This is a genomic window from Acidimicrobiales bacterium, from assembly GCA_022452145.1.
In the GTDB taxonomy this organism is placed as follows: Bacteria; Actinomycetota; Acidimicrobiia; order Acidimicrobiales; family MedAcidi-G1; genus UBA9410.
Window position 1 is genome coordinate 1 of the sequence record JAKURY010000018.1, and the last position, 41,498, is coordinate 41,498.

The window sequence follows — 41,498 nt, forward strand, 5'->3', positions numbered from 1 at the left end:
GATCTGGGGGCGTCCAGGTCCCTATGACACCTTGATGGCCGCCGGTCGACCTCCGACCCGGCACCGCTGGGAACCCGACTCGGCCGTAGCCTCTGTCCATGCCGAGCGACGGATTCCTGAAGGCGATGAACGGGGTACACAAGGGCCTGCTGAGATTCAGCGGTGGGAGACTCGGATGGACGGCGGCGGACATGCCGGTGTTGGAGTTGACCACCACCGGTCGCAGGTCGGGTCGGTCGCGGTCGGTCATGCTCACCTCACCACACCGCGACGGCGACCGGATCGTGATCGTCGCCTCCAAGGGCGGAGAGGACACGCATCCGGCCTGGTTCCTGAACCTGCGGGAGAACCCGCAGGTGGTGGTCTCCATGAAGGGCGCACCGGGCGTCCCGATGCTCGCCAGGGTCACCTCCCGGGAGGAACGGGAGCGACTCTGGCCGATCGTTGCCGAAAAGTACGCCAACTACGCCGGCTACCAGGAGAAGACCGATCGGGAGATCCCGCTGGTCCTGCTCGAACCGGCGGGCTGAGCCAGGCGTACCTGAAATCTGGAGCAGGTCAGTCCTCGTCAACCCGGCAGGCCTTGAGGATGGCCGGGGTGTTTCCATTGTCGCACCGGGTGTGACAGGCGGCCGTCGGCTGCCCGGCGCCAGCGGAGCGACGGCAGGTACCTAGGATCCGACCGATGGATGGTGCTGACAGGTTCCGGGACCGGACGGTCACCCTTGGCGGGGTGACCGGCCAGAACCTCGAGATACCAAGCGCCAACCCCGTCAACTATCACCAGGCTGTCAACGATCCCGGTGGCTGCGAGCCACTGCTGGCCGACGGCAAGCTGTTCCTGCCGCCGGCCGACGGACCCCTGCCGTTGGTGATGGTCGTGCCCGGCAGCCTGGGGGTGGGCGAGAACCACCTGGCACATGCGGAGACCCTGTTGGAGGTCGGCTACGCCGCCTTCGTGCTCGACCCGTTCGGACCCCGGTCGGTCGTGTCGACGGTCGCCAACCAGACCCACTACTCGTTCGCGGCCAGCGCCTTCGACGTGCTGGCGACACTCCGGGTCCTGGCCGACCACGACGCCATCGACGCCGACCTCATCTCCGCCCAGGGCCACAGCAGGGGAGGCTCGGCCGTGCTGACCGCCGCCGTCCGCAGCTTCGCCGACCCGATCGTGGGCGACGGCCTGGCCCTGGCCGGGGTGTACGCCGTATACCCGTGGTGTGGACACCAGTTCGCCCGGCCGGACGTCGGCACGACCCGGGTGAGGGCCATCGTCGGCGACCGGGATGACTGGCTCTCGGTCCAGCAGGTCCAGGCGCAGGTTCAGGCCATCAGGCTGGTCGGCGGCGACGCCTCGGTGCGGGTCGTGGGAGGGGCGTGGCACAGCTTCGACCGCTCCGAGGAACTACACGACATGCCGGAGGCGAGCGTCGCCCCCGGGGCTCCCACCACCTACATCGACGGCGACGGCGCCATGATCGACCCCCGAACGGGCAGGCCGGACGCCTCCATTTGCGACCTGGACATGTTCATGGTTGCCATCGACGCCGGCTTCGGCCGGTGGGGCGCCCACATCGGCAGCATCGGCGACCAGCCCGAGATCTTCAGGCAGGACATGCTGGCCTTTCACGCCTCGGTGCTGGATGGCCCTCAGGGGAAGGGGTAGGACTGTGCCCGTGACCTGGCAGGGCGACGTCGTCTCGCTGGTCGAGGCCTTCCGGAACGGTGGCCGCTCACCGGTCGACGAGGCCGAGGCGACGCTGGCCGCGATAGAGGCCAGTGACCTGAACGCCTTCTCGTTCGTCGACGCCGACGGGGTGATGGAGCGGGCCGCCACCGCCGACGTCTCGCTGCCGCTGGGCGGCGTGCCGATCGGGGTGAAGGAACTGCACCAGGTCGCAGGCTGGCCCGACACCGACGCCTCCCTGCTGTTCGCGGAGCGCTACGCCGACCACGACACCACCATGGTCGCCCGCCTCAGGGCTGCCGGCGCCAACCTCGTCGGCCTGACCACGGCCAGCGAGTTCGGCGGGCTGAACTGCTCCACCACGAAGCTGAACGGCATAACCCGCAACCCGTGGGACCGTGCCGCCACGCCGGGCGGGTCCTCGGGAGGCAGCGCTGCAGCGGTCGCCGGCGGGCTGGTGCCCATCGCCACGGGCGGTGACGGCGGCGGGTCGATCCGGATCCCGGCGGGCTTCTGCGGCCTGGTCGGGATGAAGGGGACCGCCGGGCGGATCCCCCGTGGGCCGCACACCACCATCGGCCCGATGACGGTCGTCTCAGGCTGCCTGGCCCGCTCGGTTCGCGACGCCGCCCGCTGGTACGACGTGTGCGCCGGGTTCGACCCCCGCGACCCCTACAGCCTCCCCGCCGAGAACGACTGGGAGGCGGGCCTCGACTCGACCGACCTACGCGGTCTGCGGGCCGTCATCTCGCCCGACCTGGGCTCGGCGATCATCAGCGACACCGTGCGGGCCCGGGTGCAGGAGTCAGGCGAGGCGCTGGCAGCCTCCACCGGGCTGGACCTCGTCGACGTCGAGGTGTCCCTGCCGTCGATCACCTGGGAGTGGGCCGTTGCCAACCAGGTCGGCCTGGTCCGGGAGGTAGGCGACCTGTGGCCGGACTGCGAGGAGCAGATGACGAAGTCCATGGCCTTCGGTGTCCGGATGGGCATCGAGCGGTTCGACATCGAGGTGGCAGGCCGGGTCGAGGCGGCCCGCACAGAGGCCAACCGGCGCATGGCCGACCTGTTCGACTCCGTCGACGTGGTGATCTGCGCCTCGAACCCCGACGTGGCCTTCCCGGCCGAGATCGAGTCCAACACCCGGGTGGCGGGGGAGAAGGCACCGGCCGGCAACAACGGGGCGCTCACGATTCCGGCCAACATCTCGGGCAACCCGGCTGTGTCGGTGCCAGCCGGCCTGGTGGACGGCCGACCGGTCGGAGTGCAGCTAATCGGCCGCCAGCACGCCGACCGCATGGTTCTGGACCTGGCCGCGGCATGGGAGCGACTCGCCCCCTGGCCGTTGGTGGCGCCCTGACGGGCTCTGCCGGCCGCTTACCCGGCCGGGTGACCCCCGCCTACCACCTGCACCCGTCCGGCGACCGGGTCCACCTCGACGAGGTCGCCGTCGGCGATCAGGCGCATGGCGTCCGGCGCTCCGACGACCGCCGGGATGCCGAGCTCCCGTGACAGCACCGCGGCGTGCGACATGGGCCCGCCCTCGGCGGTCACGAGCCCACCCACCAGCGTGAGGACCATGTTGTAGGCCGGTGACGTGGTGCGGGTGACCAGGATCTCGCCGGGTACCAGGCGGTCGAAGGCCTCCTCGGCGTTCTCAGCGACACGAGCCACACCGGTTATCGGAGCGCTGCCGATACCCGTCCCGACCAGGCGGGGGCCATCGACCACCGGTGCCTCCTGGTCGCCCATGCCGAGTTCGGCGATCACGGTCAGGACGAGCGACACGGTCGTGGCCAGCGGCGCCGGCAGCGCATCCAGCGGTGGCTGCGCCTCGGGCTCTCCCAGCGTCGCCGGTGGATCCAGGGCCTTCTGGTGTGCCCGGTCCGCAGCACGGGTAGCCAGGTCGCCGGCAGCGGGTTCCGACGATCCGGCGATGACAGCGGGCAGCTCGTGGCGGTCCAGCTCGAACACGTGAGAGGGATCACCCAGGCGCCCCGACGCGGCAAGGCGGCGACCGGCCTCCAGCATCGCCAGGCGCAGCAGGCCGCACGGCCACTCCGCGGTGATCGGACCGTTGTCGTCGCGCAGGTCCATGGCATCGCGCGCATCGGCCAACAGGCCGTCGAACCGGGTGCGGTCGGCATCCGGGACCTGCCCGCGGAGTGCTGTGGCAGCCCTGTCCGCGACACCGGGATCTGGGCCGGTGGGGCTGGCGTTCAGGATGCTGGCCAGGATCACATCTGGTGCCTCGCCCAGCGTCGGAGAATCCAGGTCGTAGCCGGCGTAAAGCACCGAACCGCGTAGCCGCAGGTAGGCGTGCAGCTCGTCGGCCGCTTCAGACGAGGCGGCGGCCACCTCCGCGAGGCTCGTAGGCACCACACCCGATCGGGCGACCGCAGCCCTGATCCGGGCCAGCGCTTCACGCGGCTCGACGGTCGACGGCGACGCCCCAGCCAGCGCCGTGAGCAACTCCGCGCTCGCCAGGCCCCATTCGGCACCGGCCACGAGCAGCAGGCCTATGGGCCCTAGGTCGTAGCCGTGGAGGCGGAAGTGCTCCTCGAAGCTGGAGCGGAGGTGGGCCAGGACCCTGTCGACGTGATCGGCCAGGCCCGGATCGTCCAGCGCTCCCAGGTCGACGCCCTGGAGGGCCAGGTTCCGGGCCACGAGGTCCGGTCGGATCGAGGCGTGCCACTCCTCGATGACCGCCGGAGCGGGTGACGCCTCGAGGGTCCGACTGGCGGCCCGGGTGCGACGCCGGAACTCCGGGTGCAGCCGGGAGGCGACCTTCAGGAGCACGGTGGGCGGGGCCTTGGCCGACGGCCGGTCGGCCCGGATGAGGGGTCGTAGCCGCGTGTACATGAAGCCCTCGACGAACGCCACGGACAGCGTCTCGGCCGGGATGCCCAACAGCGGCCACTGCTCCCGGTAGGCCGACTCCACCGCCTCGGGAAGCAGCCACCGCATGATCGGCGTCGTGCCACCCGTGAAGTGGGAGCGGTCCAGCTGCCAGTGCCCGGGCCCGGGCGCCACGAACTCCGCAACCATCGTCTGCCTCCTCCTGCCGACAACCTACGCGGTGAGGCCGGACGCATCCGGCCCTACCATCGTCTGCCTCCTCCTGCCGACAACCTGCGCGGTGAGGCCGGACGCATCCGGCCCTACCATCGTTGGCCTATGCGACGTCCCGCGCAGTCGACAACCGTTCGGGTACTGGTGCCGGCCCTGGCATTCGCCCTACTGGCGACGGCTTGCGGTGGCACCGACGAGGCCGCCGAGCCGACCACTACGACCGTCCTGGAACTCTTCGGCGACACGTCGACGACCACCACGATCGGAGGCCTCGTCGTCCCCGGGTGGACGCCCACCGAGCTTCCGGACCTGTGGACAGCGGTGGACGAGTGCGTGGACCTCACCGAGGTCGGCGCCGAGCCGCTGCCCGACGAGGGGCCACGGACGGTCACCGTGGAGTCGGGCGACTCCCTCGGGAAAATCGCAAAGCGCTTCGACCGCACGGTCGACCAGTTCATGCGGGCCAACGGGATCAGCGACCCGAACCTCCTGAGGGTCGGGCAGGTCCTCGTCGTCCCCCGACAGCAGGCCGAAACCGAGGTCGAGGTCACGGAGGGCCCGACCGTCCTCGTGGAGCCCGTCTACTGCGAAATCGACACCGGCGTTCCGGCATTCGGGCCCAATGGCACGCAGGTCGGCGGGCCGGGGATCATCGAGGTGTTCGCCGACTGGAAGCGCATCGAGGGCCCCCGCGAGGCCCCCAGGGTCAACGGTCGGCTCCGGGGCCTGATGATCTCGTCGGTGCGCACCTTCGTAGACGACGTGGTCCCGCTGATCGAACGGCACGGCTACCCGTGCCGGGACGGGACCAACAGCCGGTGCGTATGGCTGCAGCACCGGTGGGAGGTGCTGCTGGCCACCGACGACCACCTCAGCGTGCGTGACACCGTGCGCCGCCTTCTGCCCGGCGCCGTCGCAGTGGAGTCCGAGGTCCGGTCCGAGACGTTCGACCTCGCCACCGGGCTTCCGCTGCTGGTCGAGGACCTCTTCGAACCGGGGACCGACTGGCTTGCGGCACTGTCCACCGCCGCCGTGGAGCGCCTCGCCGACCAGCCGTGGACCGACGAACGGCGGGTCGTCGGCGCAGGACCCGAGATGGCGAACTTCGAGCGCTTCAACCTCACCCCGGGTGGCCTCGTGCTGGCCTTCGCCCCGGGGACGATCGGCGGGTCGGGCAGCCACACCGTCTCCATCACCATCCCGTACCGGGTGCTGAACGGCTACTGGCTACCTGGCGGCCCGGTGTCACGCCTGGACTGATCCGGGTGGGGCCGGATCCGAACCGCCGGTCCGGGCCCTCCTAGGCTCGCCGCATGGACCTCCACGAAGCCATGCGCACTACCTTCGCCTGCCGGGAGTTCACCGACGACCCGGTCTCCGACGAGCAACTGCACCGCATCCTGGATGCGGCCCGCTTCGCCCCCTCGGGTGGCAACCGCCAGGGCGGTCACGTGGTGGTGGTACGGGACCGCGAGCTGCGTCAGCGGCTCGGCGAACTGTGTGGCCCCACGCTCCGCCTGTACGCCGCCCAGGTCGCGGCCGGCGAGTCCCCGTACAACTCGGTGGTGCCGTCCACCGTCGACGTGGACCGGGCCCTGGACACCCCGACCGATTGGTTCGCCATGTTCGACAACCTGGGGGACGTCCCGGTGGTGCTCGTGGTCAGCGTGGACCTGGCCGTCGTGGCCTCCATGGACAAGGACCTCGACCGTGTCGGCCTCGTCACCGGCGCATCGATCTACCCCCTGGTCTGGAACATCCTGCTGGCGGCCCGTGCCGAAGGCCTGGGCGGAGTGGTGACCACGGCGGTTGTCCCGGCCGAGGACGAGGTCCGGCGCCTTCTGGACCTTCCCGACACCCACGCCGTGGCCGCCCTCATACCGCTCGGGGTGCCGGTACGGCAGCTGACCCGCCTCAAGCGTCGGCCGGTGGAGGACTTCACGACCGTCGACCGCTTCGACGGTCCGCCCCTGGCCCGCGGGGGCGCCGACGAGGGTTGACCGACCTCCTCTGGACACGACTATGGACCTCGGCCTGACCCTCCACCTGACCGACAGGTCGATTGACATCCGCGGGTTGGCGGTCGAGGCCGAGCAGCGGGGCTTCTCGTCCATCTGGATTCCCGAGCACACCCACATCCCGACCAGCCGGGCCACCCCGCCACCCGGGGGTGGCAGCGAGTTGGACGACGAGTACCCGCGTTCTCCGGATCCGTGGGTCTCGCTGGCGGCCGCCGCCGCGGTCACCGACCGGATCCGCCTGGGCTCCGGGGTGGCCCTCGTGGCCCAGCACGACCCGATAGTCCTGGCCAAGGTGGTGGCCAGCGTGGACGCCCTCTCGGCCGGTCGGGTCGCCATGGGGGTCGGCTACGGCTGGAACCGGGAGGAGATGGCCCACCACGGGGTCGAATACGCCACCCGCCGGGACCGCGTACGCGAACACGTCCTGGCGATGAAGGCCCTGTGGTCCGACGACGAGGCCGAGTTCCACGGCGACTTCGTGGACTTCTCGCCCAGCTGGTCGTGGCCCAAGCCGGTACAGCGCCCCGGCCCGCCTGTATTCGTGGGTGGGTCCGCCGGCCCACGGCTCCTGGACCACGTGGCGGAGTTTGCCGACGGTTGGCTGCCCATAGGCGGAGCCGGAATCCGAGGGGCGCTTGACGAACTCCGGAACGCCTGCGACCGCCACGGCCGCGACGCCGACGACCTGGCGATCATCCCGTTCGGCACGATCCCAGACGAGGGAAAGCTGGCCTACTACGCCGACCTCGGCATCGACGAGGCGGTCCTGCGGCTCCCGTCGGCCGGCCGCGACGACGTCCTCGCCGTCCTGGACGACTACACGCGGTTCCTCGCCTGAGGCCTGCGGTCGCTACCGTCGGTCACGCTCGGTCCGGGGCATTCAGGGGGGAGCAAACCATGGCTCACGATTTGATCATCCGCGGTGGCACGGTCGTGGACGGCACCGGCGTCCCGCCCCGGACCGCCGACGTTGCCATCGAGGGTGACCGTATTGTCGAGATTGGACGAGTCGACGGGTCGGCACTGCGCGAGGTCGACGCCGACGGACTGGTGGTGACCCCCGGCTTCGTCGACATCCACACGCATCTGGACGCCCAGCTGGCATGGGACCCGATCGGAAGTTCCGCCTGCTGGCACGGTGTCACCTCGGTGGTGCTCGGCAACTGCGGCGTCACGTTCGCGCCGGTGGCGCCGGGTGGCCGTGAGGTCCTGGCAGCGATGATGGAATCGGTCGAGGACATTCCGGCGGCGAGCATCCTCGCAGGCCTGTCTTGGAACTGGGAGTCCTACGGCGACTACCTGGAGGAGTTGGATGGCCTCCCCAAGGGTCTGAACGTGGGCGGCATGGTCGGACACTGCGCCGTCCGCCTGGCGGCCATGGGCGAGCGCGGGATGGACGAGATGCCCGCCGGGGCCGACGACATGGCCGCCATGGCGGCCATGGTCGATGAGGCGCTCTCTGCCGGAGCGCTGGGCTTCTCCACGTCGCGGACCCTTCTCCACCGTGTCCCGGACGGTCGCAACGTGCCGGGCACCTTCGCCGCCCCCGAGGAGCTGCTGGCGTTCGCCGACGTGCTGCGAGCCAGGGGCGGAATATTCGAGGCGGCACCCGCGTACATCAGGTTCGAGGGGAGTTCCGGAGATCCGGTCCGCGACGAGGTGGCGATGTACGGCGATATCAGCCGGGCAGGGGATTGCGATGTGTCGATCGGGCTCACACAGGTGGACGCGGCACCCGACCTCCACCTCAGAGTCCTGGCCGCCGTCGAGGCGGAGAACGGTGCCGGCGCCCGGATCCGCCCCCAGACCACGTCGCGCCAGGTGGGCGTACTCTTCGGGCTCACGGGGCGGACGCCGTTCGACCGTCGGGAGTCCTGGCGGGACCTGGGACACCTGCCACTGGCCGCTCGGATCGCCAGCCTGGCCGACCCGTCCTCCCGGGGGACCCTGCTGGCCGAGGCCGAGCAGTCCATAGCGTCAGGGCAGATCGATTGGACCGGGTTCTTCCCGCTTCCCGACTCGCCGGTCTCACACGACTTCGAGCCCCGCGACAGCGTGGCGGCCATCGCATCCCGGCGGGGCGTGACGGTCGCCGAGGCGTTCATCGACCTGGCTTGTGAGATGGACGGTCGGCGGATCTTCAGCTGGCCGATCCTGAACCAGGACATGGACGAGGTGCTCGGGATGTTGAACCGCGACTACGTGACCCTGGGCCTGGCCGACGCCGGTGCCCATGCCACCCAGATCATGGATGCCAGCCAGCCCACGTTCCTCCTTACCCACTGGGTCAGGGACCGTGGCGCTTTCACCCTCGAGGAGGCGGTCCGGCGGCTCACCTCCGACACGGCCGACCTGTTTGGGGTCGCGGGACGGGGACGGCTCGAGCCCGGTGCCTTCGCTGACGTCAACGTGATCGACATGGACGGCCTGGCCCTCGGATACCCGGAGATGGTTGCCGACTTCCCGGGTGGTGCCTCCCGCTGGACCCAGGGCGCCGACGGCTACCACTACACGGTGGTCAACGGCGAGGTGTTCATGGAGTCGGGTGAGCACACGGGCGTGCTCTCCGGCCAGATGGTTCGACTCTGAGGCCGCCTTGTCTGAATCGACAGACCGGCTGGACCTGACGCTGGTCGACTTCGGCCTGGGGTCGTACGTTCACGGCGTTGCGAGCCGACGCTTTCCGGTCTACACCCGGGGCAACGCCGGGGAGGTCTACCCGCAGCCGGTGTTCCCCCTGTCGGCCGGCATGGCCACCGCCTTCGGTGGGGATCCGGCCCGGGACGTCCTGTCTGCCACCGGGATGCTCACCGCCAGTGAGTCCAAGGAGGCGGGCGACGTGTTCATGGGGGTGTTCGGCGGATACATGTACCTCAACCTCTCCGTGCCCCGGGTGCTGGCCATCCGTACGCCGGGTACGACGCCGCTGGAGGCCGACGCAACCTTCCTGGGATCCGAGGCACTCGCGCCACCCCACGTCCCGTGCCGTGGGGATCGGAACCTGCGGGCGACGCTGCGCGGCCTCCGGTACGGGTGGGGGATACTTGCGACGTCGGACCTTCCCGACCTGGACGCAGGGATCCTGGAGGTGGACCGGTGGCGGGCCGGCCTGCCCGACGTGGCGACGGCCACCGACGAGGAGTTGGCCGCCGCGGCGGTCGAGGTGCTCCCCATGCTGAGCCGTCTCTTCACCGTCCACCTGGTGATCACCGGCGGTGCGGGCATCGGCTTGGACGTCCTGCGGCAGATGTGCCGGCGCCGCCTGGGCGACCCCTCCCGGGCGTTGGCCCTCCTGGGCGGCCTGGGTGGGGTGGATTCCGCCGACCCGGCCTTCGACCTCTGGGAGCTGAGCCGCATGGTGCGGTCCGACCCACGGCTCGGGGCACTTTTCGACAGCGGGGTGTCCGGCCTGGCCGGGCGGTTGGCCACCGATGCCTGGGCCGGAGACTTCCTCTCGGCCTTCGGGGCGTTCCTGGGTACCCATGGCGCCCGGGGGCCCAACGAGTGGGAGATGGCCTGCGACGTGTGGGGTACCGACCCGTCGCTGCCGCTGGCCATCATCGAACGCATGCGCCACGCCGGCGACGACCATGACCCCGAGGTCCGTGCGGCAGCCCGGGCCGCAGAGCGCGAGGCAGCCACAATCGATGTCCGACGCCGTATCCGGTCGACCGACCGGTGGATGTTCGACCGGGCGTTGCGTTGCGCTGTTCTGAACACCCGTGGACGGGAGCGTTGCAAGACGCTCATGGTGGGAGCCATCCACGATGGGCGCCTCCGAATGCGCGAGTTGGGACGACGGCTGGCCGGCCGGACGGACGACGGGCGACCTGACGACCTCTGGTACGTGACCCTCGACGAGTTCGCCGACTACCGGCGGGACCCCGGAGCCTTCGCCGGGGTGGTCGCCGAACGTCGGGCCATCCGCGACCGGCTCCTCGAACTCGAGCCGCCGTTCACTTTCGACGGTGTGCTGCCCCCGGTGGACACCTGGCGGCGCCGGGACGCCGCGACCGGGCCGGTCGCAGGTGTCGGATCGGTCCTGACAGGCCTGGCCGGTTGCCCCGGGGTGGTGCGTGGCCGGGCCCGCATCGTCGTCGACCCGTCGGAGCCGGGCGACCTGGGGCCCGGGGACGTGCTGGTGGCGCCCCTCACCGATCCCAGTTGGACGCCGTTGTTCGTGCCGGTCGAGGCGGTGGTGGTCGACGTGGGCGGCCAGATGAGCCACGCGGTGATCGTGTCGCGCGAGCTCGGCCTGCCGTGCGTGGTGGCCGTCACCGGCGCCACGGCTTCCATTCCGGACGGGGCGCTGGTCGAGGTCGACGGTGCGGCCGGCACGGTGACGGTGGTGGCCGCCCCGGGGATGGTTCGGCCGTGATGGCGGCGGGATCGTCGGCCCCGCCGGTCAGGGTCAGCCGTTGGCGGCCCTGAACGAACCCATGAAGTCGACCAGGGTCTCGACGCTGGCGACAGGCATGGCGTTGTAGACGCTGGCGCGGATCCCGCCCACGCTGCGGTGGCCCTTCAGGTTGACCATGCCGGCGTCGGCGGCCTCGGCTGCGAAGCGCTTCTCGAGGTCCTCGTTGGGCAGGCGGAACACGATGTTCATATGCGACCGGCTGGCCACGTCCACGGGGCACGTGTACCAGCCGTCGCTACCGTCGATGGCGCCGTACACCAGCGAGGCCCGTTCGGCGGCCCGGCGTTCGAATTCCACAAGGCCGCCCTCGGCCTGCATCCAGCGCAGTACCTTGCCCATCACGTAGATGGCGAACATAGGGGGCGTGTTGGCCATCGAGTCGTTCGCCTCGTGCGTGGCGTAGTCGAGGTACGAGGCGAGGTTCCGTCCGTGGCCGGACAGGCGGTCCCGCCGCACCACGACGACGGCCAGGCCGGCCGGACCAAGGTTCTTCTGGGCGCCGCCGTAGGCCAGGTCGTGGACGTCCCAGTCGATCGCCCTGCTGAGGAAGTCGGAGCTCATGTCCGACACCAGCGGCACGTCGACCGAGGGCAGGTCCGGCAGCCGGATTCCACCGATGGTCTCGTTGGTCGTCACGTGGAGGTACGTGGAATCGCCGCGTACCTCGATCTCGTCGGCGGCCGGCATGCGCATGAACGCCTCGCCGGCTCCCGACCATGCCTCGTAGACGGGGGCGACCTTCACGGCATCGCCGAGGGCCTTGCCGCCCCACGCGCCGGTGTTGAGGTAGCCGGCGGTCTGGCCCTCGGCCAGCAGGTTCATCGGGACCTGGGCGAACTGCAATGAGGCTCCACCCTGCAGGAACAGGATGGCGAAGTCGTCGGGGATGGCGGCCAGCGAGCGGAAGTCAGCGAGGGCATCCATGTGCACGGTGTCGTAGGCGGCGGCACGGTGGCTGGCCTCGATGATCGACATGCCGGTGCCGTCGAAGTCGAGGAGCTCGTCTCGTACCTCCTCGAGGACCGGAACCGGAAGGGTGCACGGGCCCGCGCAGAAGTTGTGGACACGGCTGGACGTGGTCATGGGGCTTCTCCCTCATTCGAGCCCGGGCCGGCCCTGAGCGGACGCCGGGGTCGTCGGTAGGTCGGCACATCCTACCGGAGCGCCCCTCCGGGGGTTGGCCCGTGCCGATTCCGATCTCCGTTCGGAGCCGTCCCAGGGGCACGGTCGTGGTCAGCCGGCGGTGAACTCCAGGCGCCTGAGCTGGGGCTCGACCACGGCGGCGGTCCTCGCCGCCGACTCTGCCAGCAGCGCCGGATCCACCTGCTCCGGCTCGTCGATGCCGATGGGCACGATCTCGTAGGCGTGCTCCCGGTCCACCCAGGTGGGAACGTAGCCGGCGTCCACCACCCGGGGCCCGTCGACGCCGTCGGCCACCGCGAACCAGGCGATCAGGCCGTCCTGGGTGGACGGAGGGCATGCATCGCAGGGGTTGTCCTCGTCGCCGGGCTGGTTGGTCAGGAAGTTTCCCAGGCCGATGGCCGCCGCCTTTCCGTCGCGGCGCACCACTGGCTGGACCACGTGGGTGTGGTGGCCCAGGAGCAGGTCAACGTCGGGCACCGCCAGGAGGCGTTCGACCATCACAGCCTGCCGGTCGGTCGGCTGGGAGGTGTACTCCTCGCCCCAGTGGAGGCTGACTACGACGAACTCGGCCCCAGCGGCGCTGGCCGCGGCCGCATCGGCCTCCACGACGGCCGGATCCAGGTGGCCGACCAGCCATGGCGGGTCGGTCGGCAGGTCGCGGCCGTTCATGAGGTCGGTGTAGGAGAGGTGGGCCACCCGGATGCCGCCCGGCTCGTACCAGGCGGGGCCGGCGGCCTCGGCGGTGTCGGCCATGCCGGCGGTGCCCAGGCCGACCCGCCGGAGGTGGTGGAGGGTGGCGTCCACGCTGGATCGACCGGAGTCCAGGGCGTGGTTGGACGCCAGCGAGCAACCGTCGTAGCCGGCGGCGGCGATGGCGTCGGCCAGCGACGAGGGGACCCGGAAGGTGCCGCTGAAGCTGAGGTCGTCGTCGTCCATCGAGAGTGGGCTCTCGATGTGGCAGAGGGCCAGGTCGGCGCCGGCCAGGATCGGGCGGACCCGGCGGAACATCTCCGTGTAGTCCCAGCCGTCGTCCACGTTGGCGTCGGCCCGTTCGGCGACGGCCCCGTGGCTGATGATGTCGCCGGTCGCCACGAGCGTGAAGGTCCGCATGGGATCCGGGGTAGCGGGAATCCCGGTCGTCGACGCGACGCCGGCCGTTCCCCCGGTCGTGGCGCCGGTGGTTGGGGCGGCGGCGATCGCGGTGGTCGCCGTCGGCCCGGCGGGATCCGGTCCGTCTGCCGGTGCGACCACCTCGTCGCTGCGCTGCGGGGCAGTCGGCCCGTCTCCGAGCAGGTCGTCGGCCAGCACGACCAGGATTCCGACAACCACCAGGACCTGGATGACCCAGGCGACCCGCCGTTCGGAGCGGTACATGGGATGGATGCGGTCGGTCATGTCAACTCGCTCAGGATCGGTACGCCCGGGCGGACCGATCGGTCGGTCACACCGGCTGACCGGACCACCTGGCCGCCCACCAGCACGTGGTGTACGCCGATCGACTCCAGCCATGTCTGCTCGATGGTGGACCGGTCGGAGATGGTCGCCGGGTCGAACACGGTCACGTCGGCGGCCGCCCCGGCTTGGAGGCGGCCCCTGCGGGCCATGGCCGGGCTCCGGGACTCGAGCAGTCGGGCCGGGAGGATGGTCATCTTGGCCAGCGCCTCGCTGAGCGTGATGACGCCCCTCTCCCTCGCGTAGGTGCCGAGCACCCGGCTGAAGCAGCCGGTCGACCGGGGATGGTTGTTGTGGGGCTGCTCGAGGATCGCGTCGGAGCCGACCATCACCCAGGGGGCGGCCAGCGAGGTGTCGATGTCGTCGTCTGACATGGCGAACGCCGCGACGTGCTTGTTGTCGGCCCTGGCCTGCTGCCAACCGGCGGCATCCAGACGTTCCGAGGTCCCTGCTACCTGGAGGTCTCCGTATGAGATGCCGAACTTCTCCTGGAAGTCGTTGTACCGGGCGGTCCCGGCCCTCGTGACCCAGAACGTGTAGGGGTAGGTGCAGGCCGTGATCGCCAGGCCCTCGGATCGGGCGGCATCGATCTGGGCGATGGCCTCGCCCATGCGGCCTGTGCCACCGGTCGAGTTGATGTGTTCGATGTGGACGGCACACCCGGTTCGGCTGGCGACGGCGATCGCCTCGGCGACCGCCTCCTCCTGGGTGCCGGGCGCGAGGTTCTCCGAGTAGCGCAGGTGCAGGCAGAGGGGGACGCCGTGTGCCGCAGCCAGGTCGCCGTGGCGCAGCATCTCGTCGCGGGTGAGGCCGAGGGTGTATTCGGGCTGCTGGTGGATGCCCAGGGCGCCGGCCCGCAGGTCAACGTCGGCGAGGCGCACCAAGTCGGTGATCTGCAGGTCGCTGGCGTAGTCGATGCCGACGCCGATGGCGGTGCGGTGGGTGTACTGGTCCGTGGCCCCGCCGTAGTTGACCGGCGGTCGGTGTTCCGCAGCCTCACTGAGGAAGGCGTCCATCGGATTGTCGATGCCGTGCATGCACAGGTTGGTGGTCACACCGTCGGCGATCTTGTGCCACTCGCCGTAGCCGTTCGGGGGATACGAGAGGATGTCGATGAATCCCGGAGCCACCACGAGGCCGGCGGCGTCCAGCGTCGTGGAACCCACCAGCGGATCCAGGCTGATGCGGCTGACGGTGTCGCCGTCGATGCCGACGTGGGCCACGGCGTCGAAGCCGGTCTCCGGATCTATGACCCGACCGCCGGCCACAACGACGTCGTGGACCCGGTCGTCCGGGGCCGCCACGGTCTCGTCGAGGGACGGCTGGACGTCCGGCATGCCCGTCGTCGGGGTCGGCGGCACGGTGGTGGAACGGGGGACGGCCGGCACGGTGGATGGGCCCACTGCGCCCGGGTTGCCAGGGTGTCCCGGAAGGCGCCGCAGGAAGGCGATCGACGCCGCGCCGAAGCCCACGCCCAGGACGAACCGTCGCCGCGACACAGCCGACGCCCGGAGGTCGTCGTCCAGGCCGCCCGGCACCGGGCTGTCGGAAGGGTCGTCGGCACCCTCGGTCGGATCGTCCATCGGGGCGGACGCTAGTGGTGGGGCGGTGGGCCTCGGCGCCGGGCCGACCCGGTCGGATCACCACCACTGGCTACCGTTGGTCCGTGCCCCTGGGACGATCCCGCAACGTCGCGATCCTCGCTGGATCTGCGCTGCTGCTGGGTGTTCTCGGCATCCTCGCTTCCAACACCCCCGACCGGTATGTCCAGCGTGTGGTGGGCGAGTCCCTGGCGAGGGTGGAGGCACGCCTGGTGGTCGACGCGCCCCCGCCCAGGACGCTGGACCCCTACCGGGGGCTGGGCACGTGGGTGGACTCCTACGACTTCGACCCCGCATACGTCCCCGGAGACATCACCGTGGCGCCCTCAGACCTGGCCGACATGGCCGCACACGGCGTGCGTACGGTGTTCCTGCAGTCGTCAAGGTCGGATCGTCGAGCCATCGGCCTCGTGTCGGACCCGTGGCTCCTGGCCGGGTTCCTCCTGGCCGCCGATCGGACCGGCATGGCGGTGGTCGCCTGGTACCTGCCCAAGTGGAGCGACGACGATGAGGACCTCGACCGCCTGCTGGCAATCGACCGCTTCTCGGTGCTGGGTCGCCGCTTCGACGGACTGGCCGTGGACATCGAGTGGAACCGGGACGGCCTGGGGGCCATCGAACGCTCGGACCGCCTGGTCGACCTGTCCGACCGCCTGCGGCGGACCGTGGGCGACGATCCGCTGGGGGCCATCGTGATGCCCCCGGTCATCACCGACGAGATCAACCTCGCCTACTGGCCGGGATTCCCCTGGGCGGAGGTGGCCCCGCTCTACGACGTCTGGCTCCCCATGGGCTACTGGTCGTTCCGGAGCGAGGAGCATGCCGACCCGGCGTTCTACGTCGCGCAGAACATCCGACGCCTCCGTGCCGACCTGGATGATCCGGAAGCACTGGTGCACGCCATCGGCGGCATCGGGGCGGCCGACGGTTCCGCGCTGGTCGACCCCGGCGAGCCGCTGGCCACCATCGACGACCTGGCACCGTTCGTCGGGGCGCTGGTCGCCGAGGGGGCGGTGGGCGGCTCGATCTACGACTGGGCCACCATGGGACCCCGGTCCCGCCGCCTCCTGGCAGACCTCGTCGGCGGCCTCACGGGCTGGCCTCCGGCCGGGCCGGAGGACCGCTGATCCCGAGGAGGCGCTCGCAGAGGTCGTCCAGCGACCCCTGCCCGTCGAACGCCGACACGGGTGGGCCGCCGTCCAACGCCAGCCGGGTGATGCGACGCCCGTCGCGGCCGACCATGTGGAGCATCCGTCCGCTGTGGCTCGCTCCCTGACGGGCGACGTCGACCTCCACCAGGAGCCCCACGGTCCGCCAGCAGAGCTGCACTGGTGGGGGACCGGAATCGGTGAGGTCGTGGAGGGGATGCAGCACGGGCCGGACCCTCCGGAACCTCATCACGAGGCCCACCAGCAGGGGAGGCCGGAGCGCCGGGTCGGAGAGCAGCCCGTCAAGCCGTTCGTGGAGCTGGTGGGCGGCAGTTGGCCGTATGGACGGACGCACGGCGCCTCCCAGGGTGGGTGGGTGCGGCGTCCGAGAGCCGGTCGCGAACTCGTTGCAGCCTCATCCTGCCAGCCGACGGTGACATAGCGACGACCGTCGCACCGGTGGTCCGGATCCAGGCGCAATTGGCCCGCGCGCGCGGGCCCCCTACCATGGAGGGGCGGCACCGCTCATCCGGGGTGCCGGGGCGGACCGGAGGGTAACCAGATGAAACAGCGGCGCGGCGCGACCTCCACCACTGCGTTCGGCGTCGGTCGACGTGAGAACCACGACGCCTCGGCCTTCTACGCCCGGTTTACAACCCCCGCTCTGTCCGACGACGACACGGTCGTCCGTGCCCCCGACCTGGGCGACGGTTGCCTGAACGGCGACGCCAGGGACATGCACCAGCTGCCGGACTCGTCGGTGGCCCTCGTCGTCACCTCGCCGCCCTACTTCGTGGGCAAGGACTACGAGCTGGAGATGGAACGCGACGGCGTGCCCACGTCTTACCTCGAGTACCTCGAGATGCTCCGCGACGTGTTCGCCGAGTGCGTGCGGGTCATGGAGCCCGGAGGGCGGATCGCCGTCAACGTGGCGAACCTGGGCCGCAAGCCGTACCGCAGCCTGTCGGCCGACGTCATCGGGATCCTCCAGGACGAACTGGGCCTGCTGCTGCGGGGGGAGGTGGTCTGGCAGAAGGCCGAAGGCGCCACCGGATCGGTGGCCTGGGGGTCCTTCCGGCGGGCCGCCAACCCGGTGCTGCGGGACATGACCGAGAGGGTGGTTATCGCCAGCAAGGGTCGCTTCGACCGGGCTCGCACGACGGCACAGCGCCAGGGCGACGGCCTGCCGTCGGAGAGCACCATCACCACCGACGAGTTCATGGAGGCCACCCTCGACGTGTGGCGCATAGACGCCGAACAGGCCTCCCGGGTGGGCCACCCGGCTCCCTTCCCCGTGGAGCTCCCCCGAAGGCTGATCGACCTCTACACCTATCGCGACGACCTGGTGCTGGACCCGTTCCTGGGTTCCGGCAGCACGCTTGTGGCCGCCCTCAGGGCCGGCCGCAGGGGAGTCGGGTACGACCTGGACCCCGGCTACGTGACGCTTGCCAAGCAGCGCCTCGACGACGAACGTCGACGGCTGGACGAGGTCCGCCCGGAGGCGTGGCGACGCCGCGACCTGGTCGGCACCACGATCACCCAGGGCGGCCTGTTCGACTCGGTGGACGGTCCCACCGGCGAAGGGCAGCGGGCCACCGACCACGTCCTGGACCGGGCCACGGCGGCCGGCAAGAAGGTGGCCGACATAGCCAAGGCCCTGCTTCTGGAAGCCGGCTTCGAAGTCGTGAGGTCGGGCGTGGCCCGTCGCGACCTGGGCCTGCAGTTCCCGTTCCTCGTAACCGACTCGGCCATTGGCCGCCAGTGGTACGTCGACGTTGCCGGGGCGTTCACGAACGCCCGCCCCGGCATGCGTCGGATCGACGTGCTGTGGCGCACCATCGGCAGGGCACACGTGCTGGCCAACGGCCACGCCGGCGACGACCTGCGGGACCGGCCGCGGCTCCTCATCCTCACCCCGCGCCTGCCGAGGAAGGGCGCCGAGGGAGACCGGGCGCTGAGGGCCGCCGGCGGCCACGGCTTCTTCGACGCCCTGGAGCTGTTCGACGCCGACGCGCTGGTTCGGCTCCGCCACTACGCCGAGACGTCACCGGACAGACCGTTGGCCGGGTTCTGGTCCGTCGACGAGGTCGAGGCCCGGTTCGCCTGATCCGATCAGCCGGACGGGTCAGGCTCGAAGAACACCTCGTACAGCACCGGCCACCGCTTGCCGGTGAGCAGGAACCGGCCTGAGTCGGGATCGTGGGCGATGCCGTTCAGCACGTCGTCGTCCCCGAAGCCGGAACGGTCGGCGACCATCCCGGAGGCGTCCACCACGGCGGTGACGCTGCCGGTGGCCGGGTCTATGGCCACGATCCTGTCGGTCTGCCAGACGTTGGCCCACACCGTTCCGTCGACGCACTCCAGCTCGTTGAGGCGGTCCACCGGCTCGCCGGCGAGGGCGACCTCGACCCGGCCGACACGGTGGAAATCGTCGGGATCCCGCAGCGACAGCGTCGCCGAGCCGTCGGACATGGCGAGGGTGTCGGCGTCCAGGCGGCACAGCCCCCAGCCCTGTCCGCCGTAGGCGAGGGTGCCCACGGCGTCGAACGTGTCGAGGTCCCAGACGACCGCCCGCCCGGCCTTCCAGGTGAGCTGGACGGCCCGGCCGTCGCCCAACGCGGTGAAGCCCTCCCCGAACCAGGAGTCGTCCAGCGATGCGGATCGCAGGACCCGACCGGTCGACCGGTCGACCTCGCGGATGCCGGACGCCGTGAACCGGCCGGTGGTCTCGTACAGGGAGCCGTCGACCAGCTCCAGGCCCTGGGTGAAGGCATCGGGATCGTGAGGGTGGGTGGCCACGACCCGGGGGACCAGCCGACGGACCGCCGTCGGTACGGGATCTGGTCCGTTTCCCCCGCAGGCGCCCAGCAGCAGTCCGAGGATGAGCGCCGGCCACGCCAGGTGGCCTCCTCGTCGAAGTGCCTTCTGCATGGTCGTCGGCTGCTCGTCTCGTCGCCGGGTCGGGTGGGCGGCGAGACTGCCGCACATGGCCACCCCAGCCCGTTCCGGCGATCGTAGGACGTGTACCCGGTGACAGGCTCGCCCGTCGCCGGCCGGGTGGACCGGGTCGGCCTCGGCACCACCTACCTGGACTGGGGCGGTGCAGGTCCGCCGCTCGTGCTCCTGCACCCGAACGGCTTCTGTGCGGGCCTCTACGACCCGTTGGCGCGGGGACTGGTCGACCGCTGCAGGGTGGTCGGCATCGACATGCGGGGACACGGCGCCAGTGACGACGTGGTGGATTCCGGCCTCTTAGGCAACGACGCCATTGCCCTGGACGTGCTGGCTGTCGCCGACCACCTTGGCTTCGACCGTTTCGCCCTACTCGGCGTGTCGTTCGGTGGAGCGGTGGGCATAGAGGTTGCCGTCGCAGCACCGGAGCGGGTTGCCGCCCTGGTGCTGTGCGAGGCCATCGCCATCGAGGCCCAGGCCCGTGAGCGGCAGCACTTCGGCACCGACGGAGCCGACCATCCGCTGGCGATCGGTGCCCGTCGTCGGCGCGACGTCTGGGACGACCGGGAGGCCGTGCTGGCCTCGTACGGAACGCGGCCTCCCATGGACTCCCTGGATCCCGACGCCCTGGCCGGCTACGTGCGCTGGGGGTTCCGCGACCGGGAGGACGGACGGGTCGAGCTGGCGTGCCGGCCGGAGACCGAGGCGCTCGTCTTCGGCTCGGAGCGCTGCCACGGTCCGGTCGAGGCGTTCGAGGCGCTGCAGCGGGTGACCAGCCCGGCGGCCGTGATGGCCGGCACGCACACCGACCTCGACCCGTCCTGGTTCGTCGGACAGGCTGACGTCCTGGGCGTCGGGCTCCAGCTGGTGGACGGTGGCCACTTCTGCCTGTTCGAGGACACCGATCGGGCGGTCGGGCTGGTGGACGACAACCTGCGGTCGCTCGGATACCTGACATGACCGGTACCCGACACGCCAATGCAAGAGACATCCCTGGAAGGGGGCCAGCACGATGAGCAGGCCATCCATGCACCCGGTCGACGTCGCCAACCGGGTCATCGACTCGGGACGGCCTGAGGCTCCGCACAACCGGGTCACCCACCAGCTCTCGGTGATAGACGACGACGTGGCCGTGGTGGAGTCGTTCTCCCACTGCTGGATCATCCGGACCGGTGAGGGCCTGGTCTGCTTCGACGCCGGCGGGGTGAGGCACGGGACCGACGTGGTGGCGGCCCTCCGGTCGTGGAGCGACCAGCCCATCCACAGCCTCGTCTACACCCACGGGCACCTCGACCACGTCGGGGGCAGCGGCGCCTTTCTGGCCGATGCGGCCGACCGGGGCCATGGGCGTCCGAGGTTCCTGGCGCATGAGGCGCTGCCGGCCCGCTTCGAGCGGTACCGGACCACCAACGACTGGAACCTGATCATCAACCGCCGCCAGTTCGGTGGGATACGCAACCGGCAGGACCTCGGCATCGCGGGGAATGGCCCGAGGTTCCTCCCCGACGACGTGGCGGACCCCGACGAGGTGTTCCGGGACCGGATGTCGTTCGAGGTCGGTGGGCGGACCATCCAACTCCGGCATGCCCGGGGCGAGACCGACGACCACGCCTGGGGGTGGGACGCCGAGCGGCTGACCGCATACACCGGAGACTTCACGACATGGGTGTTTCCCAACGCCGGCAACCCCCAGAAGGTGCAGCGGTACCCGATCGAGTGGGCGGCCGCCATGCGCGAGATGCTGGACCTGGGGGTGGAGCGCGTGTATCCGGCCCACGGCCTGCCGATCGTCGGCCGCCGGCGGGTCGAGCTGGTGCTGGGCGACATCGCCGAGGCCCTCGAGCACCTGGCCGGCCGGACTCTCGAACTCATGAACGAGGGTGCGACCATCGACACGATCATCCACGAGGTGCGCGTTCCCGAGCACCTGATGGAGCGTCCGTGGCTGGCACCCCAGTACGACGAGCCGGAGTTCGTGGTGCGCAACGTGTACAGGCAGTTCGGCGGTTGGTGGGACGGCAACGCGGCGAACCTGAAGCCGGCCAGGGAATCGGCGCTGGCTGCCGAGGTGGTGGCCCTCGCCGGCTCGGTGGAGGCCCTGACCGACCGGGCGAGGGAGCTGGCCGAGGCGGGTGACCTGCGCCTCGCCTGCCACCTGGTGGAGATGGCGGTGGCCGCCGAGCCCACCCACGAGGGCGCTCAGAGGGCCCGCGCCGAGGTCTACTGGCAGCGGCGTGCCGCCGAGCGGTCCCTCATGTCGAAGGGGATTTACGCCGCGGCTGCACGTGAGTCCGAGGCGGCGCTGGGCGAGGACGTCTCGGGTGACGACCTGGGACAGTCGATCAGGGGATCGCTGGGCTAGTCGAGGCTGGTCCAGGGGCTTTCCGGGCGGCTAGTCCAGCCGGATCTCCCCGTTGACCGGCAGGCAGGGCGAGGCGATGTCGACGGCGAGCAGGCCGGCGGTGGCCAGACCGGGCGCGGGATCGGTGGCGCCGATGGCCGACGCGAGGTGGGCGGCGGCACGGATGCCGACCGAGCCCTCCAGCAGGGACGTGATCACCACGTCCAGTCCGGCGCTGCGGACCAGGGCTGCCGCCCTGGCTGCCTCCGACGGCCCTCCGATGGCCGACGGCTTGAGGACCACCAGGTCGGCGGCCCCCATCTCCACGGCTCGCCTGACGTCCTCGACGGTTCGGGCCGACTCGTCTACGGCGATCGGTACCGGTGAGGCGAAGCGGACATCGGCCAGGTGCTCCAGCCCCGCGACCGGCTCCTCCACGAACTCGGGGTCGAATGCGGCCAGGCGGTCCAGGTGCCGGACCGCCTCGCCCGCCTCCCAGGCCCCGTTGGCGTCCAGCCTCAGCGTGATGTCCGGTCCGATCCGGGAGCGCACCGCCGACACCCGCTCGACATCGCCGTCGATCCCGTGGGTTCCGACCTTGACCTTGACCGTGGCGTGGCCCGCGGCCACCGCTGCGGCCACGGAGGCGGCGAGGTCCTCGACCGTGGCTCCGGTGACGAGTGCGGCGACGGACAGGCGGTCGGGGCTCGCCGGGGCGAGCAGGCGGTGGACGGTCGTTCCGGCGATCCGGGCCGCCAGGTCCAGCAGTGCGGAGTCCACGGCGGCCCTGGCGGTAACCGACGCCACGGGCCTGTCGTCGACGGCACCATCCTCGACCCAGCCACGGATGGCGGCCTCGGCCTCGTCCACGGTGTCCGGGGTGAAGCCGGCCAGGGGAGCCGCCTCGCCGACGCCCACGTAGCCGTCCTCGTCGACCAGGGTCAGCAGGACGGTCCAGCGGTCGGCGACGGAACCGTGGGCGGTGGTTATCGGGGAGTGGTAGCGCAGCAGCCGGCGTTCCACCCGGGCCTCGGCGATCCTCACCGGGTCGACGCCCTACTCCGGGTGGCCCTCACCGGCCGGACCTCCGCTCCTCGTCCAGCTGGGCCAGGAACCCGAGGATCTCGGTCGAGGTCCGGTCCAGGTTCTCGAGGTGTGCAGCGTGTCCGGCTCCGGGCACGACGGAGATGGTCGAGAGCGGGAGGCCCGCCGCCATCCGCATGGCTATGGCCCGGAACCTGGGATCCTCGTCGCCGACCACTAGCAGGGTCGGGACGTCGATTCCAGCCAGGTCGTGCCAGTAGGACGGCTGGCTGCCCGCTCCGGCACCCCGCAGGCTGCCGGCCAGCCCCTCGGGGTCGTTTTCCAGGCGCTGGGCCCGGGCCGCGGCCAGGGCGTCCGTACCGAGGCGCACCTGGGAGGCGAACAGGGGGCTGGCCATCCAGCGGTCGATGAACCACTCGAGGCCCTGCTCCAGGAGGTCGTCGGCCAGGTCGTCGTCGGAATGGTGTCGGGCCGAACGCTCGGCAGCGTCGGACAGGCCGGCCGAGGCGCCTATCAGCGACAACGACGCCACGTGGTGAGGGTGCCGGACGGCCAGGCCCAGGGCGATACGGCCACCCATGGAGTAGCCGACCACGTCCACCGGCACGTGGTCGAGTCGGTCCATCAGGCGGGCCACGGCGTCCACGGTGTGCTCGAAGCCGAAGAGGTGCGGATCCTCGGGGACACCGGTACGCCCGTGGCCGGGCAGGTCCACGGCGGCGACACGACGTACCCCGGTGAGCCTGCGCCCCAGCGGCCACATCCCGGTCGTGCTACCGGTGAAGCCGTGGAGCAGCAGCAGTGGGGGGCCGTCGCCGTCCATCTCGACGTGCAGCTCGGTGGTTCGGTGGGGAGACACGTCAGCCCCCGTCGTCGGAGAGGGCACGGGAGAGGGCACGATCGACGGCCGCGGCCGCTTCCCGGTGGAGGCCCACGTTGGTCGTCGCATCGACCACGATGTGCACCAGGTGGAGGCCCGGGTTGCCGACCACCGATCCCAGGACGGACTCCAGGTCGGCCAGGCCGGTGGGTTCGTGGAGCCGGCCGCCGGCGAGGGCCGCCACGGGGCCGAGGTCCAGCCCGTGCGGGGTGTGGAACAGCCGGTGGTGGTCGACGTGGCCGTTCTCGGCGATGGGGAGGAAGGAGAAGATGCCGCCGCCGTCGTTGTCCACGAGCACGACGGTCAGGTCCAGCCCGAGGCGTCGGATGGCCAGGAGGCCGCCGAGGTCGTGGAGAAGGGCGAGGTCACCCGTGAACAGGACGGTCGGTTCCACGGATCCGGCGGCCACGCCCAGTGCGGTGGACGCCATCCCGTCGATTCCGTTGGCCCCGCGGTTGGCGAGGATCCGGAGGGGCCGTTCGTCAGTGGGGAGGAACGCGTCGAGGTCCCGGATCGGCATCGAGCTGGCCACCACGAGGTTGGCTCCGGCGGGCAGGGTCCGGTGCAGGGCGGCCACGACAGCCGGCTCGTCGAACGGGCCGTCGGTGGCGATGGCGGCCACGGTCGACATGGCCACCGAGTCGGCCCCCGTCCATGTTGACGTCCAGGGTCCGGTCTGCTGCACCTCGGGTAGGTGTTCCACGAGCAGGGCAGCCAGCCGGCCCGGTTCGGCGGCCACCCGGTCGGTGACACGATGGGCGGGGTCCGGGAACCGACCCAGGTGGTCGACGGCGACGAGGCGGTCGGTGCCCACCCGGTCCAGCCAGAGCCGGTATCCCTTGCTGGTGGGCATGGCGCCCATCTGGACCACCAGGTCCGGACGGTGGTCGTTGGCCCAGGTCGAGCGCAGCAGGTGGTCGCCGGAGGCCAGCACCGGGGCGTCGGCGGTCTGCGGCCCGCGGCGGAGGCCCGATGCCGGATCGGCGAGGACCGGCCAGCCGGTGCGACGGGACAGCTCGGCCACGGCGGCGACCCCCCGGTCGTCCGGATCCATCGGCCCGGCTACCAGCAGGCCCCGTTCGGTTCCGAGGAGGCCGGGAAGCGGTCCCGGTTCGACCGCTGCGTGGTCCGGCGGCATGGGTAGAAGGCCGACCGGTGGCGGGTCCTGGACCGGAGGCTCGAGCGGCTCCCGGAATCCGATGTTGACGTGTACCGGGCCTGGCGCCGGCCGGGTGGCACGGACCACCGCCTGGTGGGCCAGCGAGGCGGCCTCGCCCGCCGGCCGGGTTCCGGCCACCGCCTCGGTCGTCGCCCAACGGGTGTGGGTGCCGTAGAGGTCCACCTGGTCGATGGCCTGGGGGGCGCCGATGCCCTGCAGTTCCGGGGGGCGGTCGGTTGTCAGGACTAGGAGCGGCACGCCCGAGTGGAAGGCCTCGACCACGGCGGGCAGGTAGTTGGCCGCAGCGGTCCCGGAGGTGCACAACAGGGCTACCGGCCGCCTCGATGCCCGGGCCAGGCCGAGGGCGAAGAAGCCACCGGACCGCTCGTCGAGGTGCATGGACAGCTCGAGGCCTTCGGTACGGTCGGCCGCCACGGTCATGGGCGTGGACCGCGACCCCGGCGACACGGCCACGTGCCCGATCCCGCAGGCCACCATCTGGGCGAGGAAGGCCCGGCACCAGGCCTGCATGGCCGCCGGGTCGGCGACGGGCAGCGCGCTCACCGGGGTTCCGAGGTGGCGACTACGGGGCCCAGCAGCGCCCCGAGTTTCACGTCGGTCTCCAGCAGCTCACGGGACGGGTCGGAGCCACGGACGACGCCAGCCCCAGCGTAGAGGGTGGTGTCTACGCCGGTGACCAGGGCCGATCGCAGGGCCACCCTGAACTCGCCGTCACCGGAGGAGTCCAGCCAGCCGACCGGACTCGCGAACCAGCCTCGGTCCATGCCCTCGTGGGTGGACCGGAGTTCGGCGGATCGGCCACCGGGGTGGCCGGCGACGGCCGGCGTCGGGTGCAGGGCGCCCACCACGTCGAACAGGCCGATCCCGGCTGGAAGCTCGGCGTCGATCGGGGTGTGGAGGTGCTGTATGCCGTGGAGGCGCAGCAGGGTCGGCTCGGAGGGATGGCGATCGACCACGCCGAGCAGTTCGAGCGCCCGGTCTACGGCGTCTACGACCACGGCGTGCTCGGAGCGTTCCTTGGGGCTGGTCAGGAGGCCCTGTCCGAGGGCGGCGTCGATGGCGGGATCGGCGTGCCGGGGGGCCGACCCGGCCAGTGCCGCGGTGTGCAGCCAATCGCCGTGGACGGCCGCGAGGCGTTCCGGTGTGGCGGCCACGAACGAGGCCTGGCCGATCGACACGCCGATGGTGGCACATGCCGGGTAGGTGCTCCGAAGCGTTGACAGGAGGCGGACCACGTCCGGGCGACGGTCGACGCGGATCGATCGGCACGGCACCGCCTTGACCAACTCGCCGGCCTCGATCGCCGCCAGCGCCAGGACGACGAGCTTCCGGTAGTGGGAGCGGGAGGCCTCGTCGGCCCAGTCGGCCGGGTCCACCTCGACGGGTACCGCCGGACCGGGCGCTGCCACCACGGGAGTGGGCCGGTCGTGGTCGTCGATGCGCGTCACCCAGGTGCGGTCGCCACGCCTCAGGACCTGGACGGCGGGAAGGGACAGGCGGCCGTCGCCGAACTGCTCCCAGGGTCCGGCCTGTGCCGAGTCGTCGAAGGCGAAGCCGGCGGCCAGTCGGGGGAGTGGTGAGTCGGACGGTCCGGCGACCCGGAGCCCGTCCAGGAGCCGGCCGGCCGCCCGTGCCGCCTCGTCGAAGCGGTGCGGGCCGGAGGTCATGACGGTGGCGGCGCTTCCCAGGCCGACCCATGCGACGTCGTCCTCCGGTACCTCCCAGTACCACCGCTCGTCGGTGAGTGGTGCCGTGGCCAGCCATGCCAGCGGGTCGGACGCCGGGCCGGTGCGGACTTCGGTGACGGTCGCCGACATCAGGTCGGTCGACTCGGGACGTGCCTCGCTCAGGGCCATCGGCAGATCACCTCGAGGCGGTCGGCGTGGGCGGCAGCCAGGGCGTCTGCCAGCGAGCGTCGGTCGCCGTCGGTCACCCGGCCCAGTGCCCGGTTGACCAGCGTCCGGTTGAAGTGCTGTGCGACGAGGCGGGTCACGGCGGGGAGCAGGGATCGGACCACCTCGACCAGGGCATCGTCGGAGCCGTCGGTGCCGGCCTTCACGTGGTCCTCGAACAGGGCGATGGCCCGGTCCACCACCTGGTCCACGTTGGCGCTGTGGTCGGCGGCCAGGGCCACCAACTCGTCGAGGGGTACGCCCGCCGCGCTGATGGCCAGGCCGGCCCGAACCATGGACACCGCCCCCTCGTCGAACAGCGGCGCGCCGTCCTGGCTGACCGGCTCCAGGATCCCGTTGTCGCAGAGGAGGGAGACGAGGCTCTCGGGCACGCCGGCCAGGTCGGCCACCTCGTACCGGGTGAGGCTGCGGGCCCGGGCCGCCTCGGCCAGGCGGCCCAGGTCGTCGCTCCGCGACGTGGCGTCCAGGGTGGCGATCTGGGCCAGGGAGAAGCCCTCGTCGGCCAGCTGCCGTATCTCGATCAGACGGTCCAGGTGGGCGGTGGAGTAGAGGGCCCGACGCCCGTGCCGTACCGGGGGGTCCAGGAGGCCGAGGCGTTGGTAGTAGCGGATGGTGTCGACGCCCAGTCCGCTGGTCGCCGCCACCCGGTCGACGGTGAGCAGGTCCCCCTCGGAGGAGTCGAACGCAACGGCCACCGGCTGATTGTACGAGCAATAACTCTCAGTGTCCACACTCTGACTGTCGGCCTGACCGTCGAAGGCCGACCGGTTCACCCACCCGCCGGATCGACCGCCGAACGACGCTCGGCTCGGCCAGCCGGACCCCCGTCGGGCACGGGAACCGTGCCACCATGGGCCCATGACCGGCAACCAGCCCGTTGACTACATCGCCCTCACCCGGGCGCAGTACGACGACCTCGGCTACCCGGCGTACCAGTGGGCCGAGCGACCCGACACGCCTCCCTGGACCCCACTGGCCGCGCCGCTGGCCGACTCCACGGTGGCCCTCATCGGCTCCGGCGGTGCCTACCGGAGCGGCCAGGTGGCGTTCCACTGGAAGGACGACACGGGCATCCGCCACATACCGACCTCGGAGCCGGCCACCGACATCCGGGTCACCCACTTCGCCTACGACCTGGAACCGGCCAGGGAGGATCCCAACATCGTCTTCCCGGTGGACCGCCTGCGCGAGCTCGTCGACGAGGGCGTCATCGGCGGGCTGGCTCCCACGGCCCTCGGCTGCATGGGGGGCATCTACTCGGTTCGGCGGGCCGTCGAGGAGCTGGCGCCCGTCATCGTCGACGAGGTACTGGCCATGCGCGATGCCGGCCAGGCCGACATGGTGCTCCTGGTGCCCGTCTGACCGGTATGCCACCAGACCGTGGGTCTGGTAGCCAGGGCGTTGGAGGCGGCCGGAGTGCCGACGATCTGCCTGACCGCAGCCCACAGCATCACGGCCTCGGTGAACCCGCCCCGTGCCGCCTTCGTGGACCTGCCGCTGGGCAACACCGCCGGCCGGCCCAACGACCCGGAGTTCCAGCGCGACCTCCTGAGACGTGCGTTCGCGGCAGCCGAGTCGATGGACGCGCCGGGCACCATCGCCGACCTGGGCGTCACCTGGGACGCCGACGGGTCGTGGAAGCGTTTCGCCACGTCCACCGGCCTGGGCAGCGGCGACGGCGACGACGACCGGCGCCAGCGCCTCGACACCCCGCAGTACCAGTACGAGTCGGACCGGCTGGCGGCAGGGGGCTGAGGAGGACCGTGCCGGTCGCCGAGGACCTGGTCGCCCTCATGGCGCTGGCCGACGCCGCCCGCCTGCCCATGGACGAGGTGACGCCCGAGTCCATGCGCGCTGGCTACTCGGCCCTGGCCGAACCGGGCGGTGTGGACATGGCAGAGCTCGTGGACCGGGTCATCCCGGGACCCGACGGCACCGACCTGCCGCTCCGGACCTACAGGCCCTCTGGTGTTGGGGAGCGTCCGCCGGTGGTCGTATACCTGCACGGTGGCGGGTGGACGATCGGCAGCGTCGACACCCATGACGAGCCCTGTCGGGCCCTGGCAGCCGGAACGGGCGCTGTCGTCGTTTCGGTCGACTACAGGCTTGCTCCAGAGCACCCGTTCCCGGCCGCCGTCCACGATGCCTATGCCGCCGTCTGCTTCGTCGCCGACAACGCCGATGACCTCGGCGTCGACGCCGACCGCCTGGTGGTGGCCGGCGACAGCGCCGGAGGGAACCTCTCGGCCGCCATCTCGCTGATGGCCCGGGACCGCTCGGGGCCGACCATCGCCCTTCAGGTCCTCGTCTATCCGGCCGTCGACTTCGACTACGACTCGGGTCGCTGGCCGTCGCTGCAGGAGAACGCCACCGGGTACTTCCTGCACCTGGAGACGATGCGGTGGTTCGCCGACTGCTACGGCGGCGCCGAGCGTCTGGCGGGTGATCCGTTGGCCGCGCCGATCCGGGCCGCCGACCACGCGGGCCTTCCCCCGGCCCACGTCTTCGTGGCCGGCTTCGATCCGCTGCGGGACGAGGGGCTGGCCTACGCCGAGGTGCTGCGCGACGCCGGGGTACCCGTCACCGTGTGCTGCCACGACGGCCAGGTCCACGGCTACTGGCACTTCGCACCAACCGTGGCGTCCAGCGGGGCTGCGCGGGGCCTCGACATGGAGGCGATCGCCGCCGCCATCGCTGGCCTCTAGGGCTGGCCCCTTCCCACCACCGAGGTCCTCGACCTCCCTCGGAGGTCAGGCCTCGTCGGCGAGCCGGACTGCTCCGGTGGAGACCAGCGCGGCGATCTCGCCGTCGGAGCGGCCCAGCCCTGCCAGGACCTCGCGGGTGTGCTGGCCGAGTTCCGGAGCTGTGGAGCGGGCCGCCCACGGCGTGCCGTGGAAGTCGACCGGGGTGGCGACCATGGTGGTCGTAGCCACGTCGTCAGGTACGTCGACGAGTGCCCCCGAGGAGTGGAACGCCGGATCGGCCAGCAGGTCGTCGGGCGTGTTGATCGGCGCCCAGAAGAAGTCGGGCTCACCTTCGAAGACCTCCGACCACTCGTCGAGGGTGCGGGTGGCGAATATTCCGTCGAGCATGGTGATCAGTTCGGCGGCGTTGGCAGCCCGGTTGCCCGGGCGGGCAAAGCGTTCGTCGGTCAGCCACTCCGGGTGGCCGACGGCCCGGGCCAGGGGCGGCCAGTGGCGCTCACCGTCCAGGCCCACGATCCAGAATCGGCGACCGCAGCCCGCCGTGTAGTTGTTCATGGCCGGGTTGCCCATCGTCGCCCGTACCCCCACGTCCAGCGTCGCCCCCCACATCAGGAGGATGTTCAGGTCGAAGCTGATGGTGTAGGCGCCCTGGCGCATCAGCGAGGTCTCGACGAGCTGCCCCCTGCCGGTGCGCTCCCTGTCGAACAGGGCGGCCGATATCGCAGCTGCCGCCGCCAGGCCCGTCGAGTGGTCGCCCATGCCGCCGCGCTGGAACGGCGGGTCGCCGCCGGGAACGGTCAGCAGCGAGGCCAGCCCGGCCCTGGCCCAGAAGGCACCGATGTCGTAGGCGGCCCGGTCGGCGTCCTCCCCGTCACGGCCGTAGCCGGTGATCTGGCCGTAGACCAGCCGGGGGAACCGCCCGGCCAGCGAGTCGTGGTCGAGGCCCAGGCGCCGGAGGGCGCCGACGCGGAGGTTGGTGATGAACACGTCGGCGTCGGCAAGCAGGTCCATGGCTACACCCAGGCCGTCGGCGGCTGTCAGGTCCACGGCGATGCTGCGCTTCGAGCGGTTGTCCATCTCGAAGACCGGGTTTGTGGGCAGGTCACCACCCAGGATGCGCTGGAACATCCGGCACGGATCCCCCGAGGGTGGCTCCAGCTTGACCACGTCGGCCCCCCAGTCGGCGAGGATCCCTCCGGCTGCCGGCCCGGCTACCCACACGCCGAGCTCCACCACCTTCACGCCGGCCATCGGTCCTGCCATCTGGTCGTCCTCCATCGGGCTCATGTCCGGGTCGCAACGGGGTCGCAACGGGGTCGCTGCGGGCGACGTTAGGCCCGTCGGTCCGTCGGGCCCGAACCCGACCTCGGGTACCGTCGGCGCGGTGATCCTGTTCGTCTGCACCGGCAACGTCTGCAGGTCGGCCATGGCCGAGGCGTTGCTACGGCACGGCCTGGACGGGCGGGGCCCGGACGTGGACGTGGTGGCCTCGGCGGGCACCGACTCGACCGGCGGTCCGGCTACCGACAAGGCCGTCGAGGTGCTGGCCGACCGGGGGGTCGACCTGGCGGGCCACCGCAGCAGCCAGCTGACCGCAGCGTCGATGGCCGACGCCGACCTGATCGTGGCCATGACCCGTCGCCACGAAGCCGCCGTGACGGCCCTCGACCAGGCTGCCCGGTCGCGCACCTTCCTGGCCGGCGAGGTGGCGCGCTTGGGCGGCCGGGTGGGACCCGTCGGCACCGATGGCATGGCCGCCTGGGTGCGGGCCCTCGACGGAGCCCGTGGCGGCCACTTCACGACCGGACGGGTGGCCGACGAAGTCCCCGATCCGTACGGCGAGCCGTTGGAGTCGTACCGGCGGTGTGCCGACCGCCTCGACGGCATATGCGCCACCCTGGCGAGGCTGCTGTCACCCCCGGCCTGAGCCGCTCCCGGTTACCGTCGGAGGCCATGGAGTTCACCCGGACCGCTGCCGAGCAGGCCTTCGCCGACGAGGTACGGACCTGGCTGGAGGAGCACCTCGTGGGCGCGAACGCGGACCTGCGCGGGCGGGGAGGCGTCGGCCAGGAGGACGTGGAGCCGGAACGCCTGCTGGCCTGGGAGCGTGAGCTGGCCGACGGAGGCTGGCTGGGCCTCGACTACCCCGAGCACCTGGGTGGTAGGGACGCCTCGCTCTCCGAACAGGTTGTCTTCCACCAGACCTACGTGGAGGCCCGGGCCCCCGGACGCATCCCCAACATCGGCCTGACGCTGCTGGGGCCCACCCTGGTCGCCTTCGGGACGCCGGAACTCCAGGAGCGGTTCGTCCCGCCGATCATCGCCGGAACCGAGCACTGGTGCCAGGGGTACTCGGAACCGAACGCAGGATCGGACCTGGCCAACGTGTCGACCAGGGCCCGTCTGGAAGGCGACCGGTGGCTGGTCACGGGCCAGAAGACGTGGACGTCGCTGGCCCAGCACGCCCAGTGGGCGTTCGTACTGTGCCGGACCGATCCGGCCGGCGAGCGCCACGCCGGCCTCTCCTACCTGCTGGTGCCGATGGACCAGCCGCGCGTCGAGGTGCGACCGATCGTGCAGATCACCGGCGGCTCGGAATTCAACGAGGTCTTCTTCGACGAGGCCGAGACCGACGCCGGGTTGGTCGTAGGAGGGGTGGGCAACGGCTGGGCGGTAGCGATGGGAACGCTCGGCTTCGAGCGTGGTGCGTCCACCCTCGGCCAGCAGACCGGCTACCGACGTGAGCTCGACGCCCTCCTGGGCCTGGCCCGGTCCAACGGGTCCATCGATGACCCGCCGCTCCGCCAGGACCTCATGCGCTCCTACAGCGAGTTGGAGATCCTCCGGTACAACCAGCTCCGGATGCTCACGGCGCTCGTCGCCGACGGCGTGCCGGGCCCCGAGATGTCGATCGGCAAGCTCTACTGGGCGTCGTGGCACCGCAGGCTGGGCGAGCTGGGCATGCGGGTCCGGGGAGCCAGCGCCATGGTTGGCGTGGATGCCACGCCGCCCCTGGAGGACCCGCTGGACCTCGGCTACCAGCTCGATCCGCTCCAGCGGACCTTCCTCTACAGCAGGGCACACACCATCTACGGCGGCTCAAACCAGGTGCAGCGCAACGTGATCGGCGAACGGGTCCTCGGCCTTCCCCGGGAGCCCCGATAGCGGTCATCGACCGGTCCGCCCCGTACCCTTTTCATCAAGATCGACCTACCGGAGATCCACCAGGAGTGATCCCATGACCGAGGCCTACATCGTCGAAGCAGTCCGCACCCCCACGGGCAGGCGGGGCGGTGGCCTGTCACAGGTGCACCCCGCCGACCTGGGGGCCCACGTGATCAACGAGGTCATCGCCCGCAACGACCTCGATCCCATGGCCGTCGAGGACGTGGTGTTCGGGTGCGTCGACACGCTCGGCCCACAGGCCGGGGACATCGCCCGCACGGCGTGGCTGGCCGCGGGCCTGCCGGAGGCGATCCCCGGTACCACCATCGACCGCCAGTGCGGCTCGGGCCAGCAGGCCGTCAGCTTCGCCGCCATGGGCATCATGTCCGGCCTGCAGGACCTGGTTGTGGCTGGCGGCGTGCAGAACATGAGCATGATCCCCATCGGCCTCGCCCTCGAGGCGGCCAAGCCGTTCGGACACGAGGACCCGTTCTCCGGGTCGACCGGATGGGTCGGGCGCTACGGCACCCAGGAGGTGTCGCAGTTCCGTGGTGCCGAGTTGATAGCCGAGAAGTGGGACATCAGCCGCGACGAGATGGAGGACTTCGCCTTCACGAGCCACGAGCGGGCCATCACGGCCATAGACGAGGGGCGCTTCGACCTGGAGGTCTCCCCGTTGGCCGGCGTCGAGGTGGACGAGGGCCCCCGTCGGGGCGGCAGCATCGACAAGATGGCGCAACTGCCACCCCTGGTGGAAGGGGGCCGTATCACGGCGGCCCTGGCCAGCCAGGTAAGCGACGGGGCAGCGGCCATCCTGGTTGCCTCGGAGAAGGCGATCGACGAACACGGGCTCACCCCGCGGGCCCGGATCCACCACATCAGCGTGCGTGGGGACGACCCGATCTACATGCTGACCGGCCCCATCGCAGCCACCACGTACGCGCTCGAGAAGACCGGGATGTCGATCGACGACATCGACCTCTTCGAGTGCAACGAGGCCTTCGCCCCGGTGCCGATGGCATGGATGGCCGAACACGGCGTGCCCCACGAGAAGGTCAACGTGAACGGCGGGGCGATCGCCCTGGGCCACCCGCTGGGGTGCAGCGGAGCAAAGCTCATGACCACGCTGCTCCACGAGTTGGAGCGCACCGGCGGTCGCTACGGGCTGCAGACGATGTGCGAGGGCGGCGGCCAGGCCAACGTGACGATCCTCGAGCGCCTCTGACCGGTTGGCCGCCCGGCTGCCCAGCGCCGGTGGTCGCCTCGCCCGGTCGACCGTCGGGCCGCTCAGCCCACGATCGCGTCGACCAGCCCCCAGGCCAGTGCCGTGGGTGCGTCGACCGTCATGCCGGCCAGGCACATCCGGGCCGTCCTCTGGCGACCGATCCGCCGCGGCACGCTGACCGTGCCGCCGGCACCGGGGATGAGCCCCATGGAAACCTCGGGGAGGGAGAACGTCGCCGATTCGGTGGCCTCCAGGCGTCCGGCAAACGCCGCCAGCTCGGCCCCGGCTCCGACAGCTGGACCGTGGACCCGAACGGTCAGCCGGTCGGCCAGCCGGTCCAACCAGGGTGCGGCGTTGGCCGACGACCGGATCATGTGCGCCGTGGCGGGATTTGCGACCGTGCCGAACTCGGCCGGATCGCCACCGCAGCAGAACACCGACCCAATGCCGGTCAGCAGGACCGGACGACGGTCTCCGGGAGCGGTGAGCGGCCGGAGGCCCTCCACGAGGGCGTCGCGCATGGCCGCGGAGAAGGCGTTGCGGAGCCTGGGGCGGTTCAACATCAGCGTCACGGCGTCGCCGTCGGCGTCCACGAGGACCGGTGGTTCCGGCTCATCGAGCCTGACCCTCCGCCCCCGTCCCTCCAGCCAGCGGGCGAACTCGTCGCCGGCCTGCAGCGTGCCGTAGGCCGTCGACTCCAGCAGCAGCCCGGCGGGCGTGTCGAGGCCCTCGCCGTGGCGCAGGACCTGGCAGCAGGCCAGAGCGGCCTGTGGTGTGGCAGCCACGACGTCGGCGATAGCGGCGGCATCGAGGGGATCGGCGGCCAGCACGTCGAAGGCGGGGGCGGTTCCCGGGGCGGCCAACCCGATGGAGATGACAGGCAGGCGGTCCAGCGAGGAGGCGGCCTCCGGTGGCAGTAGGTGGGCGTCGTCGACGATCAGCAGCGGCACGTCGCGCAGCGTGCCGATGTCGAGGTCGACGACCGGCGTGGTGAGGCGAGTGGACGCCTCGTCCACGGACAGCACCCGGTGCGGAATTCCGCTGGCCACCCGCCCAGTCTGGCCCGTGGCGCTGCCGCCGTCAGGCAGTGGAACGGTCGCCGAGATGGGCGAGTTCGGTCCGCAGGACCCGCCTCAGCAGCTTTCCGGTGTCGTTATAGGGGAGAGCGGCTACGAACTCGACGTGGTCCGGGGTGCGGTTGGAGCGCAGCCGGTCGCGGACGGCGTCCCGGAGTTCGTCGGCGGTGGCCGACCCCCCGGGGCGCAGCACCACCGCTGCGACGATCCGTTCGCCCCACTGCCTGTCGGGTAGACCGATGGCGGCGGCGTCTGCGACGGCCTCATGGCCCACCAGGACCTCCTCGATCTCACCCGGTGAGATGTTCTGGCCGCCCTTCACAATGACGTCGTCGATCCGACCTGTGACGTGGAGGAAGCCGTCGGCGTCCATCCACCCGCCGTCGTGGGTGGGGAACCAGCCGTCGTCGGTCAGGCGCGGCGGCGAGTCCCGGTACTCGCCGGAGACCTGCTCTCCCCGGACCCAGATCTCGCCGGACTCACCGACCGGCACCTCGTCGCCGAGGTCGTCGCGGATCGTGACCTCCATGGTTGGGAGTGGTCGCCCCACCGATCCGAGGCGTGACCGGACCGTGGGATCCTCGCTGGCCACGGCCTCCCGATGGTCGTCCGGCCCCAGGAGCGCCACCGTCGAGCTGGTCTCGGTCAGCCCGTAGGCGTTCACGAAGGCGGTGGTCGGCAGCAGCTCCAGGGCCCGCCGGATGGTCGGCAGCGGCATCCTGCCGCCACCGTAGGAGAGCGATCGCAGGGTCGGCAGCCCGGGACCGTCGGGTCCCTCGGCGTCCAGGAGCCCGACGATGCGCGTCAACATGGTCGGGACCACCATGGCGCCGGTCACCGACTCGGCACGGACGAGGGCGACCCAGTCGGCGGCGTCGAAGCTGGGGAGCTGCACGACCCGCCGGCCCGCGTAGACATTGGAGAGGATGGCCGCGATTCCAGCCACGTGGTACGGCGGCACGCTCACCAGCGCGGCGTCGTCCTCGGACGCCCCCATGAACTCCACCGATCCCAGCACGTACGACACGAGGTGCCGGTGGCGCAGCACAGCGGCCTTGGGCTGGCCGGTGGTCCCGCTGGTGAATAGCACGATGGCAGTGCCCTCGCCGGTCATGTCCCAGTCCGGGTCGGGCGCCTCCGCTCCGTCCACGAGGTCCAGCAGCCGGTGGCGCCCGATGACGTCGATCCCGTCGAGGCCGGACAGGCGGTCGGGAGCATCGGGGTCCACGACGACCACCGTTGGGGAGATCCTCGTGGCGAGCACCGCCAACTCCTCGTCGGTCATCCGGTAGTTGAGGGGCACGAAGGGCAGGTCGGCCCAGGCCGCCCCGAACAGCGAGATGGGAAGGGCGGTCGACGACAGGTCGGCCATGGCCACGTGCGTGCTGCCACCGGCCCGGAACCGTTCGGAGGCCGCACCGGCCCTGTCGAAGAGGTCCCGGTAGGTGAGGCCTCCGTCAGCCGGGCCGATGGCGACCCGGTCGCCGAATCCCTCGGCCGCCATCTCCAGCAGCATCATCAGGTTCACGTCGATGCCCGCCGTCGTCGTGGGGCCATTGGCCGACGATCAGTCGGAGGCGGGGAGGGGCTTGGCGTCCTTGAGGTCCAGGAGCATGTCACCGACTCCCAGGGAGCCATCCCCCGGCCTTGTGCACAGCACCTCGACCGTCTCGTCCGCATCCACGTAGCGCTTGCCCATCAGGGTGCCGCCCGACGCCCCTTCCGCGGGTACGCCGTCGCCTGCATCGGTTCCCGCCGGAACCACGGGTGCACCGCCACACCGGAGGTCGACCTCGCCGGCGCCCTTCACCACGATCACCTGGGTGCTGCAGACGGTGCTGGTGAACCGGCTTCCGGGCTTCAGGGCTGGCATCTGGTTGGTCTCCTGGTGGGGCGGTCCGACCCTCCCATGATCCCCCATGGCCCGTCACCGGGGCTACTCGGAGGTGGGTCACGAAGGCGGGGCCGGGACCCCTCTGGACTGGTCTGGAGGCCTCCGCCGGACGGATGGGCATCCGGTTGCTACCGTCCAGCGGGCATGGCCGGTGGCTCCGACCCAGCTCGTCTGCTGGACGATCTCATCGCCGACCGTTCGGTCGGCGCCGCCGACGCGTCGTCGGCCTGGGCCGCCTCGGGGGCGATGGCCCTCACCGGACCGGCCGACGGCCCGCCCCGTCCCGCCCCGGTCGCCCTCGTCGACGCCATGCGGCGACTCGCGGAGCGGTACGAGGCTCTGGGTGGCGATCCGACCGACGGCCCGGCGCTGCTGGGGGAGCGGGCGGCGCTGGCGGGCATGGGCCGACGCGGCGCGACCTCGGTTGGGGGCCACGCACACCTGGTGGCTGCCGGGGACGGACCGGTATGTCTGAACCTGGCCCGGTCCGACGACCTGGCTGCGCTTCCGGCGCTGCTCGGCGAGGCCGTGGATTCCACGGACTGGCCGACCGTCGAACGGATCATCGGGAATCGCCCGTCGGAGGAACTGGCCGAGCGCGCCGACCTGCTGGGCGTGCCCCTGGGGGTGCCCGGAACCGGTCCCGGACTACCGGCGGCCGTCGCCGCCGGTGGGTCTCCCTCCCGTCGGTACGAACGACCCCTGGTGGTCGAGCTGGGGTCGCTGTGGGCTGCTCCACTCTGCGGCGACCTGCTGCGTAGGGCGGGCTGCCGGGTGGTGAAGGTCGAGAGCCGGACCCGGCCCGATGGCGCCAGGCGTGGCCCCGCTGCCTTCTTCGACCTGCTGAACGGTGGCAAGGAGTCGGTCGCCGTCGACATGGCAACCACCGATGGTCGTGACGCCGCCCGCCGCCTCGTCTCGGCGGCCGATGTGGTGGTGGAGGCCAGCCGCCCCCGGGTGATGCGCCAGTGGGGAGTCGACGTCGACGCCCTGGTCGGGGCGGGCACCGTGTGGACGTCGATCACCGGCTACGGACGCACGGGACCCCGGTCGTCGGGCGTGGCGTTCGGCGATGACGCGGCGGTATCGGGGGGCCTGCTACTGGAGGACCCGCCGGGGTTCGTGGCCGACGCGGTGGCGGATCCTGCAACGGGACTGTTGGCCGCCGTCCTGACCCTTGCAGCCCTGGGGAGCGGTCGGGGTCACCTAATCGACGTGTCGTTGGCCGGTACGGCCGGGTGGCTGCTGGGCGACGGCCGGATGGTCGACGCCGCGGCCGGCGTGGAGGCGGCCCCACCCAGGACCCGGCACGCCGATGCGCCTGCCGCAGGGCTGGGTGCCGACACCGCCTCGGTGTTGGCCGGACTCGGTACCTGACACGGCATCAGATACGTGGGGCGCACTACGGTTGGCGCCGTGGCCGACGAGACCGACACCGTGGCGTCCACCGACCGATCCTCGGCTGATCGTGACCTCCGGGCATCGGATGGCCGCATTCCGGGGCGACGGGGACTCGCCACCCGACAGAAGTTGTTGGACGCCACCCTCATCGTGCTGGACAGCGTCGCCTACCGCGACCTCAAGGTCGTGGACATCGCACGTCAGGCGGGAACCTCGCCGGCCACCTTCTACCAGTACTTCCCCGACGTCGAGTCGGCGATGCTGGCCCTTGCCGGGGACCTCTCCGAAGCCTGGCACGCCGACCTCCGCAAGCTGGTCACGAACCGGGACTGGGACACCGATCCGGACGGTGCGGCCCACACCGTGGCCGACGGGATGCTGGAGTTCTGGACCCGCCACAAGCCCGTCCTGCGGGTGCTGGACCTCAGGTCGATGGAGGGCGACCTCCGCTTCCGCGAGATCCGGACCTACCTGCTGGCCGGCGCCACGGCGGCCCTCATGGACCTGGCAGCCGAGCGGGAGATTCCCGGCGATCCGATGGCCTCGGCCGGCGTGGTCGTGGGAATGCTCGCCCACGTCGCCAACCACCAGCACGGCCTGGAGCGGTGGGGTGTCTCCCACGAACTCCTGGTCGACACGGTCGCCGGGATCATCCGGCGGACGATCGTCGGCCTGGCCTGATCGGTCGGCACCGGTCCCCGTGGGTGTGGCCTGACCGGCCGAACCCACTTCCCCTGGTGTGGACTGAATGGCCGGCGCCGGTCCCCGTGGGTCGGATCGCCCCGGTGGGCCCGCCGGTAACCTCGGCCGGGTGACCTCCCGAGTTCGCTTCGCTCCGTCGCCCACCGGGTTCCTGCACGTCGGCAGCGCCCGGACGGCACTGTTCAACTGGCTGCACGCCCGTTCGGTCGGTGGCACCTTCGTGCTGCGGATCGAGGACACCGACGCCGAGAGGAACCGCAGCGACCTCACCGACAGCCTGCTGGCCGAGTTGGAGTGGCTGGGGCTGGACTGGGACGAGGGTCCGTACTTCCAGTCGGAGCGACGCGACCGCCACCGCGAGGTCGTCGAGGACCTGCTGGGGCGTGGGCTGGCCTACCTGTGCGACGCCGAGAACAGCGAGGTGCCGGGGTCGGTCCTGGCCGACGGCCTGGCCGTGCGCTTCCGGATGCCGGAGGGCGGGACCATGGCCTTCGAGGACATCGTGCGCGGCGAGGTGTCCTTCGCCACCGACGACCTCGAGGACTTCGTCATCTGGCGCTCCAACGGGTCGCCGATGTTCCTGCTGGCCAACGCGGTGGACGACGCCGACATGGGCATCACCCACGCCATCAGGGGCGAGGACCTGCTCTCCGGGGTGCCGAAGGTGCTCCTCCTGCTGGACGCCATGGGGGTACCCAGGCCCACGTACGCCCACCTTCCGCTGCTTGTCAACGAGCAGCGCAAGAAGCTCTCCAAGCGCCGCGACGACGTGTCGATAGGCGACTACCGGGAGCGCGGCTACCTGCCCGAGGCGATGGTCAACTACATGGCCCTGCTCGGCTGGGGGCCGCCGGACGACGTCGAGATCCGACCCCTGGACGAGATCGTGGACCTGTTCAGGATCCAGGACGTCAACAAGGCGGCGGCCTTCTTCGACCTCAAGAAGTTGGAGCACGTGAACGCCACCCACCTCCGGGCTCTGGACAGGGCCGACTTCATCGACCGGGTGGCACCCTGGGTGGGCGACGACGCCCCGTGGCCGTCTGAGCGGTTCGACGCCGGGCTGTTCTCGGTGATGGTCGACCTGGTCCAGGAGAAGCTCCGGACCCTCGGCGACATCACGAAGTTCGTGGATTTCCTGTTCCTCGAGGACCCGGTGGACGATCCGGAGTCCTGGGAGAAGGCCATGGTGAAGGCGCCACTGGCCGCCGAGATGCTGGACGGGGCCGCTGCCGTCCTGGCCGGCTGCGCCTGGGACACCGCCTCGCTGCTGGCCGCTGTCGGCGAGGTCGGGGAGTCCCTGGGCCTGAAGCTGGGGAAGGCCCAGGCCCCCGTGCGGGTGGCGGTGACCGGCCGGACGGTAGGCCCGCCGCTGTTCGAGACGATGGCCGAGTGCATGGACCGCGACGAGGTCCTGCGCCGTATCGCCCGGGCCAGGGCCCGCCTCTGACGCCGTTGCCGGTGCCCTGTGGCATCGCCCACGGGTCGGCGCCGACGACTGCCGCCGTTACGCTGTCCGGGCCCTCAGGGCCCACCTTCGGGGGTGGTGTAATTGGCAACACAGCTGGTTCTGGTCCAGTCGTTGGGGGTTCGAGTCCTCCCCCCCGAGCAAGAGGCGGTGTCCACCACCGTCGCTACAATGACCGCCGCTCAGGTGCTTCCGATCCCCGGATCGCCGGTGCCCGAGCGGTTCAGGCCCCGTTCGTCTAGAGGCCTAGGACGCCAGGTTCTCAACCTGGTAGCACGGGTTCGAATCCCGTACGGGGTACCACGCGGGCCGGTCCGATACAGGGCCGGCTCCGGTGCTTTTCGGGCCGGACCCTGCCGGCTGGGGTTCTTCGGGGACCTGTCGCCGGCCTGCCGGCCACGCGCTCAGTCCAGGTGCCGCAGGTGGCCGGTCTCGTTGACCGAGCGCACCGTGCGGATGCCGGTCGACGAGGCCGTCACCCGCATTATTCCGCAGTAGTCGGTCATGACCGCGAACGGGTCGTCGTGGCCGAGGAGGGCCTGCAGGTAGACGCCGGTCACCGTGGCGTGGCAGAACACGGCGACAGTTCCGCCCCGGTTGCGTTCCACGATCGAGTCGAAGGCGGAGCGGACACGGTCCCGGAAGGCCTCGTAGCCGTCGGAGAACATGGACATCGGGTCGTCAAGGAATGCCCGTAAGACCTCGTGGTCGGCGTCCATCTCCTCGGCGGGCGTGTACGAGGAACGCAGGTGGTCGGACTCCTTCAGGTCGTCGATCGTCTCCGGTGTGATGGCCAGGAGGTCGGCCAGCGGCCGGCCGGTCTGGACCGCCCTGAGCATCGTGCTCGTGACCACGTGGGACACGCCCTCGGTGGCCAGCAGGTCGGCGGTGGCCGCTGCCTGCAGGATGCCCAGGGCGGCCAGCGGCGGGTCGGCGGGTCCGTCGTCACGGGGGCCCTGGGCCTCCGGCCGGGCATGTCGGACGATTATCAGCTCCACGGGTCGGGAACCC

General features: G+C 71.2%; 37 protein-coding genes and 2 tRNA genes. 23 read left to right on the plus strand and 16 right to left on the minus strand.

Features of this window, described 5'->3' with window-relative positions; all coding sequences use genetic code 11:
• Nucleotides 1-98: 98 nt before the first annotated feature.
• The 3 genes from MK177_07715 (at nucleotide 99) to MK177_07725 (ending at nucleotide 3,044) form a co-directional block, all read left to right on the plus strand.
• Nucleotides 99-530 carry a nitroreductase family deazaflavin-dependent oxidoreductase gene (locus MK177_07715; protein MCH2427205.1) on the plus strand — a complete coding sequence of 144 codons (432 nt, stop codon included), beginning with the start codon at nucleotides 99-101 and terminating at the stop codon, nucleotides 528-530.
• A 155-nt stretch (nucleotides 531-685) separates the two neighbouring features.
• The gene (locus tag MK177_07720; GenBank protein MCH2427206.1) at nucleotides 686-1,666 is read left to right on the plus strand and encodes a dienelactone hydrolase family protein; all 981 of its coding nucleotides are present in this window, start codon (nucleotides 686-688) and stop codon (nucleotides 1,664-1,666) included.
• A 10-nt stretch (nucleotides 1,667-1,676) separates the two neighbouring features.
• Nucleotides 1,677-3,044: an amidase gene (locus tag MK177_07725; GenBank protein ID MCH2427207.1), complete on the plus strand. Its 1,368-nt coding sequence runs from the start codon at nucleotides 1,677-1,679 to the stop codon at nucleotides 3,042-3,044.
• A 17-nt stretch (nucleotides 3,045-3,061) separates the two neighbouring features.
• On the opposite strand, the gene MK177_07730 is transcribed toward MK177_07725, so the two are convergent.
• Entirely contained in the window at nucleotides 3,062-4,732 is a 1,671-nt protein-coding gene (locus MK177_07730; protein MCH2427208.1) for a PEP-utilizing enzyme, read from the minus strand.
• Between the two features lie 129 nt (nucleotides 4,733-4,861).
• Between MK177_07730 and MK177_07735 the strand changes: the two genes are divergently transcribed.
• The 5 genes from MK177_07735 to MK177_07755 are packed head-to-tail and all read left to right on the plus strand — an operon-like array spanning nucleotide 4,862 to nucleotide 11,155.
• Nucleotides 4,862-6,016, plus strand: coding sequence for a LysM peptidoglycan-binding domain-containing protein (locus MK177_07735; GenBank protein ID MCH2427209.1), 1,155 nt, complete (start codon nucleotides 4,862-4,864; stop codon nucleotides 6,014-6,016).
• 53 nt (nucleotides 6,017-6,069) lie between these two features.
• Entirely contained in the window at nucleotides 6,070-6,756 is a 687-nt protein-coding gene (locus MK177_07740; protein ID MCH2427210.1) for a nitroreductase family protein, read from the plus strand.
• Nucleotides 6,757-6,778: 22 nt separating this feature from the next.
• A complete protein-coding gene (locus tag MK177_07745) occupies nucleotides 6,779-7,615 on the plus strand; it encodes an LLM class F420-dependent oxidoreductase (protein ID MCH2427211.1) in 837 nt (278 codons plus the stop codon).
• Nucleotides 7,616-7,674: 59 nt separating this feature from the next.
• A complete protein-coding gene (locus MK177_07750; GenBank protein MCH2427212.1) occupies nucleotides 7,675-9,366 on the plus strand; it encodes an amidohydrolase family protein in 1,692 nt (563 codons plus the stop codon).
• A 7-nt stretch (nucleotides 9,367-9,373) separates the two neighbouring features.
• Nucleotides 9,374-11,155, plus strand: a complete 1,782-nt coding sequence (locus tag MK177_07755) for a PEP-utilizing enzyme (protein MCH2427213.1) — start codon at nucleotides 9,374-9,376, stop codon at nucleotides 11,153-11,155.
• Nucleotides 11,156-11,188: 33 nt separating this feature from the next.
• On the opposite strand, the gene serC is transcribed toward MK177_07755, so the two are convergent.
• From serC to MK177_07770, 3 genes are all read right to left on the minus strand, one after another.
• Nucleotides 11,189-12,280 (minus strand): 3-phosphoserine/phosphohydroxythreonine transaminase, encoded by a 1,092-nt coding sequence (serC, locus tag MK177_07760; protein MCH2427214.1) that lies wholly within the window; start codon nucleotides 12,278-12,280, stop codon nucleotides 11,189-11,191.
• Between the two features lie 150 nt (nucleotides 12,281-12,430).
• The gene (locus MK177_07765; protein MCH2427215.1) at nucleotides 12,431-13,735 is read right to left on the minus strand and encodes a CapA family protein; all 1,305 of its coding nucleotides are present in this window, start codon (nucleotides 13,733-13,735) and stop codon (nucleotides 12,431-12,433) included.
• Nucleotides 13,732-15,375 (minus strand): amidohydrolase family protein, encoded by a 1,644-nt coding sequence (locus MK177_07770; GenBank protein ID MCH2427216.1) that lies wholly within the window; start codon nucleotides 15,373-15,375, stop codon nucleotides 13,732-13,734. The genes MK177_07765 and MK177_07770 overlap by 4 nt, the downstream gene beginning before the upstream one ends.
• An 83-nt stretch (nucleotides 15,376-15,458) precedes the next feature.
• Between MK177_07770 and MK177_07775 the strand changes: the two genes are divergently transcribed.
• On the plus strand, nucleotides 15,459-16,520 hold the full coding sequence (locus MK177_07775; GenBank protein ID MCH2427217.1) for a hypothetical protein: 1,062 nt from the start codon (nucleotides 15,459-15,461) through the stop codon (nucleotides 16,518-16,520).
• Here the strand turns inward: MK177_07775 and MK177_07780 are convergent.
• Complete coding sequence (locus MK177_07780; protein MCH2427218.1) at nucleotides 16,483-16,896, minus strand: hypothetical protein; 414 nt, start codon at nucleotides 16,894-16,896, stop codon at nucleotides 16,483-16,485. The genes MK177_07775 and MK177_07780 overlap by 38 nt on opposite strands.
• 207 nt (nucleotides 16,897-17,103) lie before the next feature.
• Between MK177_07780 and MK177_07785 the strand changes: the two genes are divergently transcribed.
• Entirely contained in the window at nucleotides 17,104-18,648 is a 1,545-nt protein-coding gene (locus MK177_07785) for a hypothetical protein (GenBank protein MCH2427219.1), read from the plus strand.
• Between the two features lie 5 nt (nucleotides 18,649-18,653).
• Here MK177_07785 and MK177_07790 read toward each other — a convergent pair whose 3' ends face one another.
• Nucleotides 18,654-19,529 carry a glutaminyl-peptide cyclotransferase gene (locus tag MK177_07790; protein MCH2427220.1) on the minus strand — a complete coding sequence of 292 codons (876 nt, stop codon included), beginning with the start codon at nucleotides 19,527-19,529 and terminating at the stop codon, nucleotides 18,654-18,656.
• 42 nt (nucleotides 19,530-19,571) lie between these two features.
• Between MK177_07790 and MK177_07795 the strand changes: the two genes are divergently transcribed.
• Together MK177_07795 and MK177_07800 are read left to right on the plus strand one after the other, a co-directional pair.
• Nucleotides 19,572-20,453: an alpha/beta hydrolase gene (locus MK177_07795; GenBank protein ID MCH2427221.1), complete on the plus strand. Its 882-nt coding sequence runs from the start codon at nucleotides 19,572-19,574 to the stop codon at nucleotides 20,451-20,453.
• Between the two features lie 52 nt (nucleotides 20,454-20,505).
• Nucleotides 20,506-21,855, plus strand: coding sequence for an MBL fold metallo-hydrolase (locus tag MK177_07800; GenBank protein MCH2427222.1), 1,350 nt, complete (start codon nucleotides 20,506-20,508; stop codon nucleotides 21,853-21,855).
• Nucleotides 21,856-21,885: 30 nt separating this feature from the next.
• Here the strand turns inward: MK177_07800 and menC are convergent, their stop codons facing one another.
• The 5 genes from menC to MK177_07825 are packed head-to-tail and all read right to left on the minus strand — an operon-like array spanning nucleotide 21,886 to nucleotide 27,546.
• Nucleotides 21,886-22,878, minus strand: coding sequence for an o-succinylbenzoate synthase (gene menC / locus MK177_07805; GenBank protein MCH2427223.1), 993 nt, complete (start codon nucleotides 22,876-22,878; stop codon nucleotides 21,886-21,888).
• 28 nt (nucleotides 22,879-22,906) lie between these two features.
• Entirely contained in the window at nucleotides 22,907-23,737 is an 831-nt protein-coding gene (gene menH / locus MK177_07810) for a 2-succinyl-6-hydroxy-2,4-cyclohexadiene-1-carboxylate synthase (GenBank protein ID MCH2427224.1), read from the minus strand.
• A 1-nt stretch (nucleotide 23,738) separates the two neighbouring features.
• Nucleotides 23,739-25,481 (minus strand): 2-succinyl-5-enolpyruvyl-6-hydroxy-3-cyclohexene-1-carboxylic-acid synthase, encoded by a 1,743-nt coding sequence (menD, locus tag MK177_07815; protein MCH2427225.1) that lies wholly within the window; start codon nucleotides 25,479-25,481, stop codon nucleotides 23,739-23,741.
• On the minus strand, nucleotides 25,478-26,794 hold the full coding sequence (locus tag MK177_07820) for an isochorismate synthase (protein MCH2427226.1): 1,317 nt from the start codon (nucleotides 26,792-26,794) through the stop codon (nucleotides 25,478-25,480). Before MK177_07820 ends, menD begins: the two co-directional genes overlap by 4 nt.
• A complete protein-coding gene (locus MK177_07825; GenBank protein MCH2427227.1) occupies nucleotides 26,785-27,546 on the minus strand; it encodes a MerR family transcriptional regulator in 762 nt (253 codons plus the stop codon). The genes MK177_07820 and MK177_07825 overlap by 10 nt, the downstream gene beginning before the upstream one ends.
• Before the next feature lie 163 nt (nucleotides 27,547-27,709).
• Between MK177_07825 and MK177_07830 the strand changes: the two genes are divergently transcribed.
• Genes MK177_07830 through MK177_07840 form a run of 3 tightly spaced genes read left to right on the plus strand, consistent with a single transcriptional unit; the run spans nucleotide 27,710 to nucleotide 29,556 of the window.
• Entirely contained in the window at nucleotides 27,710-28,213 is a 504-nt protein-coding gene (locus MK177_07830; protein ID MCH2427228.1) for a glycine/betaine/sarcosine/D-proline family reductase selenoprotein B, read from the plus strand.
• An 18-nt stretch (nucleotides 28,214-28,231) separates the two neighbouring features.
• On the plus strand, nucleotides 28,232-28,606 hold the full coding sequence (locus tag MK177_07835) for a hypothetical protein (protein MCH2427229.1): 375 nt from the start codon (nucleotides 28,232-28,234) through the stop codon (nucleotides 28,604-28,606).
• Nucleotides 28,607-28,614: 8 nt separating this feature from the next.
• Nucleotides 28,615-29,556 carry an alpha/beta hydrolase gene (locus MK177_07840; GenBank protein ID MCH2427230.1) on the plus strand — a complete coding sequence of 314 codons (942 nt, stop codon included), beginning with the start codon at nucleotides 28,615-28,617 and terminating at the stop codon, nucleotides 29,554-29,556.
• 45 nt (nucleotides 29,557-29,601) lie between these two features.
• Here MK177_07840 and MK177_07845 read toward each other — a convergent pair whose 3' ends face one another.
• Nucleotides 29,602-30,819 carry a CoA transferase gene (locus tag MK177_07845; GenBank protein ID MCH2427231.1) on the minus strand — a complete coding sequence of 406 codons (1,218 nt, stop codon included), beginning with the start codon at nucleotides 30,817-30,819 and terminating at the stop codon, nucleotides 29,602-29,604.
• 121 nt (nucleotides 30,820-30,940) lie between these two features.
• On the opposite strand from MK177_07845, the gene MK177_07850 reads away from it, so the two are divergent.
• From MK177_07850 to MK177_07860, 3 genes are all read left to right on the plus strand, one after another.
• Entirely contained in the window at nucleotides 30,941-31,483 is a 543-nt protein-coding gene (locus MK177_07850; protein MCH2427232.1) for a hypothetical protein, read from the plus strand.
• A 26-nt stretch (nucleotides 31,484-31,509) separates the two neighbouring features.
• Nucleotides 31,510-32,721, plus strand: coding sequence for an acyl-CoA dehydrogenase family protein (locus tag MK177_07855; GenBank protein ID MCH2427233.1), 1,212 nt, complete (start codon nucleotides 31,510-31,512; stop codon nucleotides 32,719-32,721).
• 73 nt (nucleotides 32,722-32,794) lie between these two features.
• Entirely contained in the window at nucleotides 32,795-33,946 is a 1,152-nt protein-coding gene (locus tag MK177_07860) for an acetyl-CoA C-acetyltransferase (protein ID MCH2427234.1), read from the plus strand.
• Nucleotides 33,947-34,008: 62 nt separating this feature from the next.
• Here MK177_07860 and MK177_07865 read toward each other — a convergent pair whose 3' ends face one another.
• Genes MK177_07865 through MK177_07875 form a run of 3 tightly spaced genes read right to left on the minus strand, consistent with a single transcriptional unit; the run spans nucleotide 34,009 to nucleotide 36,895 of the window.
• Complete coding sequence (locus MK177_07865; protein ID MCH2427235.1) at nucleotides 34,009-34,995, minus strand: enoyl-CoA hydratase/isomerase family protein; 987 nt, start codon at nucleotides 34,993-34,995, stop codon at nucleotides 34,009-34,011.
• Between the two features lie 31 nt (nucleotides 34,996-35,026).
• On the minus strand, nucleotides 35,027-36,541 hold the full coding sequence (locus MK177_07870; protein MCH2427236.1) for an acyl--CoA ligase: 1,515 nt from the start codon (nucleotides 36,539-36,541) through the stop codon (nucleotides 35,027-35,029).
• 48 nt (nucleotides 36,542-36,589) lie between these two features.
• Nucleotides 36,590-36,895, minus strand: coding sequence for a hypothetical protein (locus MK177_07875; protein ID MCH2427237.1), 306 nt, complete (start codon nucleotides 36,893-36,895; stop codon nucleotides 36,590-36,592).
• 165 nt (nucleotides 36,896-37,060) lie between these two features.
• On the opposite strand from MK177_07875, the gene MK177_07880 reads away from it, so the two are divergent.
• The 5 genes from MK177_07880 (at nucleotide 37,061) to MK177_07900 (ending at nucleotide 40,790) form a co-directional block, all read left to right on the plus strand.
• A complete protein-coding gene (locus MK177_07880; GenBank protein ID MCH2427238.1) occupies nucleotides 37,061-38,293 on the plus strand; it encodes a CoA transferase in 1,233 nt (410 codons plus the stop codon).
• Nucleotides 38,294-38,332: 39 nt separating this feature from the next.
• Nucleotides 38,333-38,998 carry a TetR/AcrR family transcriptional regulator gene (locus MK177_07885; GenBank protein ID MCH2427239.1) on the plus strand — a complete coding sequence of 222 codons (666 nt, stop codon included), beginning with the start codon at nucleotides 38,333-38,335 and terminating at the stop codon, nucleotides 38,996-38,998.
• 130 nt (nucleotides 38,999-39,128) lie between these two features.
• Nucleotides 39,129-40,469 (plus strand): glutamate--tRNA ligase, encoded by a 1,341-nt coding sequence (locus MK177_07890; protein ID MCH2427240.1) that lies wholly within the window; start codon nucleotides 39,129-39,131, stop codon nucleotides 40,467-40,469.
• Between the two features lie 87 nt (nucleotides 40,470-40,556).
• Nucleotides 40,557-40,628: transfer RNA gene (locus MK177_07895), tRNA-Gln, on the plus strand.
• An 86-nt stretch (nucleotides 40,629-40,714) separates the two neighbouring features.
• Nucleotides 40,715-40,790 (plus strand) — tRNA-Glu (locus tag MK177_07900).
• A gap of 101 nt (nucleotides 40,791-40,891) precedes the next feature.
• Here MK177_07900 and MK177_07905 read toward each other — a convergent pair.
• A partial coding sequence (locus MK177_07905; GenBank protein ID MCH2427241.1) for a histidine phosphatase family protein occupies nucleotides 40,892-41,498 on the minus strand: 607 nt, incomplete at its 5' end.

Bases quoted from the DNA above. Each gene is read 5' to 3' on its own strand.
- MK177_07715 (MCH2427205.1), top strand. From the start codon at position 99: ATGCCGAGCGACGGATTCCTGAAGGCGATGAACGGGGTACACAAGGGC.
- MK177_07720 (MCH2427206.1), top strand. From the start codon at position 686: ATGGATGGTGCTGACAGGTTCCGGGACCGGACGGTCACCCTTGGCGGG.
- MK177_07730 (MCH2427208.1), bottom strand. From the start codon at position 4,732: ATGGTTGCGGAGTTCGTGGCGCCCGGGCCCGGGCACTGGCAGCTGGAC.
- MK177_07735 (MCH2427209.1), top strand. From the start codon at position 4,862: ATGCGACGTCCCGCGCAGTCGACAACCGTTCGGGTACTGGTGCCGGCC.
- MK177_07740 (MCH2427210.1), top strand. From the start codon at position 6,070: ATGGACCTCCACGAAGCCATGCGCACTACCTTCGCCTGCCGGGAGTTC.
- MK177_07745 (MCH2427211.1), top strand. From the start codon at position 6,779: ATGGACCTCGGCCTGACCCTCCACCTGACCGACAGGTCGATTGACATC.
- MK177_07750 (MCH2427212.1), top strand. From the start codon at position 7,675: ATGGCTCACGATTTGATCATCCGCGGTGGCACGGTCGTGGACGGCACC.
- serC (MCH2427214.1), bottom strand. From the start codon at position 12,280: ATGACCACGTCCAGCCGTGTCCACAACTTCTGCGCGGGCCCGTGCACC.
- MK177_07765 (MCH2427215.1), bottom strand. From the start codon at position 13,735: ATGACCGACCGCATCCATCCCATGTACCGCTCCGAACGGCGGGTCGCC.
- MK177_07770 (MCH2427216.1), bottom strand. From the start codon at position 15,375: ATGGACGATCCGACCGAGGGTGCCGACGACCCTTCCGACAGCCCGGTG.
- MK177_07785 (MCH2427219.1), top strand. From the start codon at position 17,104: ATGAAACAGCGGCGCGGCGCGACCTCCACCACTGCGTTCGGCGTCGGT.
- MK177_07790 (MCH2427220.1), bottom strand. From the start codon at position 19,529: ATGTGCGGCAGTCTCGCCGCCCACCCGACCCGGCGACGAGACGAGCAG.
- MK177_07800 (MCH2427222.1), top strand. From the start codon at position 20,506: ATGAGCAGGCCATCCATGCACCCGGTCGACGTCGCCAACCGGGTCATC.
- MK177_07820 (MCH2427226.1), bottom strand. From the start codon at position 26,794: ATGGCCCTGAGCGAGGCACGTCCCGAGTCGACCGACCTGATGTCGGCG.
- MK177_07830 (MCH2427228.1), top strand. From the start codon at position 27,710: ATGACCGGCAACCAGCCCGTTGACTACATCGCCCTCACCCGGGCGCAG.
- MK177_07845 (MCH2427231.1), bottom strand. From the start codon at position 30,819: ATGGCAGGACCGATGGCCGGCGTGAAGGTGGTGGAGCTCGGCGTGTGG.
- MK177_07855 (MCH2427233.1), top strand. From the start codon at position 31,510: ATGGAGTTCACCCGGACCGCTGCCGAGCAGGCCTTCGCCGACGAGGTA.
- MK177_07860 (MCH2427234.1), top strand. From the start codon at position 32,795: ATGACCGAGGCCTACATCGTCGAAGCAGTCCGCACCCCCACGGGCAGG.
- MK177_07870 (MCH2427236.1), bottom strand. From the start codon at position 36,541: ATGATGCTGCTGGAGATGGCGGCCGAGGGATTCGGCGACCGGGTCGCC.
- MK177_07875 (MCH2427237.1), bottom strand. From the start codon at position 36,895: ATGCCAGCCCTGAAGCCCGGAAGCCGGTTCACCAGCACCGTCTGCAGC.
- MK177_07880 (MCH2427238.1), top strand. From the start codon at position 37,061: ATGGCCGGTGGCTCCGACCCAGCTCGTCTGCTGGACGATCTCATCGCC.